Below are 57671 nucleotides of genomic sequence, written 5' to 3' on the forward strand. Positions count from 1 at the left end.
TTCCTCGAAAGCCACCACGCCCTCGCCGCGGTGCGTGTAGCGCAGGCGCCGTCCCTGGTGCTCGGCCAAGGCGCGGACATCCTGCTCGAAGTTCTGCAGGAAGCGATGTGGATCCTGCGGCACCAGGCTCATGCGGACGCCCTGTGCCTCGGCACGCGACAGAAACAGCAGTTCATCCACCATGTGGTTGACGCGGGCCAGTTCCTCCAGTTGCACCAGTACGGCCTCCTCCTGTGTCGGATCCAGGTTGCCGTCGGCGAGCAGCTTCTCGGCATGCAGCCGCACCAGCGACAGCGGGGTCTTGAGCTCGTGCGATACCTCGGCGCTGAACTGGCGTACCTGGGTGAACGAGGATTCGAGTCGATCGAACATCTGGTTCAACAAGCGTGCTAAATCGGAGATCTCGTCGTCGACTCCGGTGACGCCGATGCGTTCGGTGAGATTGTCGGAGCGAATGCGGTTGGCCGTTTCGCCAATCAGTCGAACCGGTCGCAGCATCAGGCGGGAAAGGCCCAGGCCGATCACGATGCTGGCCAGGATCATGCTCAGCAGCAGCGCGAGGCTGACTTCGGAATAAGCCACCATGGCGCGGCGCATCTGGCCCACCGGCGTGCCGATGCTGACATCGAACGGTGGCAGCACGAACTCGGCGATGCGCAGCTCGCCGATGCCGGGAATGGTGCCGTTGAAGACCCGCTTGCCTTTGACGTCGGGCAGCGGATTGCCGGCCAGGTTCTTCGAGCGGAACAGGTTGCCCTGTTTGGGCGAGTCGATGCTGATATAGAAAAGCACCGAGGCGTATTCGGTGGTCTGGCGGATGCGTTCGTTGATGATCGCGCCATTCAGCGTCGGATAGTCCGAGCCAAGGCGCGCCTTGATCTGCCCGAATTCCGTGGCATTGAGCAGGTCCAGGTCGTGGATCACGTAGTTCTTCAGCAGCTGGTGGCCGGCGACGAACAAGCAGGCCAGGGTAAGCGTGACACTCAGTACGAACCAGAACGTGATGCGCGCGCCGATCGATTTCATACCAGCTGATAGCCGATCCCGCGCAGCGTCTTGAACAGCGGTTCGGTCGGATTGGACTCGAGTTTGGTGCGCAGGCGGCTCATGTAGACGTCCAGCAGATTGTTGTCCGTCAGACCGGGCCAGATTCTTTCCGAGATGTACGAGCGGGTCAGGGTGCGCCCCGCGTTCTGCATGAAGATTTCGAGCAGCGCGAATTCCCGGCTGGTGAGATCGACGTTCTGGTCCTTCAGCTTGACCGTATGACTCAACAGATCCATGCGTACGCAGCGATGGGTGATCACGGTCTGCTTCACCGCCGACTGGCGCCGCAGCAGGGAACGCACGTGGGCGAGCAGCTCATCGAAGCTGAAGGGCTTGGGCAGGTAATCGTCGGCGCCGAGGTCGAGACCCTTGATGCGGTCCTCCACCGCGTCGCGGGCGCTGAGGATGAGCACGGATTCGTTGAAGCCGGCGCGGCGCCATTCCGAGAGCAGGTGCAGGCCGTCGCCGTCGGGCAGGCTGAGGTCGAGAATGATCACGTCGTAGTTGGTCTCGGCGAGCGCATCGCGCGCGTCCTCGCAGGTGCCAACCCAGCACACCGTGTAGGCACATTCGCTGAGCCCTTGCTTGAGAAACTGGCCGAGACGCTGCTGGTCTTCGACGACGAGGATCTTCATGGTGCACCTGTCAGGCGACATTGCGTGGCGAGTGTAGGCCAGCATTGCGTGTAGCCGGTGACGCGTCGCACAACGCGTTCAAACCTGACGATTTCTTAAGAATGTCTACAGGTTGCCGTCAGGCCGATGACCTACGGTGTGCGCCACGCGACGGTGCGAACCGGCCGCCAGGGGACCATCGTGGATTCGAATTCATTGCCGTCGGTCTTGGGCGCTTTCCGCTGCCGTACGAGCATCCCACTTCATTCGTTTCGTCAGTCAAGGGAACATCGATGATGCGTTACACAATGCTTCTGGCGACCGCCTTGCTGGCCTCCCCGCTACTCGCGCAGGAACCGACCCAGACCAACGCCCAGCATCTGGTGGACCAGACGCTCGCCGCACATCCCGACATCACCATCGTGGCGATGCACCTGACGCCGCCGAAGCAGTCGGACAACGTCATCTTCGCGTCCAACATCGGGCGCATCGGCAAGAAGGCCGACTCCGACGACATGAACGTCGTCAATAACGGCAAGACCAATCTGGAGGTCACCAAGGCCGGCGACCACTTCGCGGTCGAACTGCCCTTGCTCGATGCCGGCCACCAACGCCTGGGCGCATTGAGCCTCATGTATCCCTACAAGGCGGGCGACGACCAGGCAGCGCTGGCCAGGCGTGCCGAGGATGTGCGCGACCAGCTGAGCCGGCAGATCCCCAGTCTCGCCGAGCTGGTCCGGCCCTACCGGGGCAGCACGACACCGCCCGCGGCCGCGGCGGATCCCAACCCGCCCGCCACGCTGGTCGGACGCAGCACCAACTGGCACCCGGGCTATTCCGGCGACCTCGACCACTTCGGCGTCGACGTCAAGGGCAACCGGCTGTTTCTGGCGGCGGAGGATCACGGCTCGGTGGAACTGTTCAACCTGAGGACTGGCCAGCATGAGCGCACCCTCGGCGGCATCGGTATCCAGATCCCGCATGCCTTCGTCTATCTGCCCAGGCACAACCGCCTGATCATCGTCGACGGCGGCACGAGCGGGCCGAAGATCCTGGATACCACCGACTACAAGGTCGTGGGCCACATCAAGCTGACCGCGCCCGGTGCGGATTCAGTCGAGTACGACGCCTCGACGGGTCATCTGTACATCGTCACCGGCGGCCACGACATGAACATGAAGGATTGCTTCCTCAATGACGTGGACCCGCTCACCGGGCACGTCTACGCCACGCTGCGCTTCGATTCGAATCAAACCCAGGCGGTCAAGGCCGAGCAGCACGGGAGCCGGCTGTTCGTGAACGTGGCCGACCACGGCTACGTGGCGGTGGTGGACAAGAAGACGCTGAAGGTGATGGCTCGCTGGCCGATCCATGGCGCCAAGACCAATCTGACGATGGCGCTGGACGAAGCCGACCACCGCCTGTTCGTCGGCAGCCGCAATCCCAGCAAGCTGTTCGTGCTCAATACCGACACGGGTGCCACGGTGGCGATGCTGGATGCGCCGGCGACGTCGGATGGATTGTTCTGGGACAGCGCCCGCAAGCGCGTCTATGTACCCGGCGGCGACGGCTACCTTGGCGTGTTCCAGCAGGTCACCCCCGATCTCTACGCAGCACGTCCACGCATTCCCAGCGCGATCGGCGCGAAGTCGGGCATCGTGGTCCCTGAACTGAATCGCCTGTACCTGGCCGTTTCGCCCGGCGCACACCGCAAGGGCGGCGAGATCCTCTGGTTCAAGCTGGGCGAGTAGCTGTCGAGGATGCGCCCGGAACGTCAGCCAAGGCGACGTGGTCGTGCCGCCGGATTGCGGTGCCAGTTGCAACGACCTGGATGCCCGCCGTGACCGCCGAGACGCCAGGCATCAGCTTAATTTCTTTTAAGAATCGCTACAGATATCCGCAAGGTGCAGCTCGCAGAATGCAGCAACGCTCCGATCCAGCGCACCCGCATTTCCAACCCGCCATCCCACCACTGAGGCAATCTTCCATGCGCCGTACCGCCCTGTTCCTGGCAACAGCCTTGCTGGCATCACCGCTGCTGGCCCAGACCCCGACCAAAACCTATGCCCAGGAGCTGGTCGACGAGACACTCGCCGCGCATCCGGACATCGCGATCATGGCGCTGCACGTGACGCCGCCGAAGCAGGCCGACAACATCATCATCGCCTCCAATATCGGGCGCATCGGCAAGAAGGCCGACTCCGACGATATGGGTGTCGTCAACACCGGCAAGCCGGCCATGGCCGTGAACGCGGAAGGTGACCACTTCGAAGTCGAGTTGCCGCTGCAGGACGTCACCCACGACACCGTGGGTGCGGTGAGCATCGTCTACCCGTACAAGGCAGGCGATGACAAGGCAGCGCTGGCGAAAAATGCGGAGGCAGTGCGCGACGAGTTGCGCCGCAAGATCTCCAACGTCGGCAACCTTACCCAGGCCTACCAGTTCGATCCGGCCATCCCGACGCATACCTATGCGCAGCAGTTGGTCGATCAGACCATGGCCGCGCATCCCAGGCTGCTGATCCTGATGCTGCATATCGTGCCGCCGGGCAAATCGACCAACGTGGTGGTGGGTACCAGCATCGGCCGTTTCGGCAAGCCGGCCGACGACGATGACATGCGCGCCATCAATACCGGCATTCCCAACCTCGAGGTCAACGGCCGTCGCTTCGAGGTCGAGACGCGCCTGCTCGACGCCAGCGGGAAGACCCTTGGCGCGGTGGGCATCGTGCTTCCGTACAAGCCTGGCGACGACAAGAAGGCACTTGAGCGCGAAGGCTTCGCCATCCGCGACGAGTTGCGCGCGAAGATCCCCGACTTGGCCAAGCTGATGGAGCCGGTCGCCCCGGTGGCTGTCGCCGATCCCAATCCAACGGCGACGCTGATCGGACGCAGCACCGATTGGCACCCCGGCTATTCCGGCGACTTCGACCACTTCGGCGTCGACGTCCAGGGCAACCGGCTGTTCCTGGCGGCGGAGGATCACGGCTCCGTGGAGCTGTTCAACCTGAGGACCGGCGCGCACGAGCGCACGCTCCACGGTGTCGAGACGCCACACGCCTTCGTCTACCTGCCCGAGCACAACCGGCTGATCGTCACCGACAGCGGCAAGGGCATGACCAAGATCCTGGATGCCACCAGCTTGAAGGTCGTGGGCCACATCACGCTGGCGCCGGGTGCCGACTCGGCCGAATACGATCCCTCGACCGGCCACCTGTACATCGTCACCGGCGGCAAGGATGTCGGCATGAAGGACTGCTTCCTCAACGAGGTGGATCCGCTCACCGGCCATGTGTACGCCAAGCTGAGGTTCGACTCGGACCACGTCGAGGCCGTGAAGGCCGAGCAGCATGGCGGTCGGTTGTTCGTGAACGTGGCCGACCAGAACTATGTGGCCGTGGTCGACAAGAAGACGCTCAAGGTGATTGCGCACTGGCCGCTCAGCGGCGCCCAGACCAACCTGACGATGGCGCTGGACGAGGCGGACCATCGCCTGTTCGTCGGCACCCGCAACCCCAGCAAGCTGTTCGTGCTCAATACGGACACCGGCGCCACGGTGGCGATGCTGGATGCGCCGGCGACTTCGGACGGGCTGTTCTGGGACAGCGCCCGCAAGCGCGTCTATGTACCCGGCGGCGACGGCCATCTCGGCGTGTTCCAGCAGGTCACGCCCAACCTCTACGCCGCGCGGCCGTGGATCGCCAGCGCCACCGGTGCCAAGTCGGGCATCGTCGTTCCGCAGCTGGATCGCCTGTACCTGGCCGCTTCGCCAGGTGAGCACGGCAAGGGCGGCGAGATCCTCTGGTTCAAGCTGGGCAACTAGGAGCGGATGATGCGCCCGGACCGACAGCGAAAAGCGATGCCGTCACGCAGCCGATTGGTGGCGCCGCTCGCCTTGCTCTGCTTCGCGCTGCTGCCGGTACCGGGGCGCGCCACGAACTTCTACCATCTCGGTTCCGCGGTGGCGTTGCCGGGCAAGGCACCGGGGTGGGATTACCTGACCTATGACGCCGCACGGTCGCACCTGTTCATCGGCCGCCGGCACGACGGCGTCACTGTCTTCGACGTGACCACGCACAAGGTGGTTGCCACGATTGCCGGCAGCAAAGGCGCGAACAAGGCGATCCTGGTGCCTCGGCTCGATCGCGGGTTCAGCGTGAACTCCGATGGCACGAGCACCGAGTTCGCGCTGTCGTCGCTGAAAACCATCCGCCATATCCACTTCGGGCAGAGCGCCGACGCCGGCAGCTACGAGCCGGTGACCGGGCAACTGCTCTTCACCATGGGCGACAGCCACAAGGTGGCGTTCGTCGATGCCAGCAGCGGCAAGCTCGTCGCCACGTTGCCGCTGGACAGCGGCAACATCGAGGCATCGGCGCCGGACGGACATGGCAATATCTTCGTCGCCGAGCGCGACCGCGACAAGGTGGTGCGCATCGATGCCCGCACGCATGCCGTGACCGCCAGTTGGTCGACCGCGCCGTGCCACCAGCCTGTCGGGCTGGACTATGACGCCGGCGATCAACGCATCTTCGTCGGCTGCCGCAGCGACCGGCCAGTGCTGGCGGTGCTCAACGCGGCAAGCGGAGCCATGGTAGCCACGCTCCCGATCGGTCGCGGCAACGACGGCGTCATCTACGACCAGGCGACCCATCGCATCTACACGGCCAATGGGATTGACGCCAATCTGGTGGTGATCAAGCAGACAGGGGCCAACGGTTATGCGCTCGACCAGGCCATCACCACGCGGCCGATGGCGCGGACGCTGGCATTGGATACGGCACGGGATCGCGTCTATCTGGTCGCGGCCGAAGGAGGCGTCGATCCGGCCATGAAAGTGAATACCGCGGTGGCACCGTTCTACCCGAACTTCTATTTCGACCAGACGTTCACCGTGTTGACCTACCAAAAGAACTGAATTTCCGGATTTCAGCGCATCGGCAAACCTTGTCGGATGGATGTGGATGGACCAGTTCCGTGGCGATTGCCGATGGGCCGCATGCGCAAGACCCGCATATGGATTTTCTTTCGTGTGATTTTCGGTACCAGTAGAACTGCACCACCTGTTTCCGCCACGTCATCAAGCGCTCCGGGGAGGAGCGCCAATGCCGGGCAAGGCGTACTGAATACAAATCCGCATCGGGATGGTGTTTTCACGGCGATCGACCCACGCAAGCGTGAGCCACCAGACCGGATGCCTCCAATCAATCGTTGAATCCACGCTGTCAGCCAAAGGGAATTTGCGCGCAGCTTCCCGGGGAGGGAATCATGTCTCAGCAACAGTTGCCCAAGCTGTCCTGCATCGCTGTCGCGTTGGCCGCCTGCCTGGCCGCGCCGTCGGCTTTTTCGAAACCGGCGGATGACGGCGGTCATGCCCCATCCGCACAAAACACCCCAGGGCAAGACCAGCAGACTCCGAACTCGAAAACCGGCGCTCCGACTGCGAACCCGCCATCGGCCGACAAGGCCGCGCAACTGCAGCGCGTCGTCGTCACCGGAACGCTGTTGCCGGTCAACCCCAACGACGTGGCCGTTCCCGTCACCACCCTCGATGCGGACTCGCTCCGCCAAACCGGCGTCTCGAGCAACATGCTCGATGCGCTGAGCAAGGCGATCCCCGCTTTTGCCGGCCGCAGCAATGCGGGTCCGAGCAACGCGCAGAACCACAATCAATTCACGGCGGGTGGCTCGCAGATCGAGCTGCGCAACCTGCCGACCCTGGTCCTGGTGGACGGCCAGCGCATGGCGCTGGATGGCGTCGCCGGCCTGAGCGGCAGCAAGAACTTCGTCGACGTCAGCCAGATTCCGGCTGCCGCGCTCGAACGGGTCGACGTGCTTACGGACGGCGCCTCGTCGCTCTACGGCGCCGATGCCGTCGGCGGCGTGGTCAATTTCATCCTCAAGCACGACTACCACGGCGTCACGGCCGGCGCGCATTACGGCGTGGCGGACGGTGGCTACCGCGACCGTTCGGCATTCGTCACGGTGGGCGGGGATCTCGGCCCGGTGAACATCACGGCGACCGCAAGCTACTCCAAGACCAGCCCGCTGTTCCAAAGCGACCGCTCGTTCACGAGTCCGACCTACGGTGTGGTTCCGGGCACGGGTCTGCCCGGCGTCGTCGGCGGGGGCAACTACGTGCTGGCGCCGGGGCTGCTCTCGCCGAACGTTCCAACCGGGTCCGCCGCCACCGCTGGCAGCTACGCGAGTCTTTCGCCAGGCACCTACAACGCCACCAGCGCGGCAAAACTGTCCAACGGCTTCGACTACTCGAAGTACGCCATGCTGCTGCAGCAGGAGGAGCACAAGAACTTCGTCGCGACGATCAACTCGCAGCCATTCCTCGGCGGCCGGGTGACGGCCTTCGGCGACGTCATGCTTTCGCAGAACAAGGTGCATTCCACGGCGTGGCAGGCGGCGGGCCAGCCTTTTGCGTTCTCCTCGCTCACCGTGCCGGCCGGGGCGCCCTACAACCCGCTCACCACCACCGCGACGGGCGTGACGTTTGCCGACATGTCCCGGCCCAAGGCGGTGTTCGATACCACCGATGCATACCGCTTCTCCGCCGGACTCAAGGGCAAGCTGTCCGCCACGTGGACCTGGCAGACCAGCGTCGATTACAGCGACAGCAAGGTGGAAGAGCACGACACCAACCTGCTTTTCAAGCCCAACCTGAAAGCCGCCGTCGCTGGTGGCTACGATGCCAACGGCAACCCGGTGGCTGGCGGCGCCTACAGCAAGGTCTACGGCGGCTATTCGATCAACAACGGGCTGGTGCTGCAGCCGGCGCTCAACCCCTTCGCCGTGACCGGCAACCCGGCGGCCGCCCTGGCCAACATTTTCGGCACCGAGGTGCTGAATGGCGACAGCAAGCTCTATTCCTGGGATGCGCATGTCGCTGGCGACCTGTTCCAACTGCCCGCGGGCCCGGTGAGCGTCGCGGTCGGCGTGGGCTGGCGGCATGAAGGCGTTTCCGGCCACGCCGACCCGAATGGCCGCGTCACCGATCCGGTCACCGGTTCCACCGCCGGCAACGCCCAGAACTGGGTCGGCGGCCTGTACACGGACCCGTTCAGTCACGGTCGCGACGTGAGTGCGGCCTACACCGAAGTGCTGATTCCGATCACCTCGGACAAGATGCACATCCCGGGCCTGCACCGGCTCGACCTCACGGCCGCGGGTCGCTTCGAGCACTACAGCGACGCCGGCAACGGCACGTCGCCGAAGTTCGGCTTCCGCTGGGAGCCCTTCGACAACCAGCTCGTGGTCCATGCGACCTACACGAAGTCGTTCGCCGCCCCGCCGCTGTATCAGGCGTACGGGCCGTTCGACACCCGTCCGGTGACCGACAACCTGATCGGCATCGTGTTCGGCAAGCCTTACGCGGTCGGCAACACCTTCAACGGCGAGGACGGCGTCAATCCGTCGCTCAAGCCGTCCAAGGCGCAGTCGCGCTCGATAGGTTTCGAATTCCACCCGAACTTCATCAACGGTCTGACGGTGACCGCGGACTACTCCTCGATCACCGTGCGCGGTTTCCCGGGTGGCGCGGACTTCACCCGCATCCTGCAGTCCGTCAACGATTCCGGTTCGGCCTCGCCCTACTTCGACAGCGTGAGCACGGGCAACTTCACCAACCTCGGCGGCAGCAGTCCTTTCGGCACCCCCGGGTCCCTGAAGGCGTTCTTGACCAACCCGATCACCGGCCAGCCGGATCCGAGCAAATACTCCCAGCTCTACGTCATCGACAAGTTCCGCAACCAGAGCGTGCTGATCGAACATTCCTGGCTGTTGGGGCTGGACTACATCCTGCCCTGGAACAAGTACGGGTCCTGGGAACTGTCAAGCAAGGGCACGATATTCAATTCGTTCAAGTTCCAGCGCCGTCCGGGCGATGCGTTCCAGCAATACGCCGGCGCGGCCAGCAACATCGGCGTGTTCGCCGGCACGCTGCCGAAGTATCGCTTCTACTCGACACTCGACTGGTCGCTCCAGAACCTGGATATCACCTTGGCCAACACCTACATCTCCTCGGTTCAGGACGAGGGTGCCGCCGGCACGCTCCCGGGCATCCGGGTGCCGAGCTACAGCGTGTGGGATCTGCACGGTTCCTACACCTGGACGCTTGGGCCGGGCGGTGGCGATGACGGCAACAAGCTCACGCTCTCCCTCGGCGTGAACAACATCGGCAACAAGATGCCGCCGAACTTCCCGCGCGCCTTCACGAACCAGTTCATCAACAGCGATATCAGCACGTATTCGCCGATCGGACGGCTGGTATATGGCGACGTGAAGGTGTCGTTCTGATGTCGGCATGGTTACCTGGCGGCGGGCGTCGAGTTTTCTGGCGGCGTTCCGGCCGGCGGAAACGCGCCCGGGACCGCCCCGGCGATCAGCTACGTCACTCGGGACTGGATCAAGTCTTGACGCAATGATCGATGTCTCGCAGCGCAATGGACTCGCTCCGACCGGGGCAAGCCTTCCTTCCAATCCGATCCGGAGATAGATCCAAGTGTCAGAGATCGAATCCACCAGAATTGCCGCCAGGCTCGACCGGTTGCCGCCATCCCGCACGGTCTGGACCATCGTCATCCTGATCTCGCTGGGCGGTGTCTTCGAGTTCTACGACCTGTTCTTCACCGGCTATGTGGCGCCGGGAATGATCAAGTCGGGCCTGTTCACGGCGCAGTCGCTGGGGTTCTTTGCCGGGCTCGGCAGCATCAAGATCGCGGGATTCGGCACGTTCGTCTTCAGCACCTTCGCCGGCCTGTGGTTTGGCGTGGTGCTGCTGGGGCATCTCCCGGATCGCTTCGGTCGGCGGCCGGTATTCACGTGGTCGCTGGTCTGGTACGTCGCTTGCACCGCCATCATGGCGTTCCAGCAGACCGGCGAGATGCTGAACGTCTGGCGCTTCATCGCCGGCGTGGGCTTCGCGGTGCAGCTGGTCACCATCGACACCTACATCTCCGAACTGATCCCGGGTGCGGAGCGTGGCCGCGCGTTTTCCGTCAATCAGTTCATCACGTTCGCCGTGGTGCCATTGGTGGCGTTGCTGGCCTGGTTGCTGGTGCCGCTCAGCCCACTCGGCATCGACGGCTGGCGCTGGGTGGTGCTGATCGGCTCGCTCGGCGCAGTGCTGGTGTGGCTGCTGGTGCAGGGGATTCCGGAGAGTCCGCGCTGGCTGGCCCTGCAAGGCCGTACCGACGAGGCGGAAGCCATCATGGCGGCGATCGAACAGCGGGTAGTCAGGGAGACCGGCAAGCCTCTGTCGCCCCCCGCGCTGGCGCACGTCGAGGAGACTGGCCGGGGTCGCTTCGCGGAAATCTTTTCGTCGCAGTACCGCACGCGCACGCTGATGCTGTCGGTGTTCAACATGGCCCAAGTCATCGGCTTCTACGGCTTTGCGGCGTGGGTGCCGACCCTGCTGATCGCGCGTGGCATCACCATCACGCACAGCCTCGAATACTCCTTCGTCATCGCCATCGCCAACCCGTTTGGGCCGCTGCTCGGCGTGCTCTTCGCCGACCGGATCGAGCGCAAGCTGCAGATCATTCTTGGCCTGGTGGTGATGGGTGTGAGCATGCTCGCCTTCGCCACGGTGAGCAGCCCGGTCCTGTTGATCGTGCTGGGTGTGGTGTTCACGCTGGCCGCCAACGTGATGTCCTACGCTTACCACAACTACCAGGCGGAACTTTATCCGACCCGGATACGGGCCAGGGCGGTGGGCTTCGTCTATTCGTGGAGCCGCATTGCGGCGGCCTTCGCCGGTTTGGCCATTGGTTATCTGCTGAACGCGGGAGGCACACTGGCGGTGGCGGTATTCATTGCCATTGCCATGGTCGTGGGCATCGCCGTCATCGGCGTGTTCGGGCCAGCGACGAAAGGGATTTCCCTCGAAAGCATCAATCACTGAGCCAGCGAATCCACTATGGGATGTTCTGATTAACCCCGGTGCAGGCGTCACCGATCCGCCGGCCCGCAACTTGCCAAGCCGCCGCCCCGATGCACCGCCGACCTCCCACCGTCGGGGCGCGGCAATGTGCGGGAAGCCAAGCCGGTCCGAGTGCCCGGTTCACGTGCCCGGATGGTGTCAGGAGCCGCGTTCGCCGCCGTGCGTATTACCCAGACAGTCCCCCGGTCCGGGTTGCGTCACGCACCGCCGCACGCGTATCTGCCTCGCATCGTGCCGCCTGTGCCGGGGTTAATCAGAGCATCTCTCGAAGCTTGCCGGCGTTTCGTGCCGGTGCGTGTCGAAAGGTATGGAAATGGGTGACGGCACCGAATCGCACCGAAAGAAAAAGGGCTTGCAGGGCTGCCTGCGTGGTTCGCCCCCAAGGCGCTGCGGCACACGGTCGCCTCGGAACTGCGGCGCCGCGGCGTGCCCGGCTGGGAAGTTTCAGGGCTGATCGGCCACAAGAGGGGCGAGGCGGCAGCCACAACGGGCGGCTATGCCAAGTACGACCGGCCTACTTCGGAAAAGCCCGCAAGGCGCTCGATGCGTAGCTGACCGATCTGGCGAAAGACGTGCCGTGGCTTCGCGGGGTCAGTGCGTGGTCAGCCCGCACCGGAAACAGAAACGGCGCAAAGCCCGAAAGCCGCGCCGTTGCTGGTTTGAAGGTGGTGGGCGGTACAAGGATCGAACTTGTGACCCCTACCATGTCAAGGTAGTGCTCTACCGCTGAGCTAACCGCCCGATTCGCGTGGCAGAGGCCGCACGAGCCGCGCAGTATAGGCGACTCCCGGGCCAGCCACAAGCCGCCCAGCCCCGCTCAGCGCAGCGCTTGCTCGCGCAATTGATGGATCTGGTCGCGTAGCTTCGCCGCGTCCTCGAACTCCAGGTTCTGGGCATGCTTGTACATCTGCGCCTCCAGCTTCTTGATGGCGGCAGCGGCCCTGGCCGGGTCCATCGCCTCGTAGCTGGCCATCGGCTCGGCCACGGCGCGCTGCCGGCTCTTGCCGCCACGGCCGCGCGTCGGCGCCTCGCTGCGGGCACCTTCCATGATGTCGGCGATGCGGCGCACCACCGTGGTCGGCGTGATGCCGTGCGCTTCGTTGTACGCGAGCTGCTTCTCGCGGCGGCGGGCAGTCTCATCCATCGCCGCCCGCATCGAGCGGGTGACCTCGTCGGCGTAGAGGATGGCCTTGCCGCGCACGTTGCGGGCCGCACGGCCGATGGTCTGGATCAGCGAGCCGGTGGAGCGCAGGAAGCCTTCCTTGTCGGCGTCGAGGATCGCCACCAGCGACACCTCGGGCATGTCCAGGCCCTCGCGCAGCAGGTTGATGCCGACCAGCACGTCGAATTCGCCCAGACGCAGGTCGCGGATGATCTCGCTGCGCTCGATGGTCTCGACGTCCGAATGCAGGTAGCGCACCTTCACGTCGTGCTCGGACAGATATTCGGTGAGGTTCTCGGCCATGCGCTTGGTCAGCGTGGTGACCAGCACGCGATCGCCCATCGCGATGCGCTTGTGCGCTTCGCCGAGCAGGTCATCGACCTGGGTGCGCACCGGGCGCACCTCCACTTCCGGATCGACCAGGCCGGTCGGGCGCACCACCAGTTCGGTGACGGCATCACCGGATTTCCGCAACTCGTAATCGCGCGGCGTGGCCGAGACGTAGATCGCCCGCGGCACCCGCTCCTCCCATTCCTCGAAACGCAGCGGCCGGTTGTCCATCGCCGAGGGCAGGCGGAAGCCGAACTCCACCAGGGTTTCCTTGCGCGAGCGGTCGCCTTTGTACATCGCGCCGATCTGCGGCACGGTGACGTGCGACTCGTCCACCACCAAGAGTCCGTCGGCCGGCAGGTAGTCGAACAGCGTGGGCGGTGGCTCGCCCGGCGCGCGCCGGGACAGATGGCGCGAGTAGTTCTCGATGCCCTGGCAGTAGCCCACCTCGGCCATCATCTCCACGTCGTAACGGGTGCGCTGGTCCAGCCGCTGCGCCTCGACCAGCTTGTTGTCGCGGTACAGCACCTCCAGGCGCTCCTTCAGCTCGTCCTTGATGGTGTCGATCGCGTTGAGCACGCTCTCGCGCGTGGAGGCGTAATGCGTGCGCGGATAGACCGTGTAGCGCGGCACCTTGCGGATCGTTTCGCCGGTGAGCGGGTCGAACAGCGCCAGCCCTTCCACCTCGCCGTCGAATAGTTCGATGCGCAGCGCCTCGGTTTCCGACTCGGCGGGGAACACGTCGATGATCTCGCCACGCACGCGATAGGTGCCGCGGCGCAGTTCCATCTCGTTGCGGGCGTACTGCAGCTCGGTGAGCTGGCGGATCAACTGGCGCTGCTCGATGCGTTCGCCTTTCGCCAGGATCAGGCGAAGCGACAGGTAGTCTTCGGGATTGCCCAGGCCGTAGATCGCCGACACCGTGGCCACGATGATCGCGTCGCGCCGCGACAGCAGCGCCTTGGTCGCCGCCAGCCGCATCTGCTCGATATGCTCGTTGATCGAGGCATCCTTCTCGATGAAGGTATCCGAGGCCACCACGTAGGCTTCCGGCTGGTAGTAGTCGTAGTAGCTGACGAAGTACTCCACCGCATTGTTCGGAAAGAACTCGCGGAATTCGCCGTACAACTGCGCCGCCAGCGTCTTGTTCGGCGCCATCACGATGGTGGGCCGCTGCACCTGCTGGATCACGTTGGCGATGGTGTAGGTCTTGCCCGAGCCGGTGACACCCAACAGGGTCTGCGCGGCGAGGCCCGCCTCGAAACCCTCGCTGAGGCGGCGGATCGCCTCGGGCTGGTCGCCGGCAGGCTGGTAGGGGGCGACGAGTTCGAAGCGATCGGTCATGGCGGACGATATGCGGGCGGATGCCCGCATATTAAATCGCCGCTGCTGACAGCTCTTGTCAGCAGACGCCGACGCCGGCGCCAGCCGCCGGACGGCTGGCCCCACGGACGCGGCTTCCTAGCATGGCCCTTCCGCCCGTGCAGGAGCGCGTCATGGCGATGCGACAGGCTTGCAGCCACCGTGAGAGGCAACGCGGCGTCACCCTCATCGAGCAGATCATGGTGGTGGCGATCCTCGGCGTATTGGCGGCGATCGCCGTGCCGTCGCTGGCGCCATTGCTCCAGCGCAACCAGGTGCAGGTCGCGCAAATCGAGTTCATCGCCGCCCTGCAGCATACGCGCGGCAGCGCGGCGCTCAGCGGCAAGCCCACCCTGTTCTGCCCCAGCCGCGACGGCGTGCAGTGCAGCGGCGAGACACGCTGGGAATCCGGCTGGTTGATCGGCCACGACCCGGCGCGCAAGGGCCAGCCCGACGCGGCACCGCTGCGTAGCCAGGCTGCCTACGCCGGCATCACCATCCTCGGCGACAGCGGCCGTCGGCTCGTGCGCTTCCAGAGCGACGGCAGCGCCAGCGGCATGACCAACACCTGGCGCTTCTGCCGCCACGACCGGCCGGACGAGGCATTGGTAGTGGTGATCGCCAACTCCGGCCGCGTCCGCGGTGCGAAGGCCAGCGCAGAACAGGCCGCCAGTTGCGCCGCAGCGCAGTAATCGCGAAAGCATGAACGCAAAAAGGCCGGCATCGCTGCCGGCCTTTTCATTTGTCTGGCGCCCGAAGCTGGACTCGAACCAGCGACCCCCTGATTAACAGTCAAGTGCTCTAACCAGCTGAGCTATTCGGGCGGGAGCTGCGTAGTTTGTCGATCGGGCGGCGGACTGTCAAGCCGCCGGGACGTCCCGTATACGCCCTATCAGCCGGTGATCACGCGATAGCACGGCACGTAGGCCGCGCCGCCTGGGAGCTTCATGCGATGTTGCTCCACGAAGGCCCGCAGCAACTTGTCCAGCGCCTGCATGATGTCGCGGTCGCCGTCGATGTCGAACGGGCCGTTCTGCTCGATCGCCTGCACACCCTCCTCCTTCACGTTGCCGGCCACGATGCCGGAGAACGCGCGGCGCAGGTCGGCCGCCAGATCGTGCAGCGGGCGGCCGTGGCGCAACTGAAGGCCGCGCATCGCCTCGTGGGTGGGGCGGAACGGCGTCTGGAATTCCAGCGGGATGCGCAGCGCCCAGTTGAAGAAGAACGCGTCCTTGGTGTCGAGGCGGTTGTTGCGCACCTTGTCGATGCCTCTGGCCATCGCCCTTGCCACCGCAGCCGGATCGTCCACGATGATCTGGTAGTGCGCGGCCACCGCGTCGCCCAGCGCGAGGCGCAGGAAGCGGTCGATCTGCTCGAAATAGGCGGCGGACTGCTTCGGCCCGGTGAGGATCAGCGGGAACGGCGCGCCGGCGTTGTCCGGGTGCAGCAGGATGCCCAGCAGGTAGAGGATCTCCTCGGCCGTGCCCACGCCGCCGGGAAACACGATGATGCCGTGGCCCATGCGCACGAAGGCTTCGAGGCGCTTCTCGATGTCCGGCATGATGACCAGCTGGTTGACGATCGGGTTCGGCGACTCGGCCGCGATGATGCCGGGCTCGGTGATGCCGATGTAGCGGTTGTTGCGTCGGCGCTGCTTGGCGTGCGCGATCGTGGCGCCCTTCATCGGCCCCTTCATCGCGCCCGGGCCGCAGCCGGTGCAGATGTCCATGCCGCGCAGGCCGAGCTGGTAGCCCACCGCCTTGGTGTAGTCGTACTCCTCGCGCGAGATCGAGTGGCCGCCCCAGCACACCACCAGGTTCGGGTCGATGAAAGGCTTGAGGATGCGCGCGTTGCGCAGGATCTCGAACACCACCTGGGTCAGCGCGTCGGACGGTTCGAGATCGGTGCCGATCTGCTCCAGCTGGGTGGACACGTAGACGATGTCGCGCACCACCGCCACCAGCAGCTCGTTGATGCCACGGATGATCTGGCCGTCCACGAAGGCCTGCGCCGGCGCCTTGGTCAGCTCGATCTTGATGCCGCGGTCCTGCTGCAGCACCTGGATGTCGAAGTCCGGATACTGCTCGAGGATTGCCCGCGGATCGTCGCTGATCGCGCCCGAGGTCAGCACCGCCAGCGCGCAGCGGCGCAGCAGCGCGTGCAGGCCCGAGTCGCTGGCGCCGCGCAGGCGCGCCACCTCGTGGCGGGAAAGGATGTCCAGGCCACCGGCGGGCGAGATGCGCGCGCTCACCGTGGCGTTGCGACCGGCGGCGCCGGCACCTGCATCGTTCATCAACATCTCCATGCCACTGTCCCGCGGGCACACGCCCGCGCGGATGCGGCGACCCCGAAGCTTCCCGCCTCGACCGAAGCCGCGTCAAGCCAAAACGGCAGGCGTGCCGTTTTGCATGCTGCCGGCGCCCGCAAGGGTGACGCACAAGGATGTGCGCCATGACAAAAAAACCGGCGCCCTCGCGGGCGCCGGCCTGATGCTGCATTGCCGCTGACAGCTTAGAACTTGTATTTCACGGTCAGCAGGACCGACCAGCGCTGGGCCAGGTCATCGTTGTTGTTGATGTACACCGGGATCGGCTGCGGGCTGTAGTGGCCGTTCTGGATGTAGTTGGTGCAGGTCTTGGCGCCGCCGCAGCTGATGTCGTAGATGTACTTGCCGGTGGCCGTATCCACGCCGTAGAAGTCGGCCAGCGCGCGAGCACCCGGGAACGGCACGCGCTTCTCGATGCCCCAGTTCTTGTTGAGCATGTTGCCGAAGTTGTAGATGTCCAGCCGCACCTCGCCCTTGTTGCCCTTGAAGATGCCGGGGATCTCCTGGCTGAAGCTGAGATCCAGCTGATTGATCCAGCCGGCGCGGGCGCCGTTGCGCTTGGCGATGCTGCCCGCGTGGTCGCGCAGGTACTCGTTGCCCTGGATGTAGTCGTAGAACTGCTGGATCAGGGCCGGATCGGTGCCCGGGCGGAACTCCACCTGGCCCGGCTTCGGGATGAACACCAGGTCGTTGGCGAAACTGTCGCCGTTCGCGTCGTTGCCATAGGTCCAGCTGTATGGCGAGGCCGAGTGGCCGTCGAAGAACGCGCCGAACGTGGTGGCGTAGTCGCCGAAGAAGCGGTGCTGCCAGGTCAGCGAGGCGATCACGCGCCACGGGATCGAGTAGTTCGAGGTGCTGGCCACGTTCTCGCTGGGGTTGGTCAGGTAGTTCTTCGAGTAGTTGGACAGCGCCACGCTGGACGTGCCCGGATTCACCTCGGTGGAGCGGCCCCAGGTGATGCCGGTCATCGCCATCCAGCCGTCCGCGAACGGCTTCTTCAGCGCCAGGGTGAGGCTGTCGGCCTTGCCCTGGCTGGAATTGGCGAGGTTGATGTTGGCATTGGAGAACGCCGGGTTGGCGTTGTAGGTCACCGTCTGGTTCTTCGCCTTGGGATCCAGGTTCGGATAGCGGTAGAAGCTCAGGCGACCGTCAGGCAACACGCCGGTGGGCGCGCCGGTATTGATGTTCTGGAACCAGATCGCGTCGCGCTGCTTGATGTGCTGGTAGTCCGCGGTGGCGATCAGGCCCCACCACGGCAGCTCCTTGTCGAAGCCCAGGCTGAACTTCCACGCGCTGGGGATGCGGAAGCCCGGCGAGATGGTGTTCACCGTCATCTGGCCGGTGCCGGCCGTGCCGTCGTTCTGCGCATTCGGGTTGGGGCTGAACGCCGGCAGGTTGCTGTTGCAGCCCTTCTGGGTCGGGCCGCAGTTGAACTGGGTTTGGGTCATGCCGGAGTTGGAGAAGATGTTGCCCAGCCACACGCCCGGCGGGTTCGACACGAACAGGCCCACGCCCCCGCGCAGCTGGGTCATGTGCTCGGTATCGAAGCTGTAGTTGAACGACATGCGCGGTTGCACCACGCGGTTGCCGTTGATCGTGGTCTGGTTGCTGCGGCCGAACGCGGCCGCGAAGGTCGGGTTGTAGATCGGCCGGTCGCTCATCAGCGGGATGTCGACGCGCACGCCGTACTGCACCGACAGGTTGCTGTTGACCTGCCAGGTATCCTGCAGGAACACGCCCCACTGGTTGAGGTTGTAGGCGGCGGCGGTGTCGGCCAGCGACAAGCCGTTGGCCGGACGGTTGTAGCGGTACTGGTAGTACAGGCCCTGGGCGAACGCGTCGAGGCCGTTGCTCGGACCACCGGTCAGGTTCTCGAAGATGTAGCTGCCGTACAGGTTCTGCAGGAACAGGTTGTAGTACTCGCCGCGCTCGAAGTCGAAGCCGCCCTTCACGGTGTGGTCGCCCAGGAACAGGGTGCCGGCCCAGGCCGCGTTCCAGGTCTTCACCTTCAGCACGTTGGCCTGGCTGGAGTACTCGGTGCCGAACTCCACGTTCGGGCCGCCGAAGACGCCCGGGTACACGGTGACGTCAGGCATCGCCACGCCGTTGTACGGGCCGCGGTTCTGCGTGAAGTTGCGGTACGACACGGTGGTATCGGTGGAGAACACGTCCGACCAGTCGTCGTAGAAGTGCAGCGCGTAGCTCTTGTTGTCGACCTTGGTGGTGTACCAGCCGCTGGACAGCCGCAGGTTGGTGGGGCTGCCGGTGATGATCGGCTTGGTTTCCTTGGTTTCGCTGAAGGTGAAGCTGGCGCGGTGGTTGTTGCTGATGTTCCAGTCGATCTTGCCGAGGTAGCGCTTGTCCTGCAGGTTGGAGTTGCCGCCGCCCACGCTGCCGAGGTCGGTCATGCCGTATTTCTGCGCGGCGATCTGGCGAATCTGGTCGACCTGGGCCGAGGTCAGGCCAGCCACCGGACTGGCGGCCCCGGAATCGGCCGGGCCGTAGGGGCTGCCCGCCGCCACCTGGGTGCTCTTCTCCATCGAGGCGAAGAAGAACAGCTTGTCCTTGATGATCGGGCCGCCGATCGTCGCGCCGCCGGTCCACTGGCGCGAGAAGCCCTTGTAGCTGGCGCCCTGGCGGTTGTCGCCGATCATCTTGTCGTTCTGGAACGCGTAGTACACCGAGCCGTGGAAATCGTTGGTGCCGCTCTTGGTCACCGCGTTCACCGCCGCGCCGAGGCCGCGGCGGTTCGCCACGTCGTAGTTCGCGGTGGAGATGTTGTATTCGGCGATGGTGTCCATCGAGATCGGCGTGCCCAGCGTGGGCAGGCCGTTCGCGTTGAGGCCGAACGGATCGTTCGCGCTCATCGAATCGACGGTGATGTTGTTGTAGCGGCTGTTCTGGCCCACCGCGGAGATCTCGCCGCGCTCGCGGTCGGTGATCACCACGCGGGGGTCCATGCGCACGATGTTCTGGATCGAGCGGTCCGGCGCCGGCGCGGCTTCGAGTTCGCGCTGCGAGACGTTGGTGGAGATGCCCTTGTTGTCCGGCGTGAAGGTCTGCATCAGCGCGCTGGCCGACACGGTGACCGCACCCAGGTCCTTCACCTGCTTGGCCTGCTCGGCGCCCACGGTCAGGTTGACCGAGGTGTCCTGCGCCAGCTGCAGGTAGACGTTCTTCTGCTCGATCTGGGCCATGCCGGCCTTGGACGCGGTCACGTCGAACGGGCCGCCCACGCGCAGGCCCTGCGCGGCGTAACGGCCGTCCGCACCGGTGGTGGTGATCTTGGTGGTGCCAGACGGCTCGTGCACGATCTGCACCGTGGCGCCGGCGACCGGCTGGCCATTGGCGTCGAGCACGCGGCCGCTGATCGAGGACGAAGTGTCTTGGGCGAGCACGGGCGAGGCCGCCAGCAGCGTGGCGATGGCTACCGGGAGGAGTTTGGTGCGCAGACTATTGTTCATCGAGATTCGACCCCTGAGAGATTCGCAAGAGAAACACGGGACCAGCGCAGAGGGTCCATCCCTCTTGCCATTTTAAGTAACTGATTCCATTGAAATAACTTGATGTACCGGGGTGTGCGACCGCAAGGTCGCCCCGGACCCATCACGACGAATGTAACCGCATTATATTACAGAATCGTAACTTTTAACGGAATCGTCGCACTCGCTTGCGAACCCTCGCCGCGATCGCAAGGACTACCCACTTGCGCGGCACCAGCACGAAAAAAGCCGCCTCCCGGAGGAGGCGGCTTCGGAGACACCGCTTGCGCGGGCCACGGGTTCGGTCAGAAGAACGAGGCGCCGAAGGTCACCATGACCGCCCGGTCCTGCAGCAGCGAGTAGTACGGCGCGGAGGCGTACAGGACCGTACCGTTCGCGTCCTTGATCTTGCCGGGGTTCGACGCGAGGAAGGAGCCGATGTTGTTGGCGTAGGTCAGCGCCTTGCGGTCCGTGATGTTGAACACGTTGAGCTTGATGTACGGCTTGCGGAACCACGAGGCGAAGTCGCCGAACTTCCAGCCCGCATTGAAGTTGAACACGGTGTAGCCACCAGCCTTCTCCGTGTTGGACCAGTCGCCCCAGACCGCGCCGCGGTACTTCGCGTCCACGCTGGCCCAGAACGGCCCCTGGTCGTAGCTGAGGCGCAGGTAGCCGGAATTCTTCGGCGTGTTCAGGAAGGTCTTGCCGTTCGTGTCGTAGATGCCGTCGCCCAGCGTGTTGACGTCAGACTTCAGCGTCGCCTTGGAGTAGGTGTAGGTAGCGTAGAGGGTCCAGTTCGGCGTGAACTTGTAGCTGGCCTCACTGCTCACGCCACGCATCTGCACCATGGGCAGCGCCAGGTAGACCGTCTGTCCGGTGTTCTCGTCATAACCCGACACCTGCTTGTTGCGCAGGTTGGAGGCGTAAGCATCCACGTTGGCGGAGAAGCGGGCGCCGTAGTAGCGCCAACCGAGGTCGGCGGTGGTCGCCGTCTCCGGCTTGGTGGAGTAGTTGCCGGAAGACAGCGCACCCGGCGCATTCGCCACCGCGGCGTTCTGCAGCAGCGCGCCATTGATCGGTGCGCGGAAGGTCTTGCCCACGCCGAAGTAGAACTGGTTCTCGTCGTTCAACTGGTACTTGACGCCCGCCGTCGGACTGACCTTGTGGTAGCTGGCGGTGAAGTGGCCGCCGATCTGGCTGTAGTACTTGCGCACCGAGCCGGGCCACTCGTAGTCGTAGCCGCTGCGCTCTTCCCACAGGTAGGCGGCACCGAGGGTGAACGTCCACTTGTCGTTCGGCGTCCAGGTGTCGGTGGCGAAGAACTTGCGCGTATCAGTCTGCGTGTATTCGTTGTAGGTCTTCTGCACCGTGCCGTCCGGATAGCGGATCAGGTCGACCTGGCCCCACAGGTCGGAGGGCACGCCCGTGGCCGGGTCGACCGGGCTGAACACCTGCGCCTGCTGCTGGCGCGGCTTGTCCCACCAGAAGCCGTACTCGAGACTGTTGTCCTCGCCGAAATCCTGATTCAGCTTGGCGATGATGCCGGGCCGATAGGTGTACGAGGTGCTGAGCCCATACGCCAGGTCGGTCCCCTTGAGCTTGCCGTCGCCATTGAGATCCTGGTTGGTGTACTGGTACAGGTTCTGCGTGGACGTCGTTTCCGTGAACGTGGCGCCACTGCCGCCGCCGCCGTAGCCGTACTGGAAGTAGGGCACGACGGACAGGCGCAGGTTGTCGCTCAGCCGGAATTCGCCATCCAGGCTGGCCAGCCAGCTGCGGAACGGATTGACGTGCAGCAGATAGAAGTTCTTGTCGGTGCTGGGGTTGCCGGTCAGCGTGGTGTTGTAGCCGGAGTCGTAGCCGTATTGCGCGATCTGCGCCTTGGTCAGGCTGTCGTAGCTGTTCTTCACCTCGCGGTTGTACTGGAACGAGGCCGAGATGGAATTGTTGTCGTCGATGGTCCAGATCGACTTGCCATCGACCTTGGTCACCTGCATCTGGCCTGCGCCGCGCCACATGTCAGCGGAGTTGTTGGAATACGACACCCAGGAACGCACCGGGCCGGTGTCGCCGGTATTCAGGCGCAGGAAGGTGCGGCGATAATCGTTGCTGCCGAAGGTCTGGCTCACGTCCAGGCCGGCCGTGTGCGGCGGATCGAGCGTGACCCAGGCGATCGAACCGCCCGCGGCGCCGGCAATCGGCGTATCCACGTCCGGGTAGCCCTGCAACACGGTGATGTCGCCCATGTTTTCGGTATCACCGTATTCGGTCGAGTAAATCCTGTAGCTGCCACTGTCGTTGATCGGCGCGCCGTTCACGGTGACGCCGATCTCGTCATTGGTGAAACCGCGAATGCTGTAATTGCCGTCGTTGAGGCCGGTCACGTCGTCGGTGGACGCATCCACGCCGGGAATGCTGTCGATCATCTGCACGAAAGTGCCACCCGGCGCCGCCTTGACGATGGCATCGCGGCTGATCGTGGAAACCGCCTTCGGCGCTGTCTGCACCGACATCAGGCCACCGCCCAACGCCAGGCTCTGGGCCTGCACGGTGACTGCGCCGAGCTGCTGCACGCGACGGGTGTCGTTCGAGGTCGTGGTGTTCGATGTACTCGACACGTTGGCACGCTGCTGCTTGGCCGGGCTGGTCGTGTCGGTGCCGTTCTGGCTAGTGGTGGTTTGTGCCAGCGCCAGGCCCGACGCCATGCAGCAGGCCAGCGCGATCGCCAGGGAAAGATGATTTCGTTTCATTCGTCGGAACCCCATTGGTGGATTTTCATTCGGATTCGACCTGCAACCCCGGAGCAAAGAGTCGGCACTTGGCTCGGACGCCGTGCAGACCTCGCGAGCAGCGCAATCCGTCACCATCCCTGCATGGCCCTGCAGCCGATCGGGCTTATGCAAATGGTTCGGAATGACGCCCATCGCTCGCACGAGCCGGAGCGCATCCATCAATTTCTTGCCATTCCTGCAAGAAAAAACGATTTCTTCAGGCGCAAAAAAACCTGACCCTCTGGGTCAGGTGGATGGATGCGGTTTTACCCGCGCGGCCCGGCAGCGCAAATCACGCCACAACCGCTGAACTCTCTGGGATTCGCCCGTGGAATCCTCAAGCCAATGTTAGCATTTTGGCGAGCTTTCTTGACGACATTTTTACGATTGCCGCCGACCACGCGCAAGTGTCGCCACTCTGTTTATCCCATCACCGGACGCTTCGCAGCAGTCGGCAGCAAACCGAGACCAAGCTGCACGCGGGAGTGGCCCGGCTTCCGTAAATCGCCCGTTCGATGCCGCGCATCTTCACGCATCTCACCGCGGCGGCAATCGCGGCAGTGGAGCCCCGCAAGGAAGCGACAACCGGACTCAGATGTGCAGGTGCAGATACGCCGCCAAACCGCCGAGGAACATCTGCACCGCCATCGCGATCAGCAGCATGCCCATCACGCGCTCCAGCGCGGTCAGCACGCTCTCGCCCAACCAGCGGAACAGGTAGGTGGAGCACAACAGGATCACCGCCGTGGCCAGCCACGCGCCGACCAGCGCGATGGCCCAGTCGGCAGTGCGCCCCGGCTGGGTGTTGGTGAGCAGCAGCAGCGCCGCCATCGCCGAAGGGCCGGCCACGCCAGGGATCGCCATCGGCACGATGAAGGGTTCGCCGCCGCCGGACTTGCCGAAGATGCCGCCGCCGTCCGCCGGCGGAAACACCATGCGGATGCCGATCAGGAACAGCACGATGCCGCCGGCGATGCTGATCGAATCGGGCTTGAGCTGCAGCAGGCTCAGCAGCACCTGCCCGCCCACCAGGAAGCCGAGCAGCACGCCCAGCGCGATCAGCAGCTCGCGCACCATCACGCGGCGCCGGCGCTTCGGCGGCACGTCCTTGAGCAGGCTGAGGAAGATCGGGATGTTGCCCAGCGGGTCCATGATCAGGAACAGCATGATTCCCGCCGACAACGTGGTCATCTGCGTTTCCATCAGCACGCCCCTGTTTGACGATGGCGGTCCGTCATGCAGTTTCCCGCAGATCGAGCACATGGCCGCGCGCCGACGCGGCCTGCGCGCCGAGCAACCAGACCATGGCTTCCGCCGCGGCGTCCGGCAACGGGTGCTGCATCGTGTCCTCGCCGAAGTACGCTTGCCGGCGCAGCCGGGTGCGCATCGGCGCGGGCAGCAGCGCATGCACGCGCAGCGGACTCTCGTCGGTCTCTTCGTGCAGGATGGCGGCAAAGCGCTCCAGTGCCGCCTTCGAGGCGCCGTAGGCACCCCAGTGCGCGCGCGCCAGCCGCTCGGGATCGTCCAGCACGAACACCACCGCGCTGTCGGGCGCCTCCTGCAGCAGCGGCAGGCAGGCCTGGGTCAGCGCGAACGGCGCGTTGACGTTGACGTGCATCGCGCGCAGCCAGTCGTCCGGCTTGTGCATCGCGAGCGGGGTCAGCCCGGCGAAGCTGGCGGCGCAATGCGCGATGCCGTCGAGCCGGCCGAAATCGTGGCGCAGGCCGTCGGCCAGCGCGGCGTACTCGCGCGGCGTGGCGGTTTCCATGTCCAGCGGATGGATCACCGGCTCGGCAAGGCCCTCGGCCAGCATCGCGTCGTACAACTGCTCCAGCTGGCGCTTGCGCTTGCCGCTGACGATGACGGTCGCGCCGGCGCGCGTCGCCGCACGCGCCACCGCGCCGCCGAGGCCGCCGTAGGCGCCGGTGACCAGTACCACGCGACCGGCCAGCGAGGTACGCGCGGGCACCCAGCCCGCGGGAAGCCGCATCGTCGGCAGCGTCATTCCTGCGCCGCCCCAGTCACGTCGCCGGCCATGCGCGCCAGCTCGCCGGAAGCTTCGAGATCCACGACGATATCGCAGCCGCCGATCAGTTCACCCTCGATGAACAGCTGCGGAAAAGTCGGCCAGTTCGCGTAGTGCGGCAGTGCGGCGCGGATCTCCGGATCGGCCAGCACGTTCACCGCGTGGAATGGCGCACCGGCCCGCTGCAGCGCCTGCGCGGCGCGGCTGGAAAAACCGCACATCGGGAACTCCGGCGTGCCCTTCATGAAGAGCACGATGGGGTGCGCGGCGAGCAGCGACTTGATTCGCTCGTTTACGTCCATGGCTGGGTGTTTCATCTTTACAATGCGGACAGATCGGTATTGTATCAGTCGACCACCGGCCGTCGCCGGCCGCCGCGATACCTTCCCCCAGCCACCGTCAAGGAGCCTCTCATGGCGATCGAACTCCCCCCGTTGCCCTACGAAAAGAACGCGCTCGAACCGCACATCTCCGCCGAGACGCTGGAGTACCACTACGGCAAGCATCACCAGGCCTACGTGACCAACCTCAACAAGCTGATCGAGGGCACCGAGTTCGCGGACGCGGCGCTGGAAGACATCATCAGGAAGTCCTCCGGCGGCGTGTTCAACAACGCCGCGCAGATCTGGAACCACACCTTCTACTGGAACTCGCTGGGTCCGAAGGGCGGCAAGGAACCCAACGGCAAGCTGGCCGACGCGATCAGCAAGGCGTTCGGCTCGTTCGAGAAGTTCAAGGAGGAGTTCACCAAATCCGCCGCCGGCAACTTCGGCTCGGGCTGGACCTGGCTGGTGCAGCGCCCGGACGGCGCGCTGGGCATCGTCAACACCTCCAACGCCGCCACGCCGATCACCGGCAGCGACAAGCCGCTGCTCAACGTGGACGTGTGGGAACACGCCTACTACATCGATTACCGCAACGCTCGCCCGAAGTACCTGGAAGCGTTCTGGAACCTGGTGAACTGGGAATTCGCGGCGAAGAACCTCGCCTGACCCCCGCGCCGCACCAAGGCGGAGCCTCGCGGCTCCGCCTTTTTCATGCCCGGGATTCGCCGCGCGCTCGCCGCGCCCGACCGCAATCGCTACAATGCGCCGGTTTGCGCCATCACAATCCGGAGTCCCCATGAGCGACCAGCCCCAGTACCGCCGCATCCTGCTCAAGCTCTCCGGCGAGGCGCTGATGGGCGAGGCCGACTACGGCATCGACCCGAAGGTGATCGGCCGGCTGGCCGAGGAGATCATCGAGGTACGCAAGGCCGGCGTGGAAGTGGGCGTGGTGATCGGCGGCGGCAACATCTTCCGTGGCGAGGGCCTCGCCGCGTCCGGCATGGACCGGGTCACCGGCGACCACATGGGCATGCTGGCCACCGTGATGAACGCGCTGGCGATGGCCGACGCGATCGAGAAGCGCGGCGGCTATGCCCGCGTGATGAGCGCGATCCAGATCCACGACGTGGCCGAGGATTTCATCCGCCGCCGCGCGATCCGCCACATCGAGAAGGGCCGCATCGCGCTGTTCGCGGCCGGCACCGGCAACCCGTTCTTCACCACCGACTCGGCCGCCGCGCTGCGCGCGGTGGAGATCGGCGCGGACCTGCTGCTCAAGGCCACCAAGGTCGACGGCGTGTACACCGCCGATCCCGCCCGCCACCCGGACGCCACTCGCTACGACGAGCTGAGCTACGACGAGGTGATCCAACGCAACCTCAAGGTGATGGACACCGCCGCGATCGCACTGTGCCGCGACCACAACACGCCGCTGCGCATCTACGACATGACCGTGCCGGGCAACCTGCTGCGCATCATGCGCGGCGAACAGGTGGGGACCCTGGTGCACAACTGAAGCACCCGGGCCGCGCCGCCGGCCGCCACGGCCGGCGCTGCTATACTCGCCGGCTAGCCAGATCCACCGGGACACGCCCATGATCAACGACATCAAGACCGATGCCCAGACCCGCATGGGCAAGAGCATCGACGCGCTCAAGCACGAGCTCACCCGCCTGCGCACCGGCCGCGCCAGCACCGCGCTGGTGGACGGCATCAAGGTGCCCGCCTACGGTTCGGAGATGCCGCTGAACCAGGTGGCTTCGGTCGCGCTGGGCGATTCGCGCTCGATCATCATCACTCCGTTCGACAAGAGCCTGGTCGGCCCGGTCGAGAAGGCCATCCTGGCCTCGGACATCGGCATCACGCCCACCACCGCCGGCACCGTGATCCGCCTCAACATGCCGCCGCTCACCGAGGAGCGCCGCAAGGAGTTGGCCAAGCATGTGTCGCACGAGGGCGAGAACGCGAAAATCGCGATCCGCAACGTGCGACGCGATGCGATGCAGAAGCTGAAGGACCTGCTCAAGGACAAGCAGATCAGCGAGGACGAGGAGCGTCGCGCGGACGACGAGATCCAGAAGCTGACCGACCGTTTCGTGAAGGATGTCGACGGTGTGGTGAAGGCCAAGGAAGACGAGTTGATGTCCATGTGATGCGTGCTGCGGCAAACCCGCACGCCGCGCATTCTCCCTCTCCCCTCCGGGGAGAGGGCCAGGGTGAGGGGCCAAGCTTGCGACACCCTCGCAATTCAAGCTCGCTCTGATGCAGCATCACCGCGAGCATCCGCCCCTCATCCGCCCCTTCGGGGCACCTTCTCCCCGGAGGGGAGAAGGAGACAAAAGCCCCTCCCGTCGATGACCAAGACGCCAGCCATCCCCCGCCACATCGCCATCGTGATGGACGGCAACGGCCGTTGGGCGAAGGCGCGCCACCGGCCACGCAGCTTCGGCCACAACGCCGGCCGCAAGGCGGTGCGCGAGGTGGTGGAAGGCTGCCTGCGCGAGGGCGTCGCGGCGCTCACGCTGTTCGCCTTCTCCAGCGAGAACTGGAAGCGGCCCGAGGAGGAAGTCGGCGCGCTGATGGCGCTGTTCGTGCGTGCGCTGGACAAGGAAACCGACGAGCTGCATGCCCAGGGCGTGCGGCTGCGCTTCGTGGGCGACCTGGCCGCGTTCGACGCGCCGCTGCGCGAGCGCATGCAGGCCGCGATGGCGCGCACCGCGGGCAACCGCAAGTTGCAGCTCAATATCGCGGTGAACTACGGCGGCCGCTGGGAGATTGCCCAAGCCGCGCGCGAGGCCGCCGCCGCGGTGGCACGCGGCGAGCTGGCCGTCGCGGCCATCGACGAATCCTCGCTCGACCGTTTCATGTGCCTGGCCGAGCTGCCGCCGCTGGACCTGTTCATCCGCACCGGCGGCGAATGCCGGCTCAGCAACTTCCTGCTGTGGCAGGCGGCCTATGCCGAACTGCATTTCACCGATACCCTGTGGCCGGACTTCGACCAGGCCTGCCTGCACCGGGCGATCGAGGACTATGGCCGACGCGAACGCCGCTACGGTCGCACCGGCGAACAGATCGCCACGGACTCCCAGGGGTAAGCATGCTGTTCCAGCGCGTCCTCACCGCCTTGCTGCTCGCGCCGCTGGCGATCCTGATCATCCTGCTGCTGCCCACGCCGTGGCTCGCCGCGGTCGGTGCCGCACTGTTCCTGGGCGCGCTGGAGGAATGGGCGCGCCTCGCCGGCGTGCGGCAAGCCGTCATGCGCATCGCCCTGCTGGTGGTCGCCGCCGCGCTGTTCGTGCTGCTGTGGTTCGCGCATGCCGGCGCGCTGACGCCGCCGCTGCTGGTGCTGGGCGTGGCGTGGTGGCTGCTGGCCTGCGTGTGGCTGGGGCGTTTCGCGTTCGGCGCGGCGCCGACGCCGGAAAACCGCGCGCTGAAGCTCGTGGCCGGCGTCTTCGTGATGTTCCCCGCCTGGATCGCCGTGATCGCCCTGCACGGTCGCGAGCCGCACGGCCATTGGTGGATGCTGCTGGCCCTGCTCATCGTGTGGGCTGCCGACATCGGCGCGTATTTCAGCGGACGCCGGTTCGGCAAGCGCAAGCTGGCGCCGCAGATCAGCCCCGGCAAGACCCGCGCCGGAGCCTACGGTGCGCTGGTCGCCGGCACCCTGGTGTGCCTTATCGGCGGCTGGTTGCTGGGCGTGCGCGGCGCCGCCCTGCTCGGGCTCGCCGTGCTGGCCGTGCTCACCGTGGCCGCCTCGATCGTGGGCGACCTGCTGGAAAGCCTTATGAAGCGCCATGCACAGGTGAAGGATTCGGGCACGATCTTCCCCGGCCACGGCGGCTTGCTGGATCGCATGGACAGCGTGTTCGCCGCGTTGCCGGTGTTCGCGCTGGGCCTGTGGCTGCTGGGGATATGAAAGGCCGGGAATCGGAAACAGGAAACAGGGAATCGAACCGCGGTGCGCGGCTCGTGCCTCGCGCCAGCAAACTCGCCGATAATCCGCTTTTCCTGTTCCCCATTTCCGACTCCCGATTCCCCCGCAAGAGACAAAGGCCATGAAACGCGTCGCCGTCATGGGCGCCACCGGCTCGATCGGCGCCAGCACGCTGGACGTGATCGCGCGGCATCCGGACCGCTTCCGCGCCAGCGTGCTCAGCGCGCACCGCAACGTGGCGGCGCTGGCGGCGCTGTGCGCCACGCATCGCCCCGAGCTGGCAGTGATCGCCGATCCCGCGCTGGAAGGCGAGCTGGCGCGCCGGCTCGCCGCAACCGGCGTGCGCTGCGAGGTGGCCAGCGGCCATGACGCGCTCACCGCCGCCGCATCCGGCACGTTGTGCGACACCGTGGTGGCCGCGATCGTCGGTGCCGCGGGGCTGGACTCCACGCTTGCCGCCGCGCGGGCGGGCAAGCGCCTGCTGCTGGCGAACAAGGAATCCATCGTGCTCGGTGGCCCACTGCTGCTGGAGGCGCTGCGCGCCGGTGGCGGCACGCTGATCCCGGTCGACTCCGAGCACAATGCGATCTTCCAGTGCCTGCCCGGCGGCCGGCCGGAGCTGGCGAAGAGCGGCGTGCGCCGGCTGATCCTCACCGCCTCCGGCGGCCCGTTCCGCGGTCGCACGCGCGCCGAACTGGCGACGGTGACCCCGGACCAGGCCTGCAAGCATCCGAAGTGGTCGATGGGCCGCAAGATCTCGGTGGATTCGGCCACCCTGATGAACAAAGGCCTGGAGGTGATCGAGGCCCACCACCTGTTCGGCGCGGACGCCGCTGCGATCGAGGTGGCGGTGCACCCGCAGAGCCTGGTGCACTCGCTGGTGGAATACGTGGACGGTTCGGTGCTGGCCCAGCTCGGCAACCCGGACATGCGTACCGCGATCGCCCATGCGCTCGCGTGGCCCGAACGCGTGGAATCCGGCGTGGCGCCATTGGATCTCGCCCACTGCGGCGCACTGGAGTTCGAGGCGCCGGACCTCGACACTTTCCGCTGCCTCGCCCTCGCCTACCAGGCGCTGCGCGCGGGTGGCGACGCGCCGGCGATCCTGAACGCGGCGAACGAAGTAGCGGTGGAGGCCTTCCTGGCCGGCGCCCTGCCGTTCCTCGCCATCGCCGAGGTGGTGGAGGGCGTGCTGGCGGAACTGCCGCCGCTTGCCGTGGTCGATGTGGAGTCTCTGGTCGCACGCGACGGCGAGGCGCGGGCCGCGGCCCGGCGCCAGTTGCAAGGAGCCTGCTCATGATTCCCAAGTACCCCGTGTTGTCTTCGAGTGGCCGTCAGGTGGTGGTGGTGCGTGGCGCCGAGCCTGCCTGGCCGGCAGGTCAAGCTACGCGCTACCGCATGGCGGCCACTCGATGACAACCCGAAGGGCCGGGTCTGTTTGCCCGCATCCCTGCGTCATCACTCGGTCGTGGACGGACGTCCACTTCCTCGTTCTTCCTTGGCCTGCGCGCAAACAGTTCCCGGCGCGGAGCACTTGGGAACCATGAGCAGGCTCCCGAGTCTTGCTGATATCCTGTCACCCTTGATTTCCCGCCACGGCGCTTGATGACTTCCTTCTTCGGCTCGGTATTCTGGTTGCTGGTCACGCTGGGCGTGCTGGTGACCTTCCATGAGTTCGGCCATTACTGGGTCGCGCGCCGCTGCGGCGTGAAGGTGCTGCGCTTCTCGGTGGGCTTCGGCAACGCGGTGTGGAAGCGCATCGGCCGCGACGGCTGCGAATACCGGATCGCCGCAATCCCGCTGGGCGGCTACGTGAAGATGCTGGACGCCCGCGAGGGCGTGGTGCCGCCGCAGTTCGAGAGCCAGGAATTCACCACGCAGCCGGTGTGGAAGCGCATCCTGATCGTGCTGGCCGGACCGGGCTTCAACCTGATCTTCACCGTGGCCGCGCTGTGGCTGATGTTCATGCTGGGCCGGCCCGACGCGGCGCCGATCGTCACCGCCAAGCCGCAGAGCATGGCGGCGGTTGCGGGCATCCAGCCGGGCGACCGCATCCTCAGCGTCGACGGCCGCGAGGTGACCACCTGGAGCGATTCGCTGGATGCGGTGGCCAATGCCCTGCTGGGCCGCACCCCGCTGCCGCTGGACATACGCGACCCCGACGGCGCGCAGCGTCAGCTCGTGTTCCCGCTGGACAAGCTGCCACCCGGCCAGACCATCGATCAGTACTTCACCACCCTGGGTCTTCGGCTGGCATCGCCGCCCGCGGTGGCGGCCACCGTGCTGGACGGCCAGCCTGCCGCGCTGGCCGGCATGCAGGGCGGCGACCGCATCCTCAGCGTGGACGGCAAGCCGGTGGCGGATTTCGAGACGCTGGGCAAGCTGGTGCAGCAGGACGCGGCGGTGTCGCCGAAACTGGCGATCGTGGTCGAGCGCAACGGCCGGACGATTCCGCTGGAAGTGGTGGCGGAACGCGAGTCGCTGCAGGGCCGGCCTGCCGACTGGATGATAGGCATCGGCGCACCACCGATGGAAACCGCCACGCTGCGCTACGGCCCGCTGCGCGCGCTGCACGAGGCGCTGACCGGCACCTGGCGCCAGGTCACCCAGACCTTCGGCATGATAGCCAAGATGCTGGGTGGCGAGGCTTCCACCAAGAACCTGTCCAGCGTGATCGGCATCGCGCAGATGGCCAACGCCAGCGCCCACATGGGCCTGGCCTGGTTCCTGCAGTTCCTCGCCATGGTCTCGCTGAGTCTGGCGGTGCTGAACCTGCTGCCGATCCCCGTCTTGGATGGCGGCCACCTGCTGTATTACCTTATCGAGTTGCTCAAGGGCAGCCCGCTCAGCGAGCAGGCCATGGCGATCGGCCAGTACATCGGGCTGGTGCTGCTGTTCAGCCTGATGGGCCTGGTGTTCTACAACGACATCCATCGCCTGCTGCTGTCGTGACGCCGATGCTCCGTGCCCCCGGTTCGTCGACGCTGCAAACGTTCGTGCCAGCCGCGCCATCGCGCGGCGGCTTGCTGCACCCGGTGCCCCTCGCGGGCACCTGCTCTTTCTCGCGGCAGGGCCCTGCCCTGCCGCGTGCCTTGATCGGGCCGGCGGCCTGATCGAAACCCTCCACCGGAATCGACGATGAAGCGTATCGCCGCCCTGCTGCTGCTTGCCTCCCTCTCCGCCAACGCGCTTGCCTTCGATCCGTTCGTGATCTCGGATATCCGCATCGACGGCCTCTCGCGCATCTCCGCCGGCACGGTGTTCAACTACCTGCCGATGAGCCGCGGCGACCGCATGACCGACGCCACCGCGCAGCGGGCGATCCGTGCGCTGTACCAGACCAAGTTCTTCAGCGACGTGGAGATGGAGCGCGACGGCAACATCCTGGTGATCAAGGTGGTGGAGCGGCCGTCGATCGCCAAGCTCACCATCCGCGGCAACAAGGACATCAAGACCGACGACCTCAAGAAGGGCCTGAAGTCGATCGGCCTGGCCGAGGGCGAGACCTTCGACCGGCTGGCGCTGGACAACGTGCAGCAGGAGCTGATCCACCAGTACTACAACCGCGGCAAGTACAGCGTCTCGGTGATCCCGCACGTGGTGCGGCTGGAACGCAACCGCGTGACGATCGACATCGAGATCCGCGAAGGCCAGGTGGCGAAGATCAAGGAGATCAACATCGTCGGCAACCACGCGTTCACCGACAAGCAGATCCGCGACGGCTTCGAGCTGGGCACGCCGAACTGGATGTCCTGGTATTCCAAGAACGACCAGTACTCGCGCGAGAAGCTCTCCGGCGATCTGGAGAAGCTGCAGTCCTACTACATGGACCGCGGCTACGCCGACTTCGGCGTCGATTCCACCCAGGTGACGATCGCGCCGGACAAGCAGTCGATGTACATCGCCGCCGACGTCAAGGAAGGCGAGATCTACAAGATCTCCGACGTGAAGCTGCTCGGCACCTTGGTACTGCCGGAAACCACGCTGCGCCAGCTGGTGTTCGTCAAGCCGGGCGAGGTGTTCAACCGCGGCGCGATCGAGGCCAGCACCAAGGCGATCAAGGCGCTGCTGGCCAACATCGGCTACGCCTACGCCAAGGTCACGCCGTATCCCAAGCTCGACAAGGACAAGCGCACCGTCGACCTCACGCTCTACATCGAACCGGGCCAGCGCGTGTACGTGCGCCGGGTGGTCTTCGAGGGCAACACGCGCACCGAGGACGACGTGCTGCGCCGCCAGATGCGCCAGCTCGAGGGTTCCTGGTACTCGCAGGCGGCGATCGACCGCTCGAAGATCCGCCTGCAGCAGCTGGGTTACTTCAAGAAGGTCGACATCGACAAGAAGAAGGTGGCGGGCTCGGACGACCAGGTCGACGTCACCGTCAAGGTCGAGGAGCAATCCGCCGGCAGCCTGCAGTTCGGCGTCGGCTACTCGCAGTACTCGGGCATCATCCTGTCCGCCTCGGTATCGCAGCGCAATCTGTTCGGCACCGGCGACAGCGTGTCGGTGAGCGGCGAGCGCAGCAGCTACTACACTAAGTTCAACGTCAACTACTACAACCCCTCGCTCACCGACAACGGCGTGGGCATCGGCTACAGCGCCACCTACTCCAAGACCGACTACGGCAACGTCGACAACAGCGAGTTCGCGAACTACTCCACCAGCCAGAAGGCGGTCTCCACCTACCTCGGCATCCCGATCACCGACTTCCAGAGCATCCGCGCGGGCATCGGCCTCAGCAGCAACAAGATCAACTCGATCCCCGGCTACACGCCGCAGCAGCTGGTCGACTACCAGAACGAGATCGGCAACTACACCGTCCACTCGACGATCGGCACACTGGGCTGGAACCTCGATACCCGCAACGGCTACTGGGCGCCCACCCGCGGCGGCGTGCTGTCGCTGAACGCCGAGGTGGCGCTGCCCACCTCCACCGTGAAGTACTGGAAGCTGACCGGCGAGGCGAACCACTACTGGCCGATCGGCCACGGCTTCGTGCTCTATCTCGACGGCCAGGTGGGCTACGGCAAGACCTACGGCCAGAACGGCATCAGCGACACGCAATTCGACCAGCTCAAGGCCGCCTACGCTGCCAACGGCCAGACCCTCACCGACGTGCGCAACGACTTCCCGTTCTGGGAGAACTTCTACTCCGGCGGTGTACGCGACGTGCGCGGCTTCCAGGACAACACCCTGGGCCCGCGCATCTGTTCCGGCACCGGCACGCCCGACGCGAGCGGCACCTGCAGCGGCAGCTACTACTCGTATGCGCAGCCGATCGGCGGCGCATTCAAGGTGTTGGGCACGGCGGAGCTGTACCTGCCGCTACCCTTCCTCAAGGACGTCAACACCGCCCGCGTGTCCTGGTTCGTCGACGTGGGCAACGCCTACGCGAACTGGCAGAGCTTCAGTGCCAGCACCCTGCGTGCCTCCACCGGCCTGTCGCTGCACTGGCAGGCACCGATCGGCCCGATGATCATCAACTTCGCGCTGCCGTTCCGCACCCAGGCCGACGACGGCCACTACGAGGAACGCATCCAGTTCACCTTCGGCTCCACGTTCTGACCGGGCGGAACCACGTCGCACCAGCGAAAAGCGCGGCTTGCCGCGCTTTTCGCTTTTTGGTCCCGGCCGATACAATCACGAGCCGCCGCGGAGACACCATTGAGCCAGCATCCCAGCCATACCCTTGCCAGCCACTCCCTTGCAGAGCTGGCCGAACGCTTCGGCCTGCGCCTGCAGGGCGACGGCAGCCGCCGCATCGAGGGCGTCGCCACGCTCGCGCATGCGCACGCTGGACAGGTCAGCTTCCTCTCCACCGGCAAGTACGCCGCGCAACTGGCCGCCACCGGCGCCGGCGCGGTGATCCTGCGCGAGGAACACCTGGCCGACTGCCCGGTCGACGCGCTGATCGCCGCCGATCCCTACGTGGCCTACGCGAAGATCGCCGCGCTGTACGAACGCCTGCCCGCCGCCGCCCCCGGCATCCATCCCAGCGCGGTGGTGGACCCCGGCGCGAAGGTCGCCCCCGGCGCCAGCATCGGCCCGTGCTGCGTGATCGAGCGCGGCACGACGGTCGAGGACGGTGCCGTGCTCGGCCCGCACTGCATCGTGGGCGAGGACTGCACGGTGGGCGCGCAGTCGCGCCTGGTGGCGCGCGTCACCCTGGTGACGCGGGTGACGCTGGGCCGGCGCGTGCTGGTGCATCCCGGCGCGGTGATCGGTTCGGACGGCTTCGGTCTCGCCTTCGAGCGCGACCACTGGCTGAAGATCCCCCAGCTCGGCGGCGTGCGCATCGGCGACGACTGCGAGATCGGTGCCAACACCACGATCGACCGCGGTGCGCTGGACGACACCGTGCTGGAGGAAGACGTCCGCCTCGACAACCAGATCCAGATCGCCCACAACGTGCACGTGGGCGCGCACACCGCGATGGCCGGCTGCGCCGCAGTGGCCGGCAGTGCCAGGATCGGCCGCTGGTGCCAGATCGGCGGCAATGCCGGCGTGCTCGGCCATCTGGAACTGGCCGACCGGGTTACCATTACCGCCAAGAGCCTGGTCACGCACTCGATACGCGAACCGGGCGAGTATTCCTCCGGCACGCCGCTGCAGGACAACCGCCAGTGGCGCAAGAGCGCCGCCCGCTTCAAGCACCTGGACGATTTCGCGCGCCGCCTCTTGGCGCTGGAAAAGGACAAGAACAATGAGTGACGCCCCCGCCCCCGTGACCCTGCCGGTGAACGTGGAACAGATCCAGCAACTGCTGCCGCACCGCTATCCGTTCCTGCTGGTCGACCGCGTGATCGAGATCGTGCCCGACCAGAGCGTCGTGGCACTGAAGAACGTCACCATCAACGAGCCGTTCTTCAACGGCCACTTCCCCGGCCACCCGGTGATGCCTGGCGTGCTGATCGTGGAGGCGATGGCGCAGACCGCCGGCTTGCTGACCCAGCTCAGCAACCGCATGAAAGGCAATACCGCCAACCCGCTGTTCTACCTGGTCAAGGTGGACAACGCGCGCTTCAGCGCGCCGGTGGTGCCGGGCGACCAGCTGCGGCTGGAAGTATCGGTGAAGCGCGTGATGCGCGGCATGGGCCTGTTCGCGGCGCGCACCCTGGTGGACGGCAAGGAAGTGGCCAGCTGCGAACTGATGTGCGCGGCGAGGTCGGAAAAATGACCCAAGCCGCCTCGACCCACCCCACTGCGCAGGTCGATCCCGCCGCGAAGATCGGCGCCAACGTCGCCATCGGCGCTTACAGCGTGATCGGCGCCGAGGTGGAGATCGGCGACGGCACGGTGATCGGCCCGCACGTGGTGATCGAGGGGCCGACCCGGATCGGCCGCGACAACCGCATCGCGCAGTTCGCCTCCATCGGCGGCGATCCGCAGGACAAGAAATTCGCCGGCGAGCGCAGCGAGCTGGTGATCGGCGACCGCAACCTGATCCGCGAGTTCGTCACCATCAACCGCGGGACCGGCGAGGGCGGCGGCATCACCCGAATCGGCGACGACAACTGGCTGCTCGCCTACGTGCACGTCGCGCACGACTGCCAGGTCGGCAACCACGTGGTGTTCTCCAACTACTCGGCGCTGGCCGGGCACGTGGAGATCGGCGACTGGGTGATCATCTCCGGCTACGCCGGCGTGCACCAGTTCTGCAAGGTCGGCGCGCACGCCTTCATCGCGATGGGCTGCTTGGTCGGCTCCGACGTGCCGCCGTTCCTGATGATGGCGAACGAGCAGCACGGCCGCCCGCGCGGCATCAATAGCGAAGGCCTGAAGCGCCGCGGCTTCGACGGCACGCGCGTCAGCGCGATCAAGCGCGCCTACCGCACCCTGTACATGGCCGGCCTGTCGCAGGCCGAGGCGCGCGAGCAACTCGTCGCGCAGGCCGAGGACAGCGCCGACGTGCGCGCGATGCTCGACTTCATCGATCGCAGTGAACGCGCACTCGCCCGCTGATATGCGCGCAGCGCATATCAGCAAATCAGGCAAGCGCGCCTGCCTTTGTTCTGACAGCTGAACCATGCCGACCGCAGAAGCCACCGGAGCCCCGCTCATCGCCCTCCTCGCCGGCGAAGACTCCGGCGACCAGCTCGGCGCGGACCTGATCGCGGCGTTGCGCAAGCGCTACCCGCACGCGCGTTTCGTCGGCATCGGCGGCAAGCGCATGCAGGCGCAGGGCTTCGAATCCTGGTACGACATCCGCGAACTGTCGCTGTTCGGCCTCGCCGAAGTGGTGTCGCACCTGCCGCGCCTGCTGGAACTGCGCAAGGCGCTGGTCGCGCGCCTGCTCGCCGCCCAGCCCGCCGTGGTGGTCGGCATCGACGCGCCGGATTTCAACCTCGGCGTGGAGCGGCGGCTCAAGCGGGCCGGCCTGCGCACCGTGCATTACGTCAGCCCCTCGGTGTGGGCCTGGCGCGAAAAGCGCGCCGCGAAGATCGGCCGTTCGGCCGACCGCGTGCTGTGCCTGTTCCCGATGGAGCCGGCGATCTACGCAAGGCACGGCATCGATGCCCGTTTCACCGGCCATCCGCTGGCCGACCGTTTTCCGCTGGTTTCCGACCGCGCCGCCGCGCGCGCAGCACTGCAGCTGCCGCAGGACGCACCCGTGCTGGCCGTGCTGCCCGGCAGCCGCGGGAACGAACTGGCGCGGCTGGGCGAACCCTTCCTCGACGCCGCACGCCGCGTGGCCGCAGCCCTGCCCGGGCTGCGCGTGGTGATCCCCGCCGCCAATCCGCGCATGCTGGAACGGCTGCGCGCCCTGATCGCCGGGACGCCGCAGGATGCCGCCGCGCTGCAGCTGCTGGACGGGCAGGCCCACGAGGCGATGCAGGCCGCCGACGTGGTGCTGCTGGCCTCCGGCACCGCCACGCTGGAGGCGATGCTGGCCAAGCGGCCGATGGTGGTGGGTTACCGCGTCGCGCCCGCCAGCTACCGCATCGCCAAGCTGCTGCGCATGCTCAAGACCGACGTCTACGCGCTGCCGAACATCCTCGCCCGCGCCTGCGGCATGGGCGAGCACGTGGTGCTGGTACCCGAACTGATGCAGGACGACTGCACCGCCGCGAAACTCGCCGACGCCGTGCTCGCGCTGTTCAACGACAGCGAACGCCGCGGCGCCATCGTGGCGGCGTTCGAGCAGTTGCACCGTGCCTTGCGCGCGGAGCTGGAGGGCGGCGCGGCGGAAGCGGCGGCCGGGGCGATTGGGGAGTTGATGCAGCGCGAATCATCTCCTGCTTCCTTGGGCGGAGAGGCGTAGCTTTTCTCCTTACTCTCCCGGAAGCAAAGAGGAGGCACATGATCTTCTCCCTCTCCCCGCCGGGGAGAGGGCTGGGGTGAGGGGACAAGCTGGCGATAGGGTTGCTTCAAGGCATGCTCCGATGCCGCCCTTCACAAACCCCGGCCCCTCACCTCAATTCTCTCCCCGGAGGGGAGAGGAGGCGAACGCGCTGTGCAGCTCCGTTCCCACCAACACCTCTGCAGCCATGAGTACCCCGACCTTGCCAAACAATGGTTTTTTAAGAGCGGGGGTGGACGAGGCCGGTCGCGGTCCCTTGGCCGGCCCGGTGGTGGTGGCTGCGGTGATCCTCGACCCCGCCCGTCCCATCGCCGGCCTGGACGACTCCAAGAAGCTCAGCGAGAAGCGGCGCGAAACGCTGTATCCGCAGATCGTCGAATGCGCGCTGGCGCACTGCGTGATCGTGGTGGAGGCGGAGGAGATCGACCGGCTCAACATCTTCCAGGCCACCATGGCCGGCATGAGCCGCGCCGTGGCCGGCCTCGTGCCGGCCGCGCGGGAGGCGCTGGTGGACGGCAACAAGCTGCCGAAGGGTCTGCCCTGCCCCGGCCGCGCCATCGTGGGCGGCGATGCGCTGGAACCCGCGATCAGCGCCGCGTCCATCCTGGCCAAGGTGAGCCGCGACCGGCTGATGGTGGCGCTGGATGACGTCCATCCCGGCTACGGCTTCGCCGTGCACAAGGGCTACCCCACGCCGGCCCACCTGGCCGCACTGCAGCGGCTCGGTCCCTGCGTGCAGCACCGGCGCAGCTTCGCGCCGGTGCGCGTGTTGCTGGATCAGGCAACGCTGTTCCGCGACGGCCCCGATTGCTGATCGCCCGCCGGTGAGATTCATCGGCATAGGCCATCGGTCTATGCAACTTTTCTCCGCGCGGGAGCATCATTCACTACAGGAAGCCCGTCCGCATGGACGCGTCCGCAGCAGCGGCGACGTCCCGCCAGAGCTGACCCGCCGATTGCTGCCAACGTTGCGCACAACGCGCATCGCCCATCGCAGGAGTCGTGCCATGATGCTCCCGTCCAACCATCCGACCGCTTCCCCCGTGCCGGCCGGCATGCCCGTACCGGTGCAGGCTGAACCCGCCACCGGCGGCGCCGATGAAAACCTGCCGCTGCATGCCGACTACAACCTCCATCCGCTGAAGGTGGACAGCCTCGGCCACTACCTGCCACCCAGCGAGGAACCGGAGGAAGAACGCTTCCATGTCCGTTGAGCGGCGATGCTTCCCCTGCCCCGCGCCGCTCGCTACGCTGGCGACGCTACCCGGGGGAAGGGATGACATGCGCCGTATCGCCGCCGTACTGCTCGGACTGATGTTCTGCGTGGCCGTCCACGCGCATGTGCAACCGGGCGACACGCCGCCGGACGCGCTGGGCACGACCCAGGACGGCCACGAGGTGACGGTTTCGTCGCTGCGCGGCAAGGTCGTGGTGGTCAGTTTCTGGGCCACCTGGTGCGGTTACTGCATGAAGGAAATGCCGGTGCTGGCGAACCTGCAGTCATTGGCGACCCGGCGTGGCCTGCCGTTGCAGGTAGTCACCGTCAACTATCGCGAGGATCGGCGCGTCTTCGTGAACACCGTGCGCGCCCTGCGCCCGCGCTTGCCCGGCCTGCTGATGACCTGGGACCGCGATGGCGCACTGGGCAGGCCCTACGGCAGCGACAAGGGCATTCCGCTGATGGTGATGCTGCGTCGCGACGGCACGGTGGCGCACGTCCACATCGGCTACGGTGAAGACATGCTCGACACCTTGGTGGGCGAGATCAACGAGTTGCTCGCCGGGACCACAGCCACATCCGCCGTCGGCCACGCCGGCGGCAGCCTGTAGCCCCCCTCGGCGACTTTCGATCACCGGAATCCAGCCGCCGCCCCGCGGCAGGCGCGTCGCGCGGAAGTCAATCTTGCCGCTGGCTCGGGTGCCGGTTAGCCTGCATGGATTCACCGCGTCGATCCGCATGCCCGCACGCTTCGTCCATACCCACCTGCACAGCGAGTATTCGCTGGTCGATTCGACCATCCGCATCAAGGCGCTGGTCGCCGCCTGCGTTCAGGCAGGCATGCCGGCAGTGGCGCTCACCGACGAATGCAACATGTTCGCGCTGGTGAAGTTCTACAAGGCCTGCAGCGCGGCGGGCATCAAGCCGATCTGCGGCAGCGACCTGTGGATAGCCGCGCCGGACGATCCGCGCCCGTGGCGACTCACCCTGCTGTGCCAGCATCGCGAGGGTTACCTCAACCTGTCGCGGCTCGTCTCGCGCGCCTGGCAGGAGGGCCAGCACGGTGGCCGCGCGCTGGTCGAGGCCGGCTGGCTCAGCGCCGCCGCGACGGATGGCCTGATCGCCCTACTCGGCCGCGAGAGCGAGGTGGCGCGCAGCGCGCTGACGCAAGGCCACGATGCCGCGCTGGCGAAGCTGCGCCCGCTGGCGAAGCTGTTCCCCGACCGCCTGTATCTCCAGCTCACACGCTGTGGCCGCGAGGGCGAGGAAACCTGGAACCAGGCTGCGCTGGCGCTGGCCGCCGAACTCGGCTTGCCGGTACTCGCCGGCAACGACGTACGCTTCCTCAAAAGCGATGACTTCGAGGCGCACGAGGCGCGCGTGTGCATCCACCAGGGCCGCGTGCTGGCCGACCCCAAGCGTCCGCGCGACTACAGCGATCAGCAGTACCTGAAATCCCCGGAGGAAATGGCCGAGCTGTTCACGGACGTCCCCGAGGCGCTGGAAAACACCGTCGAGCTGGCGAGGCGCTGCAACCTCGAACTGAAGTTCGGCGCCTACTACCTGCCCGATTTCCCCGTACCCGCGGGCTACGACCTCGACAGCTACATCCGCGAACTGGCGCGGCAAGGCCTGAAGGAACGCCTCACCGCCGCGCCGCTCGCGCCCGGCCACACGCTGGCCGACTACGAGGCGCGGCTGGAACGCGAGCTGGACGTCATCATCAAGATGGGCTTCCCCGGCTACTTCCTGATCGTGGCGGACTTCATCAACTGGGGCAAGCAGAACGGCATCCCGGTCGGCCCGGGCCGCGGTTCGGGCGCCGGCTCGCTGGTGGCGTGGGTGCTGAAGATCACCGACCTCGACCCGCTGCAGTTCAACCTGCTGTTCGAGCGCTTCCTCAATCCCGAACGCGTGTCGATGCCCGACTTCGACATCGACTTCTGCATGGACCGCCGCGACGAGGTGATCGACTACGTGGCGCGCAAGTACGGCCGCGACCACGTCAGCCAGATCATCACCTACGGCTCGATGGCGGCGAAGGCGGTGCTGCGCGATTCCGGCCGCGTGCTCGGCATGGGCTACGGCGCGGTGGACAAGATCGCCAAGCTGATCCCGCCGCGCCCGCTCGACCTCACGCTGTCCGACGCGCTGGGCCGCAGCGAGAAGTCGCAGAAGGAGAAGGACCGCGTCGTCAAGGAGTTCTGCGAGCTGTACGCGCAGGACGAGGACGAGGCGCGCCCGCTGATCGACCTCGCGCTGAAGCTGGAAAGCCTCACCCGCAACGTCGGCAAGCACGCCGGCGGCGTGGTGATCGGCCAGAAGGCGCTCACCGAATACGCGCCGCTGTATTGCGAAGCGGGCGGCGGCGGCGTGGTCACCCAGTACGACAAGGACGACGTGGAAGCCGTCGGCCTGGTGAAGTTCGACTTCCTCGGCCTGCGCACGCTCACCATCATCGACTGGGCGGTGAAGGCGATCAACGTGCGCCGCGCGCAGACGCAACCCCATCCGCCTGTAGGGCACCTTCCCCTGCCCGCAGGGGAAGGGACGTCGCAGCAGCCGGCGGCGGCCTACGATCCGCTGGGCGAAGAACCGCTGGACATCGCCAAGTTGCCGCTGGACGACGCCGCCACCTACGCCGAGGTCTTCGCCAAGGCGAAGACGGTTGCCATCTTCCAGTTCGAATCGTCGGGCATGCAGCGCATGCTGAAGGACGCGAAGCCCGACCGCTTCGACGACCTCATCGCGCTGGGTGCGCTGTACCGCCCCGGCCCGATGGACCTGATCCCCAATTTCGTGGCGCGCAAGCACGGCCGCGAGGAAGTGGTGTACCCCGACCCGCGCGTCGAGCCGATCCTGAAAGAGACCTACGGCATCATGGTCTACCAGGAGCAGGTGATGCAGATGGCGCAGATCGTCGGCGGCTACACGCTCGGCGGCGCCGACCTGCTGCGCCGCGCGATGGGCAAGAAGAAAGTCGAGGAGATGGCGAAGGAGCGCGCCAAGTTCCGCGAGGGCGCGGCGAAGGACGGCGTCGGCAGCGACAAGGCCGACGAAATCTTCGACGTGATGGAGAAATTCGCCGGCTACGGCTTCAACAAGTCGCACGCCGCCGCGTATGCACTGGTCTCCTACCAGACCGCCTGGCTGAAGGCGCATTACCCCGCCGAATTCATGGCGGCCACGATCTCGTCGGACATGGACAACACCGACAAGGCGGTGACCTTCATCGACGAGTCCAAGGCGATCGGCCTCGCCGTGCTGCCGCCGGACGTGAACGCCTCGGATTACATGTTCGTGGCGACCAAGTCCAAGGAAATCCGCTACGGCCTGGGCGCGATCAAGGGCGTGGGCCAAGGCGCCTGCGAATCCATCGTCGCGGAACGCCAGCGCGGCGGCGCGTACAAGGATCTCGCCGACTTCTGCCGGCGCGTCGATCCCACCAAGCTCAACCGGCGCGTGCTGGAGGCCCTGATCCTGTCCGGCGCGCTGGATGCGCTGGCGCCGAACCGTGCCAGCCTGACGCTGCAACTGCCCGACGCGATCAAGGCCGCCGAGCAGCACCTGCGCGACCGTCAGTCCGGCCAGAACGACATGTTCGGCGCCGCGATGGGCGCATCCGCGCCGGTAGTGCAGATCGAGTTGCCCACCGCGCCCGACTGGCCGCTCGAACAAAAGCTGCAGGGCGAGCGCGACACGCTGGGCCACTACCTCTCCGGCCATCCCGTCGATCCCTGGCGCGAGGAGCTGGCCCAGCTCGCCACCTGCCCCTTGGGCGAGATCGTCGAGCGTTATCAGCCGCCACGGCCACGCAAGAACGACGGCGACGACGGCAACCGCTTCCGCCGCGGCCCGGACACGCCGTGGACCGCGGCCGGCATGGTGGTGGCCGTGCGCAAGCGCGGCGACAGCGACGCCTTCGTGCGGCTGGAGGACGGCACCGGCGCGATCGAGGTGAGCTTCTTCGGCGAGCTGTACCAGCAGGTGGCGCCGCTGCTGGTGCGCGACGAGTTGCTGATCGTCGAAGGCGGCCTGCGCATCGACGAATTCTCCGGTGGCGGCTTCCAGATTCGCGCACGCAGCGCCACCACTCTGGCCGATGCCTGCCGGCGCCATGCGCGCCTGCTGCAGGTGAAAGTGAACGGCATCGGCCCGGGCTTCGCGGAACAACTGCGGCAGACCCTGGCCGGCTTCCGCGGCGGCCGCGCCAGCGTCAGCCTGCACGGCTACCACAACGGCACGGCGCAGGCCGACCTGGAGCTCGGCGAGGAGTGGCGGGTGGAGGCCATTCCCGACCTGCTGCGCGCGGTGCGGGCGTTGCCGGGGGTGACGGCTGCGCGATTGCGGATGGTGAAGGGCGAGAGCTGAGACGCTCGGCCCGGGTTGTTTACTCGTCATTCCTGCGAGGAGCCTTTCAACAGCCGAAGGCTGGTCAAGCAGGACAAGCGCGGAGCGCGCAGAACGCCCACAAGGCGCCCCCGAAGGGGCGAGCGCAGCGAGTCATCCAGTGTCTTTGGCTTCCGCTCGCAGACATACGCCAGAGCCAGAGCCTTTATTGATCCCGAAAGCCGCCTTCCTGGCGGTTTTCGGGTCGGTACAGCCGGCCACAGGCCGACTGCACCTCCGCTGCGCAGGCGCTGAAGCGCCTGGGCACGGGCGGCACATCCATGTGCCGCAACCTCGCTCCGCCCGGAGTGCCGGGATACCCATACGCCGCCGTTCCCGCCTTTTTCACACGCCCAGTATACTGCCGGGCTTCCGTGCCATGAACCTCGGCGAATGAATCCCAACTTCCTCGATTTCGAACAACCCATTGCCGAGCTCGAGGCGAAGATCGAGGAGTTGCGCCATACCAGCAACGGCCAGGCGCTGAACATCGACGAGGAAGTCGGCCGGCTGCGCGAGAAGCTCAAGCTCAAGACCAACGACATCTTCAAGAACCTGAGTTCCTGGCAGATCGCCCAGCTGTCGCGCCACCCGGCGCGGCCGTACACCCTCGATTACATCGGCGTGATGTGCGAGGAATTCCACGAACTGGCCGGCGACCGCATGTACGCCGACGACGGCGCGATCGTGGGCGGCCTGGGCCGCATCAACGGCCGCGCGGTGATGATCGTGGGCCACCAGAAGGCGCGCGACACCAAGGGCAAGCTCCGGCGCAACTTCGGCATGCCGCGACCCGAGGGCTACCGCAAGGCGCTGCGCCTGATGAAGATGGCCGAGCGCTTCGGCCTGCCCGTGCTCACCCTGATCGACACCATGGGCGCCTACCCCGGCATCGGCGCCGAGGAACGCGGCCAGAGCGAGGCGATCGCGCGCAACCTGCTGGAAATGGCCGACCTCAAGACGCCGATCATCTGCACCGTGATCGGCGAAGGCGGCTCCGGCGGCGCGCTGGCGATCGGCGTGGGCGACCGCACCAACATGCTGCAGTACTCGACCTATTCCGTGATCACCCCGGAAGGTTGCGCCACCATCCTGTGGCGCAGCGCCGAGCGCGCCAAGGACGCCGCCGAGGCACTGGGCCTCACCGCGCCACGCCTGCTGGAACTGGGTCTGATCGACAAGCTGATCCGCGAACCGCTGGGCGGCGCCCACCGCAACCCGCGCTCGATGGCGATCCGCCTCAAGGCCGTGCTGATGAACCAGCTCGACGAACTGCAGGCGATGCCGACGGCCGACCTGCTGGAACAGCGCTACCGCCGCCTGCGCAGCTACGGCGCGTTCCAGGAATAAACGCCGCCGCGATACGCCCGGCGCTACCATCGACGGCACACAGACTGCCGGGAACCGCCATGGCCCACGACAAGCTCGCCGTACTGATCGACGCCGACAACGCGCGCCCGGCCATCGTCGAAGGCCTGCTGGCCGAAATCGCCAAATACGGCACCGCGCACGTCAAGCGCATCTACGGCGACTGGACCAAGCCCGACCTCAACGGCTGGAAGGACGCGCTGCTGCGCCACTCGATCCAGCCGATCCAGCAGTTCCGCTACACGGTGGGCAAGAACGCCACGGACTCGGCGATGATCATCGACGCGATGGACCTGCTCTACGGCGGACGCTTCGACGGCTTCTGCATCGTCTCCAGCGACAGCGACTTCACCCGGCTCGCCTCGCGCATACGCGAGTCCGGGCTCACCGTCTATGGTTTTGGCGAACGCAAGACGCCCGAGCCGTTCCGCACCGCCTGCGACAAGTTCATCTACACCGAAGTGCTGGCAGGCACCGGCGAAAGCGAACCCGAGGCCGCGCCGAAGCCGCGCTCGGCCAAGGAGCTGCGCGGCGACGCGCGCCTGATGAACCTGCTGCGCGGCGCCATCGAGGCGGCCTCCGACGAGGCCGGCTGGGCCAGCCTCGGCGCGGTCGGCAGCATCGTCAACAAGCAGTCGCCCGACTTCGATCCGCGCAACTACGGCTATGCCAAGCTCAGCGGCCTGATCAAGGGCATCGGCCTGTTCGAGACCGAGGAGCGCCACATCGGCAACGGCAAGCACCTCTACGTGCGGCCCCGCAACAGCAAGAAGTGAAGCGCACGCTGCCCGCACACCTCGCCGCCGCGCTGGCGGAAATCCCCGACGCCGTGCTCTGCGTGGCCTACAGCGGCGGCCCGGATTCCACCGCCCTGCTGCACGCGTTGGCACAACTGCCCGCGGCGCGCGAACGCGGCTTGCGTGCCCTGCACGTCGACCACGGCCTGCAAGCGGACAGCGCGGCCTGGGCCGAGCAATGCCGCCGCTTCTGCGCCGGGCTGGAATTGCCGTGCGAAGTGGTGCGCGTGCACGTCGAATCGCAGCGCGGCGAGGGCGTGGAAGCCGCCGCCCGCCACGCCCGCTACGCAGCCTTCGCCGCGCAGTTGCGCGCCGGCGAGGCCCTGCTGCTGGCTCACCACCGCGACGACCAGGCCGAGACCGTGCTGCTGAAGCTGCTGCGCGGCGCAGGTCCGGAAGGACTGGGCGGCATGCGCGAGCGCCGGCCGCTGGGTGCGGGCACGCTGTGGCGGCCGCTGCTGCATGACATCACACGCGCACAACTGCACGACTACATCGTCGTGCACGGCCTGGCCTGCATCGACGATCCCTCGAATGCCGACACCCGGCTCGCCCGCAACCAGCTGCGCCATGAGATCCTGCCGCGCCTCGCCGCGCAATGGCCGCAGGCGACGGACTCGATCCTGCACAGCGCCGCGCTCAACCGCGCTGCCGCCGACGCGCTGCGCACGCACTGGCTGGCCGCCTTCGACGCCTTGCACGACGCCGCCAGCAGAAGCCTCGATGCCGCCGGCTGGCTGGCGCTTGCTCCCGGGCTGCGCGAGCCCCTGCTCGATCACTGGCTGCGTGCGCGCGGACTGCCCGCACCCACCACCGCGCAGCGCGCGCAGATCGAACGCCAGTGTGCCGCCCGCCCGGGCCAGTCGCCGTGCATCCGCTGGCCCGGTGCGGAACTGCACGTGTGGAAGGGGCGGCTGTGGGCACGCGCGCCGCGGCCCGCCATCGATCCTTCCTGGCGAGCGCACTGGCAGGGCGAATCGCTGGTGTTGCCCGATGGCGGCCAGCTGACATTGGACAACGAACATGCCCGCCTGCCCGCGCCGCTCACCGTGCGCCTGCGCCAGGGTGGTGAACGCATCAGGCCTGCCGGCGACGCGCATACGCGCGAGCTGCGCGACCTGTTCCAGCAGGCCGCGCTGCCGCCATGGCAACGTCTGGCCTGCCCGCTGCTGTACGAAGACGACACGCTGGTCGCGGTGGCCGACCGCTGGTGCAGCGCACGCGGGCGGCAACTGTTCGCCGCCGCCGGCAGTCGACCGCGCTGGCAGGCCGGTGCATGAGACTGCCGAAACGCCTGCAAAACCGCACTCCAGGCACCGCAACGGCAAGCTGTCGCATTGATTCCCGACCGCCGCTGCGCTAGCGTTGCCGGCCATGGCCAAGACCGTTTCCCCCGCCGCCAAGACCCCGCCCGCCGCCGACTTCGAACACTCGCTGGACGAGCTCGAACAGCTGGTGGCGAAAATGGAAGGCGGCGAGCTGAGCCTGGACGAATCGCTGGCCTCCTTCGAGCGCGGCATCGGCCTGTACCGCCACTGCCAGCAGGCGCTGGAACAGGCCGAACTGCGCGTGCGCCTGCTGCTCGACCCCGAAGCCCCCGACAGCGCCGAACCGTTTGAACCCGAACACTGAGCTGGGGCCCGCACTGCAAGCGTTGATCCAGCGCGCCGAACAGGCGCTGGACGCCTGCCTGCCCAATGCCGAGCAAGCTCCCGTCGAACTGCACCGCGCGATGCGCTATGCCGTGCTGGGCGGCGGCAAGCGCCTGCGCCCGCTGCAGGTCTATGCCACTGCCCATGCACTGGGCCATGACGAGGCCGCGCTCGACGCCGCCGCCTGCGCGGTGGAACTGATCCACGCCTATTCGCTGGTGCACGACGACCTGCCGGCGATGGACGACGACGCGCTGCGCCGCGGCCGCCCCACCTGCCACATCGTGTTCGGCGAGGCGATGGCAATCCTCGCGGGCGATGCCTTGCAGGCGCTGGCCTTCGAAATCCTTGCCGCACCTGGCGCGGCACCGGACCCGGCCACCGGCATGCGCATGCTGCACGCGCTGGGCCGCGCCTGCGGCGCCGAAGGCATGGCCGGCGGCCAGGCGCTGGACCTCGCCGCGGTGGGCCGCAAGCTCACCCTGGCCGAACTCGAACACATGCACGCCTGCAAGACCGGCGCACTGATCCGCGCCTCGGTGCAGTTGGGCGCGCTCGCCGCCGGCGCCGACGAAACCACGCTCGCCGCGCTGGATCGCTATGCCGCCGCGGTGGGCCTGGCCTTCCAGGTGCGCGACGACATCCTCGATGTTGAAGGCGAGTCCGCGGTGATCGGCAAGACCGCTGGCAAGGATGCCGCCGCCGACAAGCCCACCTTCCCCTCGATCCTCGGCCTCGACGCCTCGCGCGCGCGGCTGGGCGAACTCACCGCCACCGCACTCGATGCGATCGCCCCGCTGGGACCGCGCGGCGAGCTGCTGGCCGAACTGGCCCGTTACGCGGCGCAACGCCACCGCTGAACAAATCCTCGGAGCCGGCTTTGACATCGCGTCGGCGATGGCGCGACTGGCGACTGGCGACTGGCGACTGGCGAGGACGATGTCGCGAGAGGAAAAAGCCCGCACCGCGGGCTCTTCGTATCGGCGGAACCCGTGATTCAGCTCACCAGGCGCAACGCGAATGGGTAACGATAGCTGCCGTCCGAGCTGACCTTGACCGCGGCGACGATGCACAGGATCAGGTTCGCCAGCCACAGCAGCCAGGCCAGCAGCGCGCCGATCAGGATCACGGCAAGCACGCCGCAGATCACGTAGCCGATCAGCACGCTGATCTGGAAGTTCAGCGCCTCCTTCGCCTCTTTCACGAGATACGCCTTGTCGGCGCGGTCCTTGTGCATCAGCCACACGATCAGCGGCACGATCACGCTGAGGACGAAGCCCGACAGGTGGGTGAGCATGGCCAGGTTGCGATCGTCGCTGCTCGCCTCGGTGGTGGTGGGCGGTGGCGGCATCTGGTCCGACGGTGTACTCATGAGCAATCCTCCCCGGTGAGTGGACCGCGCGCCGCAGGCAGCCGGCTGTGCGGACTGGTCAAACGCCCGCACAGCATGCCGCAGGAATCACCCGCCCGCCACTGTCATCCGGCCCAGCAGAATGGAGCCGCAAAGGATGTGCGAGCGCGGGTCGACATCTGCGCCCGTCGCCACGATGCCCGCGTACATGTCGCGCAGGTTCGCGGCAATGGTGATCTCCTCGACCGGGTACGCGATCACGCCGTGCTCCACCCAGAAACCGGCCGCGCCGCGCGAGTAATCGCCGGTGATGGTGTTCACGCCCTGCCCCATCACCTCGGTGACCAGCAGGCCCGTGCCCAACCGGCGCAGCATGCCGGCGAAATCGCTGGCTTCGCCGTCGGCCGCGCCGGACGCCACGCGCAGGTTGTGGATGCCGCCGGCATTGCCGGTCGAGACCAGGCCCAGCTTGCGCGCCGAATAGCTGCCCAGCACATAGCGCGCGAGCACGCCGCCTTGCACCAGCGCGCTGTCGACGGTGGCCACGCCTTCCCCGTCGAAGTTGCCGGAGCCGTGGCCGCGCCGGAGATGCGGTTGTTCATCGACATGCAGCCACGCCGGCATGATCGCCTTGCCCGCGTGGTCGAGCAGGAAACTGGCACGGCGATACAGCGCGCCCCCGCTCACCGCGCCCACCATATGGCCGACCAGGCCGCGCGCGATCTCCGGCGCGAACAGCACCGGGCATTCGCGGGTGGACAGGCTGCGCGCGTCCAGCCGTGCCAGCGTGCGTTCGGCGGCCTTGTCGCCCAGTGCCTCGGCGCTGATGAAATCGCCGGCGCTGCGCACGCTGTCGTACCAGTAGTCGCGCTGCATGCGCTCGCCTTCACCCGCGATCAGCGACAGCGACAGCGAATGCCGGGTGCCGCGCTCGCGGCCGACGAAACCGTGCGAGTTCGCGTACACCGCCAGGCTCTCGCCCGCCTGCACGCCGGCGCCGTCGGAATTCGTGATGCCCGCGTGGGCGCGACCGGCATCCTCGATGCGCTGGCCCAGCGTGATGGCGTCCGTGGTATCGACGGCCCAGGGATGCCACAGGTCGAGGTCGGGGAAATCCGTCGCCATGCGCGCGGCGTCGGCCAGGCCCGCGGCGGGATCCTCCTCGGTGAACTTCGCGATGGCGCAGGCCTGGTCCAGCGTGGCCTGGATCGAATCGGGGTTGAGGTCGGCGGTGCTGGCCGAGCCCTTGCGCTGACCGAAGTACACGGTGAGGCCGAAACCGCGGTCGCGGGTGTGCTCCACCGTCTCCACCTCGCCCAGGCGCACGTTCACGCTGAGTCCGGTGTCGATGCTGGCGGCCACCTCGGCGGCGCTGGCACCGGCCGCGCGGGCGCGACGGATCACGTCCTCGGCGAGCTGGGCCAGGCGATCGAGGTCCTGTTGGCTGCGGTCGGTGCTGAGGGCGGTTTCGCTCACGAATGAAGTCTCTGGAAGATCAAACGGGTAGAATGCACGATCCGCGCCGTGCCGTCTGCCCAGATGGGGGCGCCGCGGCCAACTGCAACGCATCGCGGAGTACGCGCATGGCGACCGTCCCCGGTGTCTACCGCCACTACAAGGGCCAGCGCTACCGCGTGCTGGGCACCGCCCGCCACAGCGAAACGCTGGAAGAGCTGGTGGTGTACCAAGCGTTGTATGGCGAACACGGCCTGTGGGTGCGCCCGGCGGCGATGTTCGCCGAAACCATCGAACTGGATGGCGAACCGATCGCGCGCTTTGCGCTCGAACAAGCCGAACCCGCCGACGGCGACACGCCCGCCTGACGCCACCCTTCTTCCGGAACCGAAACCGTGAGCCCGAGCCGCAGCCGCAACCAGACCGAACTCGACGACGCCGACTACGGCCCCAGCCGTACCCAGCAGCGCCGCGACGCGCTGGCCGTGCTCGCGCTCGCCAGCCAGTTGGTGGAACTGCCGCCGAGCCGGCTGGCCAAGCTCGAACTGCCCGACGACGTGCGTCGCGAGGTCGAGGCCACCCGCAAGGTCACCGCACACATCGCACACAAGCGCCAGCTCGCCTTCCTCGCCAAGGTGATGCGCCGCCACGACGACGAGGCCTTCGCCGCGGTGCGCGCGGCGCTGGGCGAGAACCGCGAGAAGCAGCGCCAGGAAACCGCCGCGATGCACCGGCTGGAGGCACTGCGCGAACGGCTGCTGGGCGAGGACGGCGACGACGCGGTGTCTGCGCTGATCGAGCAGCATCCCGGCGTCGACCGCCAGCACCTGCGCGCGCTGATCCGCCAGGCGCGCGTGGAGCAGGTCACGCCGAACAAGCCGCCGCGGGCGTTCCGCGAGCTGTTCCAGTTGCTGAAATCGCTGTCGGAAAGCGACGCGTAGGAGCGGCTTCAGCCGCGACCACCGCACCGCGCGGATCAAACGACCGCGGCTGAAGCCGCTCCTACGACGCGGGCCAGAAGCCGCGGATTCCCGCCACGCCCTGCGCGCCCATCGCGTGCGCCTGCGCCAGCTGCGCCGGCGTCATGCCGCCCAGCGCGTAGACCGGCATCGCGGCGGCCTCGGCCATTGCCCGGAACCGCGCCCAGCCCAGCGGCTGCACCTGCGGGTGGCTGGCGGTGGCCGCCACCGGCGACAGCGTGGCGAAATCCGCTTCCAGGTGCAGCGCCTGCGCGAGTTGTGCAGCATCGTGGCAACTCGCGCCGATGACTTGCTGCAGCGGCAGCGGGCGCGCGGCGAGCGTGGCCAGTTGTGCGCCGGTCAGGTGCACGCCGATACCCAGCGCCTGCGCGCCCTCGATATCCGCATTGAGCAGCAGTTGCGCACCGTGTTCGTGCGCCAACGGCAGCAGCGCGGCGGCCAACTCGCGCACCGCCGCGCGCGGCCACAGCGGCAGGCGCAATTGCACCAACTGCTCGCCCGCCTCGATAGCGCGCACGATCCGCTCGAACCACTGTTCACGTTCGGCCGGCGACGCCTCGGCGGAGGTGATGAGGTAATGCGGCGGCAGTCGCAATGCCTGCAGGATCGCGCGGTCGGCCGGTGCCAGCGTGGCCAGGTCCACCTGCATCGGCAAGCACCATTGCAGGCCCTGCCCCTCCAGCGAACGCGGCTCGCCTTGCCAGCCCGTCACGCGCCAGGCATCCAGCAACAGCGCGCGCTCGTGATAGCGCCAGGGCACGCGGATCAGCGGCGCGGCTTCGACCAGGGCGATGCCCAGTTCCTCGTCCAGCTCGCGCGCCAGCGCATCCAGCGGCGCCTCGCCGGGTTCGCGCTTGCCACCGGGGAATTCCCACAGGCCCGCCAGATGCTTGCCGGCGGGACGCTCGGCCAGCAGCACGCGACCCTCACGGTCGCATAGCGCGCCGGCCAGCACATGCAGCGGCGCGCCGCTCACACTCAGCTGCCGCGGACGTACTCGACCATGTCGAAATCGTAGGCGTGCTCGGCATCCCTCTTGTGGTGCACGCGCGAGACCTCGGTCCAGTCGCTGAAGTGCACGCCGGGGAAGAAGGTATCCGCACCATCGACCGCCGCGCTGACCCAGGTCAGATACAGCCGGCGCGCAATCGGCAGCGCCTCGCGGAACACCTGACCGCCGCCGATCACCATCAGGCCGGTGTGGTCGCAGCGCGCCTGCGCCTCGTCGATCGAGCGCACGGTGATCTGGCCGGGGAATGGTGCCTCGTGCCGGCGCGACATCACCAGGTTCGTGCGATCCGGCAACGCGCGGCCGATCGACACGGCGGTGTTGTAGCCCATCAGCACGTACTTGCCCACGGTGAGCTGCTTGAACCAGCGCAAGTCATCCGGCAGGTGCCAGGGCAGGTGTCCCTTGCGGCCGATGGCGAAGTTCTCGTCGAGCGCGGCGATCAGCGAAATGGCCATCTGGGTTCCTTGCAAAATTCGGAAGTCGAAGGGATGACGTCGAGGGTCTTGCCACACGCCGATTGTAGCGATTGGAGACGATGACGGGAGCGTGTGAACAACCTTTGCCTATGTCTGGAAAGGTCTGTCCTGCCCTTTCCAGGCTCGCCAAGCCCGGCATCGCCGGGCCTGGCTCCGTCACACGACCGCCCTGCGATCGCGTGACGCGCGATCCGTCCGTGGATCGCGGTATAGCGGGCCGTCTTCGACAGCCCGCTATACCGCCACCGGCGCCTTGATCGCCGGATGCGGCGCATAGCCCTCGATGGCAATGTCCTCGTAGCGGAAATCTTCCAGCGCCCGCACGTCCGGATTCAGCGCCAGCTTCGGCAGCGGGCGCGGCTCGCGCAACAGCTGCAGCCGCGCCTGCTCCACATGGTTGTTGTACAGGTGCGCGTCGCCCAGCGTGTGCACGAAGTCGCCCACGCCCAGCCCGCAGACCTGGGCCACCATGTGGGTGAGCAGCGCGTAGCTGGCGATGTTGAACGGCACGCCGAGGAAGATGTCGCCGGAGCGCTGGTAGAGCTGGCAGCTCAATTTCCCGTCCGCCACGTAGAACTGGAACAGCGTGTGGCAAGGCATCAGCGCCATCTTCGGCAGCTCGCCCACGTTCCAGGCGCTGACGATCAGGCGGCGCGAATCGGGGTTGCGACGTATCTCCTCCACCACCCAGCGGACCTGGTCCACCGCGCCACCGTCGGCGGTAGGCCACGCGCGCCACTGCTTGCCGTAGACCGGACCGAGGTTGCCGTGTGCATCGGCCCATTCGTCCCAGATGCTGACGCCATGTTCCTTGAGGTAGGCGATGTTGGTGTCGCCCCGCAGGAACCAGATCAGCTCGTGGACGATGGACTTGGTGTGCAGCTTCTTGGTGGTGACCAGCGGGAAGCCATCGGCAAGGTCGAAGCGCATCTGCCAGCCGAACACGCTCTTCGTGCCGGTGCCGGTGCGGTCGGCCTTCTCCGTGCCGTGCTCCAGCACGTGGCGCAGCAGGTCGAGATAAGCCTTCATTTCCCGTCCTTCACCGGCATCGCCACTTCGTACAGGCGCAAGGTGGGCGCATGGCGCGACAGCCACAGCAGCCACAGTCCCACGGCGATCAGCGGCAGCGAGAGGATCTGCCCCATCGTCACCCAGCCGAACGCGAGGTAGCCGAGCTGGATGTCCGGCAGACGCACGAACTCCACCGCGAAGCGGAAGGCGCCGTACATCAGCGCGAACAGGCCGGAGATCAGGTAGCGCGGCCGCGGCTTCATCGACACCAGCCACAGCACGGCGAACATCACCACGCCTTCCAGCGCCATCTCGTACAGCTGCGAAGGCTGGCGCACCAGGCCGCCGAGCTGTGCCAGCTGCGCCTGCCAGGCCGGATGCGCCGCCGCATAGATCACATCTTCGCCGTGCGAGTGCGGGAAGACCATGCCCCACGGCAGCTGCGTGGGCTTGCCCCACAGCTCGCCGTTGATGAAGTTGCCCAGCCGCCCGAGGCCCAGGCCGATCGGCACCAGCGGCGCCACGAAATCCACCGTGTCGAAGAAATGCAGCTGCTGCTTGCGCGACCACCACAGCCCCGCCACCAGCACGCCGAGCAGGCCGCCGTGGAAGCTCATGCCGCCGTCCCACACCTTGAACAGCGCCAGCGGATCGGTCCAGATCCAGCGCAGGCCGCCCGCGTAATAGAACAGCATGTAGCCGATCCGCCCACCCGCGATCACACCCATCATGCCGTAGAAGAACAGGTCGCCCAGCGCGTCGCGCGTCACCGGCAGGCGGCCCTTGCGCCGCCGGTACTCGCCCAGCGCAGCGGCGCTGAAGAAGCCCGCCAGGTACATCAACCCGTACCAGTGCACCTGCACCGGGCCGAGATGGAAGGCGATCGGATTGATATCGACGACGAGGGGCTGCGTCATGCGGTCGGGGATCAGGCAGGCAAGGCACTCAGTGTACCGGGACAAGGCGCGGCACGGCGGCTACACTGCCGCGAATCCGGTCAGCCAAGGTGCAGGGGAGCATCCGCCACGACCGGATCACGCCAACAGGGGAGAGCAAGGATGATGTCTTTGCGCAAGTTGTGTGCCGCGCTGGTCGCGGCGTGCCTGGGGTTGCCTGCCGTCACGGCGGCAGCCGACCTGATTCCGGTGGAAAGTTTCGCCCGCCACGCCAGCATGTCGATGCCACGGCTGTCGCCCGACGGCCAGCACATCGCGGTGCGCATGGACGACGGCGGCAACCACGCGCTGGTGATCTACGACGTCGCCGACATGAGCAAGCCGGTCAGCATGTTGCGCATGCCGAAGTTCGAAATGCCGGTTGACGTGCAATGGGTCAGCCCGACCCGGCTGGTCGTGGAGAAGGGCAAGATGCTCGGCTCCATCGATCGGCCCGTGGGCACCGGCGAGATCCTCGCCACCAACGTGGACGGCACCCACCAGGACTACCTGTTCGGCTACCAGTCCGGTTACGGCACGCGCGGCGACACCCGCCAGGCCGATGACGGCTGGGGCTCGATCGACGGGCTGCCGGCGAAGGCCAACGGCCATTTCTATCTCGGTGCCCAGCTCTGGAACGACGAGAACCACAGCCGGCTGTTCGACGTGGACGCCATGAGGAACGTGCGCCACCTGATCGGCGACATCGGCGTGGGCGGACTCAGCTTCATGGTCGGCCCCGAGGGCAAGGTGGAGTTCGCCTACGGCACGAACACCGATTTCGAGTACGTGGCCTACCAGCGCCTCGGCGACCGCTGGGCGCAACTGGGCAAGGCGCAAACCGGCAAGCTCTTCGCCCCGTTCGCCACGGCGCCGGACGGCCAGCATATCTACGCCAAGTACAGCGCCACCGGCGGCCCCACCGAGCTGGTCGAGCAGCGCCTGGATGGCGCCGACCGCAAGCTGCTGGCGAAGGACGACTTCGGCAGCGTCGGCAATGCGCAGTGGACCGCTCCGCCGCTGCAGCCGTTCGCGGTCATCACCACGACCGGCACGCCACGCCCGATCTACGTCGATCCGTCCCTGCCGGCGGCAAAGCTGTACATGGCGATCAGCCAGAAATTCCCCGGCGAGTTCGTCGACTTCATCAACTTCAGCGAGGACGGTCGCGAGTTGCTGTTCTCCGTGAGCAGCGACCGCGATCCGGGTACGTATTACCTGATCGACACCGAGCACTACAAGGTGATCCCGCTGTTTACTGCGGCGCCGTGGATCGACCCGGCAAAGATGGCCGAGCGCGTACCGATGCGCTTCAAGGCCAGCGACGGCATGGAGCTGGAAGCCATCCTCACCGTGCCGAACGGCGTGCCGATGGAGAAGCTGCCGATGGTGTTGCTGCCGCACGGCGGCCCGCACGGCGTCAGCGACGACTGGTTCTTCGACTGGGATGCGCAATTCCTCGCCAACCGCGGCTACCTGGTGCTGCAGGTGAACTACCGCGGTTCCGGCGGCCGCGGCGTGAACTTCGAGCAGGACGGCTACCTCAAGTGGGGCACGCGCATCCAGCAGGACCTGATCGACGGCGTGAAGTGGGCCGAGCAGCAGCAGTACGCCGATCCCGACCGGGTCTGCGTGTACGGCGGCAGCTTCGGCGGCTACTCGGCGCTGATGTCGGTGATCCGCGCGCCGAAACTGTTCAAGTGCGCGATCGGCTATGCCGGCATCTACGACCTGGCGATGATGTACAAGAAGGGCGACATCCGCACGCGCGCCTCCGGCCGGAACTACCTCACCAACGTGATCGGCAAGGACGACGCTGCGCTGGCCGCCAACTCGCCCGACCATCTCGCGGCGCAGATCGACGTGCCGGTACTGCTGATCCACGGCGAGGCCGACCAACGCGCGCCGTTCGCCCAGGCCAAGGCGATGCGCGCCGCGCTGGATGCCGCGCACAAGCCCTACGAATGGATGGCCAAACCCAACGAGGGCCACGGCTTCTACACCGAGGCCAACAACGTGGAACGCCTGAACCGCATGCAGGATTTCCTGGCCAAGTACATCGGCAAGGGCGCCACCCCGCCCTGATCACGAACGCGATCTGATACGCGACAGGAAGGCGCTTCGGCGCCTTCCTCGTTTTGCGCGGCCGCATGGCGCCGGGCCGCGCCGCCGGGCGGCCGTCCGGCACCGCCAGCCCGGGCCGAGGAGCGCCCCGGACCGCTACTCCTGCCTGTCGTACAACCAGAAGTTCCGAGTTCTCCGGAACCAGGACCTTTTGAAGCGGGCTCGCAAGGCCCGTTTTGGGCTGTCGCGCTGCCCGAGCGACACGGCGCATGCAAAACCGCCACTCCCCGATCCCAAGCCCTCCGCCAAGCATCTACCGAAAGAACGTG

General features: G+C 66.7%; 46 protein-coding genes and 2 tRNA genes (1 of these 48 only partly in view). 31 read left to right on the top strand and 17 right to left on the bottom strand.

The annotated features are described in order from the left end of the window. Together B0E52_RS02690 and B0E52_RS02695 are read right to left on the bottom strand one after the other, a co-directional pair. Positions 1-924 carry the 5' portion of an ATP-binding protein gene (locus B0E52_RS02690; protein ID WP_254426678.1) on the bottom strand. It extends 354 nt beyond the left edge of the window, so 924 of the gene's 1278 nt are visible here — the first part of the coding sequence; its start codon is at positions 922-924; its stop codon lies off the left edge, out of view. A gap of 98 nt (positions 925-1022) precedes the next feature. Next, entirely contained in the window at positions 1023-1682 is a 660-nt protein-coding gene (locus B0E52_RS02695) for a response regulator transcription factor (protein ID WP_077481505.1), read from the bottom strand. A gap of 272 nt (positions 1683-1954) precedes the next feature. Between B0E52_RS02695 and B0E52_RS02700 the strand changes: the two genes are divergently transcribed. From B0E52_RS02700 to B0E52_RS02720, 5 genes are all read left to right on the top strand, one after another. Further along, the gene (locus B0E52_RS02700; RefSeq protein WP_077481507.1) at positions 1955-3412 is read left to right on the top strand and encodes a hypothetical protein; all 1458 of its coding nucleotides are present in this window, start codon (positions 1955-1957) and stop codon (positions 3410-3412) included. A 236-nt stretch (positions 3413-3648) separates the two neighbouring features. Next, entirely contained in the window at positions 3649-5484 is a 1836-nt protein-coding gene (locus tag B0E52_RS02705) for a hypothetical protein (protein ID WP_077481509.1), read from the top strand. 36 nt (positions 5485-5520) lie between these two features. Then, positions 5521-6579, top strand: coding sequence for a hypothetical protein (locus tag B0E52_RS02710; RefSeq protein ID WP_077481511.1), 1059 nt, complete (start codon positions 5521-5523; stop codon positions 6577-6579). A 350-nt stretch (positions 6580-6929) separates the two neighbouring features. Further along, positions 6930-9968, top strand: coding sequence for a TonB-dependent receptor (locus B0E52_RS02715; RefSeq protein WP_077481513.1), 3039 nt, complete (start codon positions 6930-6932; stop codon positions 9966-9968). A gap of 205 nt (positions 9969-10173) precedes the next feature. Beyond that, a complete protein-coding gene (locus B0E52_RS02720) occupies positions 10174-11574 on the top strand; it encodes an MFS transporter (RefSeq protein WP_217316654.1) in 1401 nt (466 codons plus the stop codon). Positions 11575-12279: 705 nt separating this feature from the next. Here the strand turns inward: B0E52_RS02720 and B0E52_RS02725 are convergent. Further along, positions 12280-12354 (bottom strand) — tRNA-Val (locus tag B0E52_RS02725). A gap of 76 nt (positions 12355-12430) precedes the next feature. Then, positions 12431-14449 carry an excinuclease ABC subunit UvrB gene (gene uvrB, locus B0E52_RS02730; protein ID WP_077481515.1) on the bottom strand — a complete coding sequence of 673 codons (2019 nt, stop codon included), beginning with the start codon at positions 14447-14449 and terminating at the stop codon, positions 12431-12433. Between the two features lie 152 nt (positions 14450-14601). On the opposite strand from uvrB, the gene B0E52_RS02735 reads away from it, so the two are divergent. Then, entirely contained in the window at positions 14602-15159 is a 558-nt protein-coding gene (locus tag B0E52_RS02735; protein ID WP_077481601.1) for a GspH/FimT family pseudopilin, read from the top strand. A 55-nt stretch (positions 15160-15214) separates the two neighbouring features. Here B0E52_RS02735 and B0E52_RS02740 read toward each other — a convergent pair. The 4 genes from B0E52_RS02740 to B0E52_RS02755 form a co-directional block, all read right to left on the bottom strand. Continuing rightward, positions 15215-15291, bottom strand: a tRNA-Asn gene (locus tag B0E52_RS02740). Between the two features lie 68 nt (positions 15292-15359). Further along, a complete protein-coding gene (gene ppnN / locus B0E52_RS02745) occupies positions 15360-16760 on the bottom strand; it encodes a nucleotide 5'-monophosphate nucleosidase PpnN (protein ID WP_077481603.1) in 1401 nt (466 codons plus the stop codon). Between the two features lie 218 nt (positions 16761-16978). Then, positions 16979-20257 carry a carboxypeptidase regulatory-like domain-containing protein gene (locus B0E52_RS02750; RefSeq protein WP_077481517.1) on the bottom strand — a complete coding sequence of 1093 codons (3279 nt, stop codon included), beginning with the start codon at positions 20255-20257 and terminating at the stop codon, positions 16979-16981. Positions 20258-20580: 323 nt separating this feature from the next. Then, positions 20581-23025: a TonB-dependent receptor gene (locus B0E52_RS02755; protein WP_077481519.1), complete on the bottom strand. Its 2445-nt coding sequence runs from the start codon at positions 23023-23025 to the stop codon at positions 20581-20583. A gap of 123 nt (positions 23026-23148) precedes the next feature. On the opposite strand from B0E52_RS02755, the gene B0E52_RS18755 reads away from it, so the two are divergent. Further along, positions 23149-23283, top strand: coding sequence for a hypothetical protein (locus B0E52_RS18755; RefSeq protein ID WP_256363968.1), 135 nt, complete (start codon positions 23149-23151; stop codon positions 23281-23283). A gap of 354 nt (positions 23284-23637) precedes the next feature. Here the strand turns inward: B0E52_RS18755 and B0E52_RS02760 are convergent, their stop codons facing one another. The 3 genes from B0E52_RS02760 to grxD are packed head-to-tail and all read right to left on the bottom strand — an operon-like array spanning position 23638 to position 25374. After that, a complete protein-coding gene (locus B0E52_RS02760) occupies positions 23638-24237 on the bottom strand; it encodes a YhgN family NAAT transporter (RefSeq protein WP_077481605.1) in 600 nt (199 codons plus the stop codon). A 43-nt stretch (positions 24238-24280) separates the two neighbouring features. After that, entirely contained in the window at positions 24281-25051 is a 771-nt protein-coding gene (locus B0E52_RS02765) for an SDR family NAD(P)-dependent oxidoreductase (RefSeq protein ID WP_077481521.1), read from the bottom strand. Continuing rightward, positions 25048-25374 carry a Grx4 family monothiol glutaredoxin gene (gene grxD, locus B0E52_RS02770; RefSeq protein WP_077481523.1) on the bottom strand — a complete coding sequence of 109 codons (327 nt, stop codon included), beginning with the start codon at positions 25372-25374 and terminating at the stop codon, positions 25048-25050. Before grxD ends, B0E52_RS02765 begins: the two co-directional genes overlap by 4 nt. A 111-nt stretch (positions 25375-25485) precedes the next feature. Between grxD and sodB the strand changes: the two genes are divergently transcribed. From sodB to B0E52_RS02875, 21 genes are all read left to right on the top strand, one after another. Beyond that, positions 25486-26064, top strand: coding sequence for a superoxide dismutase [Fe] (gene sodB, locus B0E52_RS02775; protein ID WP_077481525.1), 579 nt, complete (start codon positions 25486-25488; stop codon positions 26062-26064). 130 nt (positions 26065-26194) lie between these two features. Further along, complete coding sequence (gene pyrH, locus B0E52_RS02780) at positions 26195-26914, top strand: UMP kinase (RefSeq protein ID WP_077481527.1); 720 nt, start codon at positions 26195-26197, stop codon at positions 26912-26914. Positions 26915-26993: 79 nt separating this feature from the next. After that, a complete protein-coding gene (gene frr / locus B0E52_RS02785; protein ID WP_077481529.1) occupies positions 26994-27551 on the top strand; it encodes a ribosome recycling factor in 558 nt (185 codons plus the stop codon). Positions 27552-27752: 201 nt separating this feature from the next. Further along, positions 27753-28493, top strand: a complete 741-nt coding sequence (uppS, locus tag B0E52_RS02790; protein WP_077481531.1) for a polyprenyl diphosphate synthase — start codon at positions 27753-27755, stop codon at positions 28491-28493. Between the two features lie 2 nt (positions 28494-28495). Next, complete coding sequence (locus B0E52_RS02795; RefSeq protein ID WP_077481533.1) at positions 28496-29314, top strand: phosphatidate cytidylyltransferase; 819 nt, start codon at positions 28496-28498, stop codon at positions 29312-29314. A gap of 139 nt (positions 29315-29453) precedes the next feature. Beyond that, positions 29454-30632 carry a 1-deoxy-D-xylulose-5-phosphate reductoisomerase gene (locus B0E52_RS02800; RefSeq protein ID WP_077481535.1) on the top strand — a complete coding sequence of 393 codons (1179 nt, stop codon included), beginning with the start codon at positions 29454-29456 and terminating at the stop codon, positions 30630-30632. A 305-nt stretch (positions 30633-30937) separates the two neighbouring features. Then, the gene (gene rseP, locus B0E52_RS02805) at positions 30938-32284 is read left to right on the top strand and encodes an RIP metalloprotease RseP (RefSeq protein ID WP_077481537.1); all 1347 of its coding nucleotides are present in this window, start codon (positions 30938-30940) and stop codon (positions 32282-32284) included. A 186-nt stretch (positions 32285-32470) separates the two neighbouring features. Beyond that, positions 32471-34897, top strand: a complete 2427-nt coding sequence (bamA, locus tag B0E52_RS02810; protein ID WP_077481539.1) for an outer membrane protein assembly factor BamA — start codon at positions 32471-32473, stop codon at positions 34895-34897. A 99-nt stretch (positions 34898-34996) separates the two neighbouring features. After that, positions 34997-36043: a UDP-3-O-(3-hydroxymyristoyl)glucosamine N-acyltransferase gene (gene lpxD, locus B0E52_RS02815; protein ID WP_077481541.1), complete on the top strand. Its 1047-nt coding sequence runs from the start codon at positions 34997-34999 to the stop codon at positions 36041-36043. Next, positions 36036-36509, top strand: coding sequence for a 3-hydroxyacyl-ACP dehydratase FabZ (fabZ, locus tag B0E52_RS02820; protein WP_077481543.1), 474 nt, complete (start codon positions 36036-36038; stop codon positions 36507-36509). Before lpxD ends, fabZ begins: the two co-directional genes overlap by 8 nt. Next, positions 36506-37294 (top strand): acyl-ACP--UDP-N-acetylglucosamine O-acyltransferase, encoded by a 789-nt coding sequence (gene lpxA / locus B0E52_RS02825; protein ID WP_077481545.1) that lies wholly within the window; start codon positions 36506-36508, stop codon positions 37292-37294. The genes fabZ and lpxA overlap by 4 nt, the downstream gene beginning before the upstream one ends. A 64-nt stretch (positions 37295-37358) precedes the next feature. Next, positions 37359-38594 carry a lipid-A-disaccharide synthase gene (gene lpxB, locus B0E52_RS02830; protein WP_077481547.1) on the top strand — a complete coding sequence of 412 codons (1236 nt, stop codon included), beginning with the start codon at positions 37359-37361 and terminating at the stop codon, positions 38592-38594. 226 nt (positions 38595-38820) lie between these two features. Next, complete coding sequence (gene rnhB / locus B0E52_RS02835; protein ID WP_077481549.1) at positions 38821-39447, top strand: ribonuclease HII; 627 nt, start codon at positions 38821-38823, stop codon at positions 39445-39447. 193 nt (positions 39448-39640) lie between these two features. After that, entirely contained in the window at positions 39641-39847 is a 207-nt protein-coding gene (locus B0E52_RS02840) for a hypothetical protein (protein WP_077481551.1), read from the top strand. A 67-nt stretch (positions 39848-39914) separates the two neighbouring features. Then, on the top strand, positions 39915-40463 hold the full coding sequence (locus B0E52_RS02845; protein ID WP_077481553.1) for a TlpA disulfide reductase family protein: 549 nt from the start codon (positions 39915-39917) through the stop codon (positions 40461-40463). 127 nt (positions 40464-40590) lie between these two features. Beyond that, the gene (dnaE, locus tag B0E52_RS02850) at positions 40591-44223 is read left to right on the top strand and encodes a DNA polymerase III subunit alpha (RefSeq protein WP_077481555.1); all 3633 of its coding nucleotides are present in this window, start codon (positions 40591-40593) and stop codon (positions 44221-44223) included. A 411-nt stretch (positions 44224-44634) separates the two neighbouring features. Next, the gene (locus tag B0E52_RS02855) at positions 44635-45591 is read left to right on the top strand and encodes an acetyl-CoA carboxylase carboxyltransferase subunit alpha (RefSeq protein WP_077481557.1); all 957 of its coding nucleotides are present in this window, start codon (positions 44635-44637) and stop codon (positions 45589-45591) included. A gap of 59 nt (positions 45592-45650) precedes the next feature. Further along, entirely contained in the window at positions 45651-46385 is a 735-nt protein-coding gene (locus B0E52_RS02860) for an NYN domain-containing protein (protein WP_077481559.1), read from the top strand. Next, positions 46382-47686 (top strand): tRNA lysidine(34) synthetase TilS, encoded by a 1305-nt coding sequence (tilS, locus tag B0E52_RS02865; protein ID WP_077481561.1) that lies wholly within the window; start codon positions 46382-46384, stop codon positions 47684-47686. Before B0E52_RS02860 ends, tilS begins: the two co-directional genes overlap by 4 nt. A 94-nt stretch (positions 47687-47780) precedes the next feature. After that, complete coding sequence (locus B0E52_RS02870) at positions 47781-48038, top strand: exodeoxyribonuclease VII small subunit (RefSeq protein ID WP_077481563.1); 258 nt, start codon at positions 47781-47783, stop codon at positions 48036-48038. Then, positions 48022-48918, top strand: coding sequence for a farnesyl diphosphate synthase (locus tag B0E52_RS02875; protein ID WP_077481565.1), 897 nt, complete (start codon positions 48022-48024; stop codon positions 48916-48918). The genes B0E52_RS02870 and B0E52_RS02875 overlap by 17 nt, the downstream gene beginning before the upstream one ends. Positions 48919-49055: 137 nt before the next feature. Here B0E52_RS02875 and B0E52_RS02880 read toward each other — a convergent pair whose 3' ends face one another. Together B0E52_RS02880 and pmbA are read right to left on the bottom strand one after the other, a co-directional pair. Continuing rightward, positions 49056-49430, bottom strand: coding sequence for a DUF4870 domain-containing protein (locus B0E52_RS02880; RefSeq protein ID WP_077481567.1), 375 nt, complete (start codon positions 49428-49430; stop codon positions 49056-49058). 87 nt (positions 49431-49517) lie between these two features. Continuing rightward, complete coding sequence (pmbA, locus tag B0E52_RS02885) at positions 49518-50885, bottom strand: metalloprotease PmbA (RefSeq protein WP_077481569.1); 1368 nt, start codon at positions 50883-50885, stop codon at positions 49518-49520. A gap of 107 nt (positions 50886-50992) precedes the next feature. On the opposite strand from pmbA, the gene B0E52_RS02890 reads away from it, so the two are divergent. Both B0E52_RS02890 and yjgA read left to right on the top strand, forming a co-directional pair. After that, positions 50993-51232, top strand: coding sequence for a DUF1653 domain-containing protein (locus B0E52_RS02890; RefSeq protein WP_077481571.1), 240 nt, complete (start codon positions 50993-50995; stop codon positions 51230-51232). A gap of 27 nt (positions 51233-51259) precedes the next feature. Then, positions 51260-51805 (top strand): ribosome biogenesis factor YjgA, encoded by a 546-nt coding sequence (yjgA, locus tag B0E52_RS02895; protein ID WP_077481573.1) that lies wholly within the window; start codon positions 51260-51262, stop codon positions 51803-51805. Between the two features lie 61 nt (positions 51806-51866). On the opposite strand, the gene B0E52_RS02900 is transcribed toward yjgA, so the two are convergent. The 4 genes from B0E52_RS02900 to lgt form a co-directional block, all read right to left on the bottom strand. Further along, entirely contained in the window at positions 51867-52820 is a 954-nt protein-coding gene (locus B0E52_RS02900) for a Nudix family hydrolase (RefSeq protein ID WP_254426679.1), read from the bottom strand. A gap of 2 nt (positions 52821-52822) precedes the next feature. Next, complete coding sequence (locus tag B0E52_RS02905; protein WP_077481575.1) at positions 52823-53311, bottom strand: dihydrofolate reductase; 489 nt, start codon at positions 53309-53311, stop codon at positions 52823-52825. Between the two features lie 255 nt (positions 53312-53566). Then, complete coding sequence (locus B0E52_RS02910; protein WP_077481577.1) at positions 53567-54361, bottom strand: thymidylate synthase; 795 nt, start codon at positions 54359-54361, stop codon at positions 53567-53569. After that, complete coding sequence (gene lgt, locus B0E52_RS02915) at positions 54358-55260, bottom strand: prolipoprotein diacylglyceryl transferase (protein ID WP_077481579.1); 903 nt, start codon at positions 55258-55260, stop codon at positions 54358-54360. The genes B0E52_RS02910 and lgt overlap by 4 nt, the downstream gene beginning before the upstream one ends. A 150-nt stretch (positions 55261-55410) precedes the next feature. Between lgt and B0E52_RS02920 the strand changes: the two genes are divergently transcribed. Next, positions 55411-57363, top strand: coding sequence for a S9 family peptidase (locus tag B0E52_RS02920; protein WP_254426680.1), 1953 nt, complete (start codon positions 55411-55413; stop codon positions 57361-57363). Positions 57364-57671: the final 308 nt, after the last annotated feature.

It is taken from the genome of Rhodanobacter sp. C06, assembly GCF_002001105.1.
GTDB lineage: Bacteria > Pseudomonadota > Gammaproteobacteria > Xanthomonadales > Rhodanobacteraceae > Rhodanobacter_A.

Bases quoted from the DNA above. Each gene is read 5' to 3' on its own strand.
- B0E52_RS02910 (WP_077481577.1), bottom strand. From the start codon at position 54,361: ATGAAGGCTTATCTCGACCTGCTGCGCCACGTGCTGGAGCACGGCACG.
- B0E52_RS02755 (WP_077481519.1), bottom strand. From the start codon at position 23,025: ATGAAACGAAATCATCTTTCCCTGGCGATCGCGCTGGCCTGCTGCATG.
- B0E52_RS02840 (WP_077481551.1), top strand. From the start codon at position 39,641: ATGATGCTCCCGTCCAACCATCCGACCGCTTCCCCCGTGCCGGCCGGC.
- grxD (WP_077481523.1), bottom strand. From the start codon at position 25,374: ATGGACGTAAACGAGCGAATCAAGTCGCTGCTCGCCGCGCACCCCATC.
- B0E52_RS02700 (WP_077481507.1), top strand. From the start codon at position 1,955: ATGATGCGTTACACAATGCTTCTGGCGACCGCCTTGCTGGCCTCCCCG.
- B0E52_RS02750 (WP_077481517.1), bottom strand. From the start codon at position 20,257: ATGAACAATAGTCTGCGCACCAAACTCCTCCCGGTAGCCATCGCCACG.
- lgt (WP_077481579.1), bottom strand. From the start codon at position 55,260: ATGACGCAGCCCCTCGTCGTCGATATCAATCCGATCGCCTTCCATCTC.
- B0E52_RS02905 (WP_077481575.1), bottom strand. From the start codon at position 53,311: ATGGCCATTTCGCTGATCGCCGCGCTCGACGAGAACTTCGCCATCGGC.
- B0E52_RS02855 (WP_077481557.1), top strand. From the start codon at position 44,635: ATGAATCCCAACTTCCTCGATTTCGAACAACCCATTGCCGAGCTCGAG.
- ppnN (WP_077481603.1), bottom strand. From the start codon at position 16,760: ATGAACGATGCAGGTGCCGGCGCCGCCGGTCGCAACGCCACGGTGAGC.
- dnaE (WP_077481555.1), top strand. From the start codon at position 40,591: ATGCCCGCACGCTTCGTCCATACCCACCTGCACAGCGAGTATTCGCTG.
- rseP (WP_077481537.1), top strand. From the start codon at position 30,938: ATGACTTCCTTCTTCGGCTCGGTATTCTGGTTGCTGGTCACGCTGGGC.
- frr (WP_077481529.1), top strand. From the start codon at position 26,994: ATGATCAACGACATCAAGACCGATGCCCAGACCCGCATGGGCAAGAGC.
- B0E52_RS02705 (WP_077481509.1), top strand. From the start codon at position 3,649: ATGCGCCGTACCGCCCTGTTCCTGGCAACAGCCTTGCTGGCATCACCG.
- fabZ (WP_077481543.1), top strand. From the start codon at position 36,036: ATGAGTGACGCCCCCGCCCCCGTGACCCTGCCGGTGAACGTGGAACAG.
- B0E52_RS02870 (WP_077481563.1), top strand. From the start codon at position 47,781: ATGGCCAAGACCGTTTCCCCCGCCGCCAAGACCCCGCCCGCCGCCGAC.
- B0E52_RS02795 (WP_077481533.1), top strand. From the start codon at position 28,496: ATGCTGTTCCAGCGCGTCCTCACCGCCTTGCTGCTCGCGCCGCTGGCG.
- rnhB (WP_077481549.1), top strand. From the start codon at position 38,821: ATGAGTACCCCGACCTTGCCAAACAATGGTTTTTTAAGAGCGGGGGTG.
- B0E52_RS02890 (WP_077481571.1), top strand. From the start codon at position 50,993: ATGGCGACCGTCCCCGGTGTCTACCGCCACTACAAGGGCCAGCGCTAC.
- B0E52_RS18755 (WP_256363968.1), top strand. From the start codon at position 23,149: ATGGCCCTGCAGCCGATCGGGCTTATGCAAATGGTTCGGAATGACGCC.
- bamA (WP_077481539.1), top strand. From the start codon at position 32,471: ATGAAGCGTATCGCCGCCCTGCTGCTGCTTGCCTCCCTCTCCGCCAAC.
- uppS (WP_077481531.1), top strand. From the start codon at position 27,753: ATGACCAAGACGCCAGCCATCCCCCGCCACATCGCCATCGTGATGGAC.
- B0E52_RS02735 (WP_077481601.1), top strand. From the start codon at position 14,602: ATGGCGATGCGACAGGCTTGCAGCCACCGTGAGAGGCAACGCGGCGTC.
- sodB (WP_077481525.1), top strand. From the start codon at position 25,486: ATGGCGATCGAACTCCCCCCGTTGCCCTACGAAAAGAACGCGCTCGAA.
- lpxB (WP_077481547.1), top strand. From the start codon at position 37,359: ATGCCGACCGCAGAAGCCACCGGAGCCCCGCTCATCGCCCTCCTCGCC.
- B0E52_RS02715 (WP_077481513.1), top strand. From the start codon at position 6,930: ATGTCTCAGCAACAGTTGCCCAAGCTGTCCTGCATCGCTGTCGCGTTG.
- B0E52_RS02710 (WP_077481511.1), top strand. From the start codon at position 5,521: ATGCCGTCACGCAGCCGATTGGTGGCGCCGCTCGCCTTGCTCTGCTTC.
- B0E52_RS02880 (WP_077481567.1), bottom strand. From the start codon at position 49,430: ATGAGTACACCGTCGGACCAGATGCCGCCACCGCCCACCACCACCGAG.
- pyrH (WP_077481527.1), top strand. From the start codon at position 26,195: ATGAGCGACCAGCCCCAGTACCGCCGCATCCTGCTCAAGCTCTCCGGC.
- B0E52_RS02800 (WP_077481535.1), top strand. From the start codon at position 29,454: ATGAAACGCGTCGCCGTCATGGGCGCCACCGGCTCGATCGGCGCCAGC.
- lpxA (WP_077481545.1), top strand. From the start codon at position 36,506: ATGACCCAAGCCGCCTCGACCCACCCCACTGCGCAGGTCGATCCCGCC.
- B0E52_RS02860 (WP_077481559.1), top strand. From the start codon at position 45,651: ATGGCCCACGACAAGCTCGCCGTACTGATCGACGCCGACAACGCGCGC.
- B0E52_RS02695 (WP_077481505.1), bottom strand. From the start codon at position 1,682: ATGAAGATCCTCGTCGTCGAAGACCAGCAGCGTCTCGGCCAGTTTCTC.
- B0E52_RS02765 (WP_077481521.1), bottom strand. From the start codon at position 25,051: ATGACGCTGCCGACGATGCGGCTTCCCGCGGGCTGGGTGCCCGCGCGT.
- uvrB (WP_077481515.1), bottom strand. From the start codon at position 14,449: ATGACCGATCGCTTCGAACTCGTCGCCCCCTACCAGCCTGCCGGCGAC.
- B0E52_RS02760 (WP_077481605.1), bottom strand. From the start codon at position 24,237: ATGACCACGTTGTCGGCGGGAATCATGCTGTTCCTGATCATGGACCCG.
- B0E52_RS02845 (WP_077481553.1), top strand. From the start codon at position 39,915: ATGCGCCGTATCGCCGCCGTACTGCTCGGACTGATGTTCTGCGTGGCC.